Annotated in this window: 53 protein-coding genes and 1 tRNA gene (1 of these 54 running past the window's edge); 20 read left to right on the top strand and 34 right to left on the bottom strand. The window is 56.9% G+C overall.

Annotation, left to right across the window (positions count from 1 at the left end; genetic code table 11):
* Both JIF53_RS05280 and JIF53_RS05275 read right to left on the bottom strand, forming a co-directional pair.
* Window positions 1-554, bottom strand: the 5' portion of a protein-coding gene (locus JIF53_RS05280) for a glutathione S-transferase family protein (protein ID WP_199451999.1). Its footprint begins 16 nt before the window's first position; 554 of the gene's 570 nt are visible here — the first part of the coding sequence; it begins with the start codon at window positions 552-554; its stop codon lies beyond the left edge, outside the window.
* A gap of 22 nt (window positions 555-576) precedes the next feature.
* Complete coding sequence (locus JIF53_RS05275) at window positions 577-1335, bottom strand: SDR family oxidoreductase (RefSeq protein ID WP_199451998.1); 759 nt, start codon at window positions 1333-1335, stop codon at window positions 577-579.
* Between the two features lie 161 nt (window positions 1336-1496).
* Between JIF53_RS05275 and JIF53_RS05270 the strand changes: the two genes are divergently transcribed.
* Together JIF53_RS05270 and JIF53_RS05265 are read left to right on the top strand one after the other, a co-directional pair.
* Window positions 1497-2171 carry a spermidine synthase gene (locus tag JIF53_RS05270; RefSeq protein ID WP_199451997.1) on the top strand — a complete coding sequence of 225 codons (675 nt, stop codon included), beginning with the start codon at window positions 1497-1499 and terminating at the stop codon, window positions 2169-2171.
* Between the two features lie 144 nt (window positions 2172-2315).
* Window positions 2316-2849, top strand: a complete 534-nt coding sequence (locus JIF53_RS05265; protein ID WP_199451996.1) for a hypothetical protein — start codon at window positions 2316-2318, stop codon at window positions 2847-2849.
* Here the strand turns inward: JIF53_RS05265 and JIF53_RS05260 are convergent.
* Window positions 2842-3885 carry a hypothetical protein gene (locus JIF53_RS05260; RefSeq protein ID WP_199451995.1) on the bottom strand — a complete coding sequence of 348 codons (1044 nt, stop codon included), beginning with the start codon at window positions 3883-3885 and terminating at the stop codon, window positions 2842-2844. The two genes, JIF53_RS05265 and JIF53_RS05260, sit on opposite strands and share 8 nt — an antisense overlap.
* Before the next feature lie 161 nt (window positions 3886-4046).
* On the opposite strand from JIF53_RS05260, the gene JIF53_RS05255 reads away from it, so the two are divergent.
* On the top strand, window positions 4047-5891 hold the full coding sequence (locus tag JIF53_RS05255) for a sensor domain-containing diguanylate cyclase (RefSeq protein ID WP_199451994.1): 1845 nt from the start codon (window positions 4047-4049) through the stop codon (window positions 5889-5891).
* Between the two features lie 274 nt (window positions 5892-6165).
* On the opposite strand, the gene JIF53_RS05250 is transcribed toward JIF53_RS05255, so the two are convergent.
* From JIF53_RS05250 to JIF53_RS05235, 4 genes are read right to left on the bottom strand one after another with little or no spacing between them, the layout of a single operon-like run.
* A complete protein-coding gene (locus JIF53_RS05250; RefSeq protein ID WP_199451993.1) occupies window positions 6166-6789 on the bottom strand; it encodes a condensin complex protein MksE in 624 nt (207 codons plus the stop codon).
* Window positions 6782-8209, bottom strand: coding sequence for a hypothetical protein (locus JIF53_RS05245; RefSeq protein ID WP_199451992.1), 1428 nt, complete (start codon window positions 8207-8209; stop codon window positions 6782-6784). The genes JIF53_RS05250 and JIF53_RS05245 overlap by 8 nt, the downstream gene beginning before the upstream one ends.
* Entirely contained in the window at window positions 8202-11144 is a 2943-nt protein-coding gene (locus JIF53_RS05240) for a hypothetical protein (protein ID WP_199451991.1), read from the bottom strand. Before JIF53_RS05240 ends, JIF53_RS05245 begins: the two co-directional genes overlap by 8 nt.
* Complete coding sequence (locus tag JIF53_RS05235) at window positions 11137-11919, bottom strand: Wadjet anti-phage system protein JetD domain-containing protein (protein WP_199451990.1); 783 nt, start codon at window positions 11917-11919, stop codon at window positions 11137-11139. The genes JIF53_RS05240 and JIF53_RS05235 overlap by 8 nt, the downstream gene beginning before the upstream one ends.
* A gap of 71 nt (window positions 11920-11990) precedes the next feature.
* Between JIF53_RS05235 and JIF53_RS05230 the strand changes: the two genes are divergently transcribed.
* From JIF53_RS05230 to JIF53_RS05220, 3 genes are read left to right on the top strand one after another with little or no spacing between them, the layout of a single operon-like run.
* On the top strand, window positions 11991-12251 hold the full coding sequence (locus JIF53_RS05230; RefSeq protein ID WP_022992877.1) for a DUF4160 domain-containing protein: 261 nt from the start codon (window positions 11991-11993) through the stop codon (window positions 12249-12251).
* The gene (locus tag JIF53_RS05225; RefSeq protein WP_011785982.1) at window positions 12248-12514 is read left to right on the top strand and encodes a DUF2442 domain-containing protein; all 267 of its coding nucleotides are present in this window, start codon (window positions 12248-12250) and stop codon (window positions 12512-12514) included. The genes JIF53_RS05230 and JIF53_RS05225 overlap by 4 nt, the downstream gene beginning before the upstream one ends.
* Window positions 12505-13152, top strand: coding sequence for an MBL fold metallo-hydrolase (locus tag JIF53_RS05220; RefSeq protein ID WP_323127150.1), 648 nt, complete (start codon window positions 12505-12507; stop codon window positions 13150-13152). The genes JIF53_RS05225 and JIF53_RS05220 overlap by 10 nt, the downstream gene beginning before the upstream one ends.
* 22 nt (window positions 13153-13174) lie before the next feature.
* Here JIF53_RS05220 and JIF53_RS05215 read toward each other — a convergent pair whose 3' ends face one another.
* Entirely contained in the window at window positions 13175-14791 is a 1617-nt protein-coding gene (locus tag JIF53_RS05215) for a methyl-accepting chemotaxis protein (protein WP_199451989.1), read from the bottom strand.
* Between the two features lie 19 nt (window positions 14792-14810).
* Between JIF53_RS05215 and JIF53_RS05210 the strand changes: the two genes are divergently transcribed.
* A complete protein-coding gene (locus JIF53_RS05210; RefSeq protein ID WP_199451988.1) occupies window positions 14811-14996 on the top strand; it encodes a hypothetical protein in 186 nt (61 codons plus the stop codon).
* Window positions 14997-15055: 59 nt separating this feature from the next.
* A complete protein-coding gene (locus tag JIF53_RS05205; RefSeq protein ID WP_199451987.1) occupies window positions 15056-15712 on the top strand; it encodes a hypothetical protein in 657 nt (218 codons plus the stop codon).
* A 27-nt stretch (window positions 15713-15739) separates the two neighbouring features.
* Here JIF53_RS05205 and JIF53_RS05200 read toward each other — a convergent pair whose 3' ends face one another.
* Together JIF53_RS05200 and JIF53_RS05195 are read right to left on the bottom strand one after the other, a co-directional pair.
* Window positions 15740-16363 (bottom strand): L-threonylcarbamoyladenylate synthase, encoded by a 624-nt coding sequence (locus JIF53_RS05200; RefSeq protein WP_011785986.1) that lies wholly within the window; start codon window positions 16361-16363, stop codon window positions 15740-15742.
* Window positions 16360-16716 (bottom strand): BolA family protein, encoded by a 357-nt coding sequence (locus JIF53_RS05195; RefSeq protein WP_023008798.1) that lies wholly within the window; start codon window positions 16714-16716, stop codon window positions 16360-16362. Before JIF53_RS05195 ends, JIF53_RS05200 begins: the two co-directional genes overlap by 4 nt.
* A 146-nt stretch (window positions 16717-16862) precedes the next feature.
* On the opposite strand from JIF53_RS05195, the gene JIF53_RS05190 reads away from it, so the two are divergent.
* From JIF53_RS05190 to JIF53_RS05175, 4 genes are all read left to right on the top strand, one after another.
* Window positions 16863-19031 carry a DNA topoisomerase 3 gene (locus JIF53_RS05190; protein WP_153741577.1) on the top strand — a complete coding sequence of 723 codons (2169 nt, stop codon included), beginning with the start codon at window positions 16863-16865 and terminating at the stop codon, window positions 19029-19031.
* Window positions 19032-19143: 112 nt separating this feature from the next.
* Window positions 19144-19872: a response regulator transcription factor gene (locus JIF53_RS05185; RefSeq protein WP_153741578.1), complete on the top strand. Its 729-nt coding sequence runs from the start codon at window positions 19144-19146 to the stop codon at window positions 19870-19872.
* On the top strand, window positions 19853-21499 hold the full coding sequence (locus JIF53_RS05180; RefSeq protein ID WP_153741579.1) for a FecR family protein: 1647 nt from the start codon (window positions 19853-19855) through the stop codon (window positions 21497-21499). Before JIF53_RS05185 ends, JIF53_RS05180 begins: the two co-directional genes overlap by 20 nt.
* A 21-nt stretch (window positions 21500-21520) precedes the next feature.
* Window positions 21521-24085: a CHASE2 domain-containing protein gene (locus JIF53_RS05175; protein WP_153741580.1), complete on the top strand. Its 2565-nt coding sequence runs from the start codon at window positions 21521-21523 to the stop codon at window positions 24083-24085.
* Window positions 24086-24099: 14 nt separating this feature from the next.
* Here the strand turns inward: JIF53_RS05175 and JIF53_RS05170 are convergent, their stop codons facing one another.
* The 17 genes from JIF53_RS05170 to rpsB all read right to left on the bottom strand — a co-directional run bounded on the left by JIF53_RS05170 (window position 24100) and on the right by rpsB (window position 39595).
* Window positions 24100-24525, bottom strand: a complete 426-nt coding sequence (locus JIF53_RS05170) for a fibronectin type III domain-containing protein (RefSeq protein ID WP_228285475.1) — start codon at window positions 24523-24525, stop codon at window positions 24100-24102.
* Window positions 24526-24827: 302 nt separating this feature from the next.
* Window positions 24828-24904: transfer RNA gene (locus JIF53_RS05165), tRNA-Met, on the bottom strand.
* Window positions 24905-24973: 69 nt separating this feature from the next.
* Window positions 24974-25657, bottom strand: coding sequence for a ribonuclease HII (gene rnhB, locus JIF53_RS05160; protein WP_153741582.1), 684 nt, complete (start codon window positions 25655-25657; stop codon window positions 24974-24976).
* Window positions 25657-26835, bottom strand: a complete 1179-nt coding sequence (lpxB, locus tag JIF53_RS05155) for a lipid-A-disaccharide synthase (RefSeq protein WP_153741583.1) — start codon at window positions 26833-26835, stop codon at window positions 25657-25659. Before lpxB ends, rnhB begins: the two co-directional genes overlap by 1 nt.
* An 18-nt stretch (window positions 26836-26853) precedes the next feature.
* Window positions 26854-27645, bottom strand: a complete 792-nt coding sequence (gene lpxA / locus JIF53_RS05150) for an acyl-ACP--UDP-N-acetylglucosamine O-acyltransferase (protein ID WP_153741584.1) — start codon at window positions 27643-27645, stop codon at window positions 26854-26856.
* Window positions 27645-28082: a 3-hydroxyacyl-ACP dehydratase FabZ gene (fabZ, locus tag JIF53_RS05145; protein ID WP_011785996.1), complete on the bottom strand. Its 438-nt coding sequence runs from the start codon at window positions 28080-28082 to the stop codon at window positions 27645-27647. Before fabZ ends, lpxA begins: the two co-directional genes overlap by 1 nt.
* A gap of 11 nt (window positions 28083-28093) precedes the next feature.
* Complete coding sequence (gene lpxD, locus JIF53_RS05140) at window positions 28094-29119, bottom strand: UDP-3-O-(3-hydroxymyristoyl)glucosamine N-acyltransferase (RefSeq protein ID WP_199451986.1); 1026 nt, start codon at window positions 29117-29119, stop codon at window positions 28094-28096.
* Window positions 29120-29160: 41 nt separating this feature from the next.
* Window positions 29161-29658, bottom strand: coding sequence for an OmpH family outer membrane protein (locus JIF53_RS05135; RefSeq protein WP_199451985.1), 498 nt, complete (start codon window positions 29656-29658; stop codon window positions 29161-29163).
* Between the two features lie 43 nt (window positions 29659-29701).
* Window positions 29702-32020, bottom strand: a complete 2319-nt coding sequence (bamA, locus tag JIF53_RS05130; RefSeq protein WP_199451984.1) for an outer membrane protein assembly factor BamA — start codon at window positions 32018-32020, stop codon at window positions 29702-29704.
* 45 nt (window positions 32021-32065) lie between these two features.
* On the bottom strand, window positions 32066-33415 hold the full coding sequence (gene rseP, locus JIF53_RS05125; RefSeq protein WP_199451983.1) for an RIP metalloprotease RseP: 1350 nt from the start codon (window positions 33413-33415) through the stop codon (window positions 32066-32068).
* A 49-nt stretch (window positions 33416-33464) separates the two neighbouring features.
* On the bottom strand, window positions 33465-34649 hold the full coding sequence (ispC, locus tag JIF53_RS05120) for a 1-deoxy-D-xylulose-5-phosphate reductoisomerase (RefSeq protein WP_199451982.1): 1185 nt from the start codon (window positions 34647-34649) through the stop codon (window positions 33465-33467).
* The gene (locus JIF53_RS05115; RefSeq protein WP_199452013.1) at window positions 34646-35491 is read right to left on the bottom strand and encodes a phosphatidate cytidylyltransferase; all 846 of its coding nucleotides are present in this window, start codon (window positions 35489-35491) and stop codon (window positions 34646-34648) included. The genes ispC and JIF53_RS05115 overlap by 4 nt, the downstream gene beginning before the upstream one ends.
* A 19-nt stretch (window positions 35492-35510) precedes the next feature.
* The gene (uppS, locus tag JIF53_RS05110; RefSeq protein ID WP_153741591.1) at window positions 35511-36281 is read right to left on the bottom strand and encodes a polyprenyl diphosphate synthase; all 771 of its coding nucleotides are present in this window, start codon (window positions 36279-36281) and stop codon (window positions 35511-35513) included.
* Window positions 36282-36343: 62 nt separating this feature from the next.
* Window positions 36344-36901: a ribosome recycling factor gene (gene frr / locus JIF53_RS05105; RefSeq protein WP_031210096.1), complete on the bottom strand. Its 558-nt coding sequence runs from the start codon at window positions 36899-36901 to the stop codon at window positions 36344-36346.
* Between the two features lie 69 nt (window positions 36902-36970).
* Entirely contained in the window at window positions 36971-37699 is a 729-nt protein-coding gene (pyrH, locus tag JIF53_RS05100; RefSeq protein WP_011786005.1) for a UMP kinase, read from the bottom strand.
* A 180-nt stretch (window positions 37700-37879) separates the two neighbouring features.
* Complete coding sequence (gene tsf / locus JIF53_RS05095; protein WP_153741592.1) at window positions 37880-38749, bottom strand: translation elongation factor Ts; 870 nt, start codon at window positions 38747-38749, stop codon at window positions 37880-37882.
* A 93-nt stretch (window positions 38750-38842) separates the two neighbouring features.
* Entirely contained in the window at window positions 38843-39595 is a 753-nt protein-coding gene (gene rpsB, locus JIF53_RS05090; RefSeq protein ID WP_011786007.1) for a 30S ribosomal protein S2, read from the bottom strand.
* Window positions 39596-39868: 273 nt separating this feature from the next.
* Here rpsB and map point away from each other — a divergent pair, with 273 nt between their 5' ends.
* The 6 genes from map (at window position 39869) to dapE (ending at window position 47108) form a co-directional block, all read left to right on the top strand.
* Window positions 39869-40639: a type I methionyl aminopeptidase gene (map, locus tag JIF53_RS05085; RefSeq protein WP_199451981.1), complete on the top strand. Its 771-nt coding sequence runs from the start codon at window positions 39869-39871 to the stop codon at window positions 40637-40639.
* Window positions 40640-43285: a [protein-PII] uridylyltransferase gene (locus JIF53_RS05080; RefSeq protein WP_153741594.1), complete on the top strand. Its 2646-nt coding sequence runs from the start codon at window positions 40640-40642 to the stop codon at window positions 43283-43285.
* Window positions 43282-44484, top strand: a complete 1203-nt coding sequence (gene dapC, locus JIF53_RS05075) for a succinyldiaminopimelate transaminase (protein WP_199451980.1) — start codon at window positions 43282-43284, stop codon at window positions 44482-44484. The genes JIF53_RS05080 and dapC overlap by 4 nt, the downstream gene beginning before the upstream one ends.
* A complete protein-coding gene (locus JIF53_RS05070; RefSeq protein WP_011786011.1) occupies window positions 44481-44822 on the top strand; it encodes an ArsC family reductase in 342 nt (113 codons plus the stop codon). Before dapC ends, JIF53_RS05070 begins: the two co-directional genes overlap by 4 nt.
* A gap of 40 nt (window positions 44823-44862) precedes the next feature.
* On the top strand, window positions 44863-45891 hold the full coding sequence (gene dapD / locus JIF53_RS05065) for a 2,3,4,5-tetrahydropyridine-2,6-dicarboxylate N-succinyltransferase (RefSeq protein ID WP_022991540.1): 1029 nt from the start codon (window positions 44863-44865) through the stop codon (window positions 45889-45891).
* A gap of 86 nt (window positions 45892-45977) precedes the next feature.
* Window positions 45978-47108, top strand: coding sequence for a succinyl-diaminopimelate desuccinylase (dapE, locus tag JIF53_RS05060; protein WP_199451979.1), 1131 nt, complete (start codon window positions 45978-45980; stop codon window positions 47106-47108).
* 34 nt (window positions 47109-47142) lie between these two features.
* Here dapE and JIF53_RS05055 read toward each other — a convergent pair whose 3' ends face one another.
* Complete coding sequence (locus JIF53_RS05055; RefSeq protein WP_011786014.1) at window positions 47143-47361, bottom strand: SlyX family protein; 219 nt, start codon at window positions 47359-47361, stop codon at window positions 47143-47145.
* A 168-nt stretch (window positions 47362-47529) separates the two neighbouring features.
* On the opposite strand from JIF53_RS05055, the gene JIF53_RS19635 reads away from it, so the two are divergent.
* Window positions 47530-48069, top strand: a complete 540-nt coding sequence (locus tag JIF53_RS19635; protein ID WP_199451978.1) for a cold-shock protein — start codon at window positions 47530-47532, stop codon at window positions 48067-48069.
* 76 nt (window positions 48070-48145) lie between these two features.
* Here JIF53_RS19635 and JIF53_RS05045 read toward each other — a convergent pair whose 3' ends face one another.
* The 3 genes from JIF53_RS05045 to JIF53_RS05035 form a co-directional block, all read right to left on the bottom strand.
* On the bottom strand, window positions 48146-48520 hold the full coding sequence (locus JIF53_RS05045) for a hypothetical protein (RefSeq protein ID WP_011786016.1): 375 nt from the start codon (window positions 48518-48520) through the stop codon (window positions 48146-48148).
* Window positions 48492-49895 carry a hypothetical protein gene (locus tag JIF53_RS05040; RefSeq protein ID WP_199451977.1) on the bottom strand — a complete coding sequence of 468 codons (1404 nt, stop codon included), beginning with the start codon at window positions 49893-49895 and terminating at the stop codon, window positions 48492-48494. The genes JIF53_RS05045 and JIF53_RS05040 overlap by 29 nt, the downstream gene beginning before the upstream one ends.
* 133 nt (window positions 49896-50028) lie before the next feature.
* Window positions 50029-50940: a DUF1853 family protein gene (locus JIF53_RS05035; RefSeq protein WP_199451976.1), complete on the bottom strand. Its 912-nt coding sequence runs from the start codon at window positions 50938-50940 to the stop codon at window positions 50029-50031.
* A 64-nt stretch (window positions 50941-51004) separates the two neighbouring features.
* Here JIF53_RS05035 and JIF53_RS05030 point away from each other — a divergent pair, with 64 nt between their 5' ends.
* Window positions 51005-51445, top strand: a complete 441-nt coding sequence (locus JIF53_RS05030) for a VOC family protein (protein WP_153741598.1) — start codon at window positions 51005-51007, stop codon at window positions 51443-51445.
* Between the two features lie 63 nt (window positions 51446-51508).
* On the opposite strand, the gene JIF53_RS05025 is transcribed toward JIF53_RS05030, so the two are convergent.
* From JIF53_RS05025 to tssI, 3 genes are all read right to left on the bottom strand, one after another.
* Window positions 51509-52585, bottom strand: coding sequence for a hypothetical protein (locus tag JIF53_RS05025; RefSeq protein WP_153741599.1), 1077 nt, complete (start codon window positions 52583-52585; stop codon window positions 51509-51511).
* Window positions 52582-56094: a toxin VasX gene (locus tag JIF53_RS05020; protein ID WP_199451975.1), complete on the bottom strand. Its 3513-nt coding sequence runs from the start codon at window positions 56092-56094 to the stop codon at window positions 52582-52584. Before JIF53_RS05020 ends, JIF53_RS05025 begins: the two co-directional genes overlap by 4 nt.
* On the bottom strand, window positions 56091-57671 hold a 1581-nt coding region (gene tssI / locus JIF53_RS05015), incomplete at its 5' end, for a type VI secretion system tip protein TssI/VgrG (protein ID WP_228285473.1). The genes JIF53_RS05020 and tssI, both read right to left, overlap by 4 nt.

The raw sequence follows: 57671 nt of genomic DNA, 5'->3' as shown, positions 1-57671 counted from the left end.
GTTACCGAAACCCACGAGTTGTCTGCGTGAGCATCCCGGAAAGCCAACAGGCTATCGACCCCGGAAAAATCCACCAGGTCACGGAAATCCAGCCAGTCCACCAGACAATAGAGACAGATGGCGGAGTAGTTCCACTGCTCAAACTGCCCCGCTTCCACCATGGCAGACAGCGTTCGCAACGTTGTCATGATGCGTTCGCGCTGAAGGTTGTAGAACATCGCATCCTGGCTGGTATCGATTCCGGACCTTTCAGAAAGCAGCATGGTTACCGCAGAATCGTTGGCGCCATCAATCAGCGTTAACTGGTTCTCCTGGTCCCAGGTGAGGGCGTCAAGCCCAAGCTTCTGACCAAGATAACGGGCGATAACCCGTGAGTCATAGAGCTCCTGATCGCCATCAATCAGTACCGGGATTTTCAGGGTGGGATTAGTACGCCGCAGCTCATCACGGCCTTCACCATAAATATCGAGATTGATGAACTCGTACGGTTCATCGCTCAGCAGGAGCCGAATGCGGCGTACGTAGGGCGACGTGGTAGATCCAATCAGTTTCATGATTTCTCCCATAATCAGGTTTTCATTCATGGTAAATCATCTTGCGCGTCATGCCTCCGTCCACCACAAAATTCTGCCCGGTGACGAAGCCAGCCTCGGAGGAAATCAGGTAAGCCACCAGTGAAGCGATGTCTTCGGGACTGCCAACGCGGCCGGCCGGATGCTGCTGGTGATCCGCTTCTGACAGAGGCTCGACAGCCTGCTCGCTTCCCTGCCAGTCACGGGTATCTATCCAGCCCGGGCTGATACAGTTCACCCGTATTTCTGGTCCCAGGCTAATGGCCAACGCATGGGTCAGTGCCACAAGGCCACCCTTGGTGGCGGCGTAGGCTTCGGTATCCGGCTCTGATTGCAGGGCCCGTGTGGAGGCCATATTCACAATCACGCCCCTCGCCTTCCGGAGATGCGGTATCGCATGTTTGCTCACCAGAAACGGCCCGGTCAGATTGACATCCATTCGACGCTGCCACTGTTCAAGGCCCAATTGTTCTATCGGGCCGGTATGAGGGTCCGCAATGCCAGCGTTGTTAATAACGGCATTCAGGCCACCACCCCAGTGCACTGTTTGGGAAATGATATTCTCAACATCCGCTTCGCTGGCAACGTCGCCTGCCAGAAACACGACTTCACCCTCTGCGTTGGCAACCAACTGTTCACCTACGGCTTGGTCAGTATCGCAGAATGCCACTTTCCAGCCCGCCGCCGCCAGGTGCAGCACTATGCCTCGGCCAATTCCCTTCGCGCCTCCTGTCACCAGGACTACCTTTTGCGTTCGTTCCAAGTCTGCCTCCAACGGTTTCGGTTCCGTCAATACTATTCAACGGGCTTTGCGCCGGACGGAATGATTGCTGCAGTTTAGCAGCAACTGATTGATACGGTTTTCGCCGATGCCTGTTTCTACAGGTTAGAATGCCCGCCTGCCCACACTACCGGAAACCAACCATGGCCCGCTTTAACGAAATTGGCACCGCAACCATCCCCGGCAACGGCAGCCGCTTGCGACTGCTGCAACGTAATGACGAGTTTTCCATCAAGATTGCCGGCGCCCCGGGTGAACTGATGAACAGCCGCTTACATGGTTCGGAGGATGCTCTGGCCACCCTCGCCTGTGAACGCCTGAGCCATCTGCCCGCGCCACGGATCCTGATTGGCGGGCTGGGTATGGGCTTTACCCTGGCGGCAGCGCTTTCGGCTACAGGCGATCAGGCTCAGGTGACGGTGGCAGAGCTGGTTCCCGAGGTAGAAACCTGGAATCGCGGACCATTGGGCGCAGCCGCCGGCTACCCTCTGGACGATCCCCGGGCCGCCGTTCACATTGGCGATGTGGCAGAACTTTTGCAACAGGGCGATGGCAACTGGGACGCCATCTTGCTGGATGTGGATAACGGTCCGGAAGGTCTTACCCGTAAAGAAAACAACTGGATCTACTCTCCGGAAGGCATCGCCGCCGCCCAGAAATCCCTGAGCAACGACGGCATTCTCGCCTACTGGTCGGCCGGTCCGGAACAGGCCTTTACCGAACGCTTGCGGCGCGCTGGCTTTTCGGTGGAACCCGTTGTTGTGAGAGCCCTGCGTCCGGGTAAAGGCGCCCGTCACACAATCTGGCTGGCCTGGTAATTTGGGGGATGGCGGGCGATTCCCGATCGGTTTGTTGCCATACGGTCATTCGAAATACAGGTTCAGGTGTACTAGGGTTACTGATGAAGCCGCTATGTTTTGACGAGGATCTGGTCCTCGGCGAAACACTCAGGAGGTCTTTCCATGAAACCCTCAGTGAGTATTACCGGTGAACAGGAAGCCCATAAAGTAGCCGCAATATTCGAGACAGAAACCGATGCCAACGGCGTTGCACGGGTGCTGTCGCAGGAAACCAGTCTGGATCACGAGCAAGTCATTGTTGTAAGCCCCCAGGACCGACACCCGGGTGAAGAGCTGGAGCCAGAGAACCAGGGCATATGGCAAACGCTGGTGCGTTCGCATCTCTGGCTTGGTATCGGAGGTGCCGTCGCAGGCTTTATTGTGTTCGTGATACTGAGTGCTGTCGGCGTGGAGTTTATTGCCCAGAATGGCGTGGTTGCCGCAGCCGTTCTTGCGGCGCTCGGCCTGATACTTGGCCTGTTGGTGGCTGGAGGCGTTACGCTCCGGCCGGACCACACACCCTATGTTGCCAAAGCGCAGTCGGCTCTAAAGGAGGGCAAGTATGTACTGACCGTGCATGCCTCCAGTTCTGAGCAACTCAAGGAGGCCACGACGGTCCTGAAAAACCGGAACGTCCGGTTAGTGCGAACTATCTGAGCCTCCGCCCCCGGAGCCACGTTATTGGTAGCAACCAGAGCACGGTGGCCAGTAGCCAGCGCGTAAGCAACAGCAGTGGCAGCAGTACCAGGAACCATCCTGGCATCTGCACCATCCAGGCCGGCACGCCCAGTACCCGGGCAGCGCCGGCGAATACGTCGTTCAGTAAGGCGGGGTGTTTGACAACGACATAGACCAGAGCCACCGCAGCGGGCCACTTTGCGTTGCTAACCATGACCGAAGCCATTCGCCCGGCCCGCGCGAGGCGGGAAGAATAGGCCGCGGAACGGGCGGTGACACTCGAGGCTCTTGCAGTACCTGCTGCCGCCCGACCGGCTTTCAGGAATTTCACCGCACTGCCAATAATCAGCGCGTCTACGGCGGCCCAGCCGACATCTTCCATGCGGATCGGCTGATCGGTACGGTACCGGGATTCCAGAGTCCGGATGCCACTGGTGAAGAACTGCGTAATGCCCTCTGTAATCCGCTCCGTCCAGATCCACTCTATGTTATTGCCATCGGCCCCCACCACGAACTGGCCCGTGAAATCCTGCCCTTCTTTATTGGCGAAGTTGACGGCATACCAGGCACGCTGTTCCGGCGTCAGGACTTTACCGGTGCCGGCAACCCGGTTCATCATCTCAATCGAGCCAACCGGATTCTGATAAAAATGCATCACAGGAGGCATCAGATACTCGCCATGGGCTCGCAGGGCCTGCCGAAATTCCGGTTCTTCACCAAACAGATCCATTACAAACCTGGTCCACTCGGGGTATACCTGCAACGCGGCCTGAGCTTTCAGCAACAGCAGGCGGTCGTCCCGGTAATCCAGCAGGAGCGCCTGCAGAGCCAAGGCTTCGCCCAGCAGCGGTGATTCTGTACCGAATTCATCCTGGGCCTGCAGGCGCACAAGCCGTTCCTCAACCGGTTGCGGTTGCAAGCGCACTGACACCAGAGCGGCCACTGCCAACGCGAAAAGCGCCAGCCACAATAGTCGCCGTCTGGGCCGGGACTGGAACAGTGCGGGCTCTGTCATTCAGTACTCCTGCTATAAAAACCTCAGTCTACATGGAAAATCTCCAACATGAAGGCTGATACATGTCAACATCGGTTACAGAAAACAACTCTAGGTGGGTATACCCGTTGCAAAAAACGGATACCATGTCCTTATAACCTCGCTTTCGTCCGACGGCACCTATGGATATCTTCGAGCAGAAACGCCGCATTATCACCACTGCCATCGTTGCAGTTGTTCTCACTGGAATCAGTATTGCCGTGGTGGTCTCCACCCCCCTGATCAATCAGATCCATACCCAGGCCGCAGACACTGCGAGCCTGGTGGCCGATGCCAAGGCCGAGAGCGTTCGGGCGGTATTCGATCAGCATCAGGATCTGGCGCGACAAACCGCCAGTCGCTCTGAGCTCGCGCGGGTTATGGTCGAATACAACAGGGGAAACCTGGCACTCGCTGACTTGCGGACCTTTTCTCGCCCCAGGCTTGACGATGCCGCAAAAAACATCGACAACCTTGCCGCCATCGTCCGGTTTGATGCCAGTGGCGCCGAAGTTGTGCGCGTCGGGCCTCTGGACGATCAACTTCCCGCTGACCTGCCTATGCCATCCGGGCTTGATATCCAGTCCTACCCGGTAGGGGTAAATAACGAAGCGAGGCCGTTACTGCACGTCATCGCTGCGATACGCGAGGATGAACAGATCGTTGGCTATGATCTTCTGCTGTTCGAACTCTCCCCACTGATTCCCATCTTTCGCGTGGATGCGGACTCCAGTCTGTGCCTGCTTGATGTCGAGAGAACGCGGCGACTGATCTGGACCGAGGGCAGTCATCAGTTTCAACTGACAACACCCAATGGTTGCCTGGCCGAACAGGAGGGTATCGATTACAAACCAGACCTCGACTTTTTCCGGGCTTCGCTTCCAGACGGCACCCGTGTTCTGGCATTCATACGACTCGTGGAAGGGTATGGCTGGGAAATCCATATGAACGTCAGGACTTCCAGTGTGTTCGGTAAAGTGATCGAAGACATTGTTATCAGTGTTGTGCTGATACTCATGCTCTCCGCCCTTGCCGGCACAATGGTCTGGCGTTCACTGATGCCCGTTGTGCATGCACTGGTCAACCAGGCCTCCCAGATTGCCCGGTCTACCGATGAACTTCGGCTGGCCCAGCAGGTCTTTAACCACACCCACGAAGCCATCGTGATTTGCGACACCGGTTTACAGGTTATTCGTGCTAACCCGGCCTTCAACGAGATTACCGGCGCAACACCCAAGACACTTCGCAATACTAACCTGCTGGCATTTATGGACAGTGATAGATGCAAGGAGATAGACCGGGAAGAGATCCACCGGCATCTGGTCGCGGAAAATGCCTGGCAAGGCGAGGTCTGGCTGACCGGGCCCGATAATGATCCGTTTCCCAATCTGCTGACGGTTTCGCCGGTGCGCAATGCCCGGGGACAGATCCAGCAGCTGATCCTGACCTTCAGCGATATTACGGCGCGGGTGCAGGCGGAAAAACAGATGTTCCGGCTGGCACATTTCGACAAACTCACTGGCCTGCCGAATCGAACGGCCCTTGAAACCCACCTGGAACAAGCCATTGAGCAGGCCCGGCGCCAGCATCATCACTTCGCCCTGATGTTCCTGGATCTGGACAAATTCAAACCGGTAAACGACACCATGGGCCACCAGGCTGGCGATGAGCTGTTACGAAATGTCGCGAGAAGGCTCAAGCACAGTATTCGGGCCAATGATGTGGTGGGACGCCGGGGTGGTGATGAGTTCGTGATCATAACCGGGCCATTAACCAACGATGCCGATGCCCAACCCATTGCTCGCAAAATGATCCAAGTGCTGAATGAGCCGTTTCACATTCAGGGCCGGACTGTGCAAATTGGTGCCTCGGTGGGAATCGCTTTGTACCCGGACAACGGCCAGACCGCTGAGCAACTGCTGGCCACCGCCGACAAGGCCATGTATTCCGTGAAAACCAGCGGCAGGAACAACCTGGCGTTTGCCTGAGCGGCAGCGAGTGTCCCGTCTGGCTAATTCCTTAATCTACTGCTTGCCTCTGAGGACTCTGACCAAGGCGCCAGTCTGTAGATGTGGTGGTTCCACATCAAGGACTGGCAACACAGGGCTCAGAGTCCTCAGAGACAAGCCCTCCGGGAGCTTCTGAAAAGCCGAAGAACGTCGTTCTGCTGGCTCGATTTGGAACCACCAAACCTTCACCAGCACGCCTAGCTCTTCGGCTTTTCAGAAGCTCAGTAGGTTAAGGAATTAGCCAGACGGGACACTAACTCTGCTCGTACTCCTGCACCAGCTGGTTTAAAAAGTAAATACCGGCGGAGCTGAGGAAATAGCGCCCTGCCCCGGAGCGAAACAGCAGGTTCCGTTTTTCCAGGTAATCCAGCGCTTCGCTCAACCCTTTCTCGAAACGGGCGGCCCGAAGGATGTCCTGATACTCCTCATCCGCCCCCAGATTCGCCAGATCCTGCTCGTTTAAACCGGCTTCCGGCCGCCCCAGATAATCCAGATCTCTGCCGCTTCGGGCAAAGTAACGACCGATCAGAAGCAATACCACCTGCACCCGGAAAGCGTTTTCATCGTGCTCTTCGCTTTCTTCGTCACTGCTCTCTTTCAGAAAGAAAAAGGCGCCGGTTTCATTGAACACCAGGTCGCTACCCAGATGCTCATAGAAGGTACGGAAGTGAGACAGGTGGTTATACAGCAGGTTGTAGAGCGGGTTGGCACGAAGCTCCGAGCGGTTGTTGTCCCACACATCCCGGACAATCACCCGACCAGCCTGAAACTCCCGGTAGACCGCGGCACTGTGAGCCGGCAGGATCTGCTCGAAGCTGGTCGCGCCCTGCTCGTTCAGGGTGCTCTCTGTATCCCGGGTTTCCACGAAATCAGGCATGGTCTGGCTCTTGTTCTGAATCAGTCGTATTGGTTTCAAGGCGTCGTTTGCGGTACACAAACTGTTCACAATCCGGCGCCTGTTCGAGGGTGCGGAAACGGTTAGTGGTTGTCACCTGCATACCCTCCGGCGGCGAATTGACCAGCCGGTTCAGGGCTGCCAGCAGGTCCGCAAAACGGTAGCCCGGGATGAAGCCATCCAGCCGGCCGTGAAGCTCCCGCACCAGATCCGCCGTGGGCCGCAATTCCAGGGTTTCCAGCCATTGATACAGTTGGTTGATGCGCTGAACATCTACCCGGCTTTCGCGGCCGCTTCCGGCGACTTCCTGCAGTACCGGCACTTCGGATTGGCGGCGCAGATCGCTCAGGCGCAGCTCCAGTTCGCTGAACAACAACTGGTAGTAGCTCGACGACTGGCCAAAGGCATAATGCTTGGGCCGCTGCTGTGCCCTCAGGCCCACCAGGAAGCCGGTGCTGCGGGCAAAATCGCCGCCTTCGAGCCATTTTCGGCGCAGGCTGAGGGTTTCGGTGTCGTCTTTGAGCGTACGCAGCTTGCCGTAGAAATGCTCCATGGCGTTGTACTGGGCCATACCCCGGCGTGTTTTGCGCAGGAAGTGTTCAACCTCCTGGGCCACCGCCTGAATGGGCTTGTACAGGGCATTCAGGCTGATAGAGGAACGGAACAGCTGGTCCGCCAGGCTATGGTCGTCGTGACCCTCCAGCAGGCGTACCATGGCTTCCAGGGTTTCAAACAGGTTGCTGCCGTCAGGCAGTCGGGTGTCCGGGTTCAGGAACACCAGCGTGGGTTTGATATGGCGTTCGTACAGGGTCACGATCTGCTCAAACAGATTCTGGCGGAACTCCAGGTACTTCTCCGGCGCCCGGCTGGCATCACCGGACAGGTCCGCCAGCTGGGCACTGATGGTCTGCATGCGCAACACGTTCTGGCGCAACAGGCCGATCAGTTGGCTGACCCGCTCGTTCAGATCGTCCCGCAGCTCGGTGTAATCCGGATCAGCATCACTGAAACTGCTGGTTTCCAGGCGATTGCGCACATCCCGAAGAGTCACCAGATGGCCGCGCAGGCGGGCGTCAGTAAGCTCCTGGTAGAGCGAGGCGTTACAGGCCCGCATCAGATTGATCAGTGCGTCCTGAAACACCAGCCGACGTTCGCCGTCGGCCTTAATGATGTCGATGATCAGCCCACTGCGAAACAGATTGTCGGTGTTCAGGGCCAGCCGCACCCGCTCCCGATCGGCCTTGCCCAGGCCTCGAGTGTAATCCATCACCTCGGCCACCAGGTCGCTTTCCCGGATGAACCGGGCTTCATTGCGGTCCATGCGCTCGATCATCCGGAACAGGATTTTCGGGTGCTCAAACAGCAACCGGGTGGTGTCCAGGGTGCTGAAGCGTTTACTCATCCACCGGCTCCAGCAGGCTGCTCTGGGTCTGGTCTGCCCAGTGGCTCAGCGGTTCACCACCAGTAAAACCTTCCGCTCCACCCCAGAACACCAGAGTGCGTTCTTTGCTGTAGGGTCGCGCGGTGCGCATCTGCCCCACTTCCAGGTGCCGGCCAATCAGATAGATAACCTCGGCGCTGGCACTGTGGGTAGCGGCAGAGAACAGGTTGAATCCCTGCTTGCGCAGCCGCTCCAGCAACGACGGCATCTGGCTGATATCCACGCTGGCCAGTTCGTCGAGCACCATGGGGAATGACAGCCGCACGCCCGGGTACAGCACCCGCTTGAGCAGGCGATAAACCAGCTCCAGGTTGATCAGCGCGGTAGTAGAGGTGGACTGGCCCTTCCTGTCCAGGTTGGCGGCATTCTCCTTGCGGGTGCGGTAGGAAATGCCGGTAATCACTTTATCCATGGTGAGGCGTTTGCTGCCGCCCTGCTCCCCGAAAAAGTCGGCTACAAACACCCTTAGGCGGTCGTAGAAAGCATCGGACTGAAGCTGATTGCCATACGGATCAATGTTGTTGGCTTCTTCCACCAGATTGCGGAATTTAGGATCGGTGTGAATATCCACGCGGATTTCCACCAGATCGTTGATGCGCACGCCGTCCAGCTCCCGGTTAAGCTGGGCCTCGAAACGTGCAATGTGCTCGTGGTTGGACTTCAAGGCCTGGCGGTAGCTGGCGACGGTTTCATTATGGATGCCAACCTGCTGCTCCAGCACACTCCAGCGCTCGGCCATGCCGGCGAATAGGTCTGAAAGGCTCTTGAAAGTGCTTCGGATAACAGACGATGCCGGGCTGTCTTTCTGCAATTCGCCTTCGGTATCTTCATGGATACCCAGGTACACAAACTGGCGCAGGTGGTCGAGGATATTGCGGCGGCGCTCTTCCAGGTCGTCCAGCTGGCTTTGCAGCTCGTCGAAGGCGGCAGCCGATACGCGCTCAATGTCCAGCGGCTGTTCCGCCTGCACGGCCTTCAGGTGCGGGAAGCGGTGCTCCACGGTGCCAACGCTCTTGCTCAGGGCCGCCAGCTCCCGCTCCCGTTCTTCAATGCGATCTTTCTCGGCTTTCGCTTTCGCGGCTTTCGCCTGAACCGCGTCCTGTTTTTCCTGCTCCAGCCGGGCCTGTTCGTTCAGTTTGGCAAGCTGTTCTTCGGCGGCCTGTTTTTCTTCGGTGGCGTCTTTCAGGGTGGTGGCTGCCGCAGGGTAGCGCTGCAGCGTTTCCAGGTCTTTCTCGATAGACCGGATTTCTTTCTCCGTGCGCTCGATCAGCTGAGGTCGGTCGTGTTCCTGATTGGCGGTGTCGGCCAGCTCTGAGCGTTCTTTCTCCAGACCATGAAGTTCACCTTCAATATGATGGCGTTGCTCGGCAAAGTTGGTGTGCCGGGCAGGCTGGCTCTGGTATTCAGTATCAAACCAGTCAAAGCCGCGATCGTTGGGCGCAAACAGGCGAGCGAAGGCTTCAATGGTGGCTTTGCTATCGGCATCCAGATCCTGGCCGGGGCTCGCCATCATCAGCCGGGGATCAACCGCCCGTAACGGCGCAGCGGTCGTTTCGTCCAGCTGGTTCTGCAGCTGCCACTGCTGTTTGCTTTCCCGGTCTTTCAGGGTTTCCAGCTTGCGCTCCAGATCCTGCTTTTTGCGCTGAATCTGCTCAAGTCGGATCTCGGCCTGGGCGGCGCTTTTCAGGGCAGCAAGGTGGCCTTTCTTGCTTTCCAGCTCTTCGGTCTGGATCTCTGCAATTTCCTGCAGGGTCATGTCGCCATACTGCGAGATCAGCAGCTCACCGTCTTTCTGGCTCTGTTCGGCCTGCTTGATACGCCGATCGGCGGAGCGAATCTCGCCCTTCAGGCCGCTGGCCTCCTGCTCCAGTTTTTTCAGGGTTTGCAACACGTGGCGCAGGGTGTCGTTCTGATCGTTAAAAGCCTCAAGCGCCACCCGGCGTTTGGCCGCAATATCGGCCAGGGCGTTGGTCACCCCGTCCCGGAAGGCGGCAAAGTCGTGCTGACTGCGTAGTAAGGTCTGATAGGCCTGGTAGTCGCGGTTCAGCTTCTCAAACCGGTGTCGCTCTTTCTCGATACGGTTGAGCTGGCTTTGCTGCTGCTTGAGCTGATCGTGGCGATTGAGGAAATCGTCGATGTTGAAGTCAAAGGCATCGTCAGCAAACTTCTTGTCCGCTTCGATAATGCTGGCCACGGCGTTGGCCATGGCCTGATCGTCCGCCTTCATCTCGAACAGCAGCAGGATCAGGGTGCGCAGTGATTGCACCCGGCGTTCGTCCGACTCGCCCAAGGGCAGCACGGAATAACGCACCGCGTCGGCGTTCATCAGCTCGCTGCTGTAAAGCATAGATTTGAGTTTGGCCGGGTCGTTGACCAGCCTGGTGTCTTTGGAGCGTTTCTTGAGCGCCTCCGACAGCCGGCTGAACGACAGCTCCGGCACCGCCTGGCCAATACCATCTTCATCGTCGCCGTTCCAGAACAAAGGTCGTAACTGGTCATAACTGACCGGAACAAAAGCCCGGCCGTAGCTGAGCTGGCTGGCATTGTCCCGATACAGGATCTGACAATGGGTGCCGGCCGGGTTCTCCGCTTCCATGATCAGGAAGCTGAACTGGCTGGGGAAATAGTGCTGGTAGCTTTCCTCGTTGGTGTAGAAACTGCCGGCGCTGGCGTTGCGGAAGGCAAATTTCTTGCGGCTGTTCTTGAAATTGTTCTCCGGCAACAGGAACAGGCGCAGGGAGTTCAGCAAGCTGGATTTGCCCAGGTTGCCCGGCCCAAGAATCAGGCCGTGGTTGTCCACTGGAATTTCCACGTAACAGAAGCCGGCGGAATCCACCAGCACCAGGCGGCGAATGCCGAAGGTGAACGTACTCGCGCTCGCCTGTGAATCACTCATCCAGAATCATCTCCTGTTCCATGAATTTACTGGTGGCCCGGAAGGCCTGCGCCAACGACACAAACCCCAGATCTTCCGCCAGCGACAGGGCTTTTGTAAACCTTTCGGTGGAGTCCGGGGTTTTGCGGAATCGGCTCAGCCAAGGTTGCCAGTCAGCCGGCTGCAGAAAGCAGGCCTTGTCGCCCAGTGCCGATCGCACCGATGAAAACATCTGCAGGCCGCCGGCATCGTAATCAAAGGCGCAGAGCACCTCATCGTAACCGGTCAGCCAGTTCAAATCCGCAGTACCGGTAATCCGATTGCCGCCACCGAGCACGACATCGCTGTTTGTGAGATCAACTGCCTGGCCCAGGCAGTCACCGGCAAAGGCCAGCATCTGTCGGTAGTAATAGAAATTTCGCTCATTCTCCACCACCAGCACCCGAGGCGCTGGCCGAAAACCGATATCCACCGCATCTCCGGTAATCACCACCGAATCCGGCCGGTTGCCTGTCAGGGCGTGATGATATACCAGCAGAAAACTCACATCGGTGCCGTGGCGGTGGGAATCGCCCTTCTTCGCCGCATCTACTCTGCTAACGGGCGAAGCGGCCTGTCGCTGTAACTCCGCAAACGCAGCTTCATCAAGAATGGTTACCTGCCAGCGATTGGCGCCAACCTTCTCCGTTGCGAACAGCTCCCGATGCCGCCGACGCTGGGAATCCGGCAGCTTCTTCAGAAAGGCCTCGTAGTTAATCGCCTGGCCCTGAAGGATTTTCTGGAGGTAGTTCTTCAATAGCTCACCTGTCCGCAGATTGTTATTATCGGTCTACCAAAATATGACACCTTATGAGCCACGGAGGGCCCATGCCAACCATCAGTGAATTCTTCGGCATTCTGATACGGATGTATTACGATGACCATAATCCTCCCCATTTTCACGCTTATTATGGGGAACACGAGGCCATCATTCTGATCGAAACGCTGGAGATTGTTGAGGGCAAACTGCCCAAAAGAGCCAAAGCGATGGTTATCGAATGGGCCTTTGAACACCGGCAGGACCTTATCGCAGACTGGCGCCTTGCCGAGCTGCACCAGCCACTGAAGAAGATAGAGCCATTGGAATGAACAGCATGCCCAGAGTCACCCATGTGGAAGCCAAGGCCGATTACGTACTGGCCGTCACCTTCGATGATGGTACTCACGGCGAGATCAGCCTTGCAGATCGTTTGTTTGGCCCGATGTTCGAGCCCCTGAAAGACCCGGCATTCTTTGCTCAAGCAAAGGTTGATGAGTTCGGAGCCATCTGCTGGCCCAACGAAGCAGACATTGCCCCGGATGCTCTCTACCGCAAAATCAAATCTGAACAAACTGGAACAGTATGTCGCTGAAGTACAAGATCGTACCCGTCACACCCTTTGAACAAAACTGCACCCTGCTCTGGTGTACCGAAACCCACAAAGCAGCGGTGGTCGACCCTGGCGGGGACCTGGATCGCATTCTGGCGGCAGCCGAGGACGAAGGCGTGATTCTGGAGAAGATCCTGCTCACCCACGCCCACATAGATCACGCCGGCGGCACGGCGGAGCTGGCCAAATCAGCGGAGCTGCCCATTGAAGGCCCACACAAGGACGACAACTTCTGGATTCAGGGCCTGGCCATGCAGGCACAGATGTTCGGGTTTCCGGCGCCGGAGGTGTTCACGCCCAATCGCTGGCTGGAAGACGGCGACACAGTCACCGTGGGCAATGAAACCCTGGAAGTGCTGCACACGCCGGGCCACACCCCTGGCCATGTGGTGTTTTTCCATCGAGGCTCAAAACTGGCCCAGGTGGGTGACGTGCTCTTCAATGGTTCCATTGGCCGCACGGATTTCCCAAAAGGCGATTACAACACCCTGATTCACTCTATCCGGGAAAAGCTGTTCCCGCTCGGGGATGACGTTAGCTTTATCTGTGGCCACGGCCCCATGTCTACGTTTGGCCAGGAACGCGCCACCAATCCGTTTGTGTCTGATCACCGGGGCTGAGTGCCCCAGTATATCGCCCATTTCAGCTCTGGGACAGGCGGAACTGCTCGATGGTTTTGCGCAGGGTTTCCGCCATGGCCAGCAGATTCCCCGCAATTCGCGCGGTCTCCTGGGCATCGCTGGAGGTCTGCTCGGCAGAGCGGCTGATTTCAATCACGTTCTGATTGATGGAGTCCGACACTTCGCTCTGCTCGTTAGCCGCACTCTCCATTTCCTCATTCAGCCCCGTGATTTCACGCACCGCTGCAGCAATGGTTTGCAGCTCGGTTTCCACTTTCAGAATTGAATCCACCTGATGCTGGGCAAGTTCCGAGGCATGGCGCATGGTACCGACACAATCCACCACCTCTTTTTTCAGCCCCTCAATGGTTTGGCGAATCTCCTCAGTGGACGCCTGAGTGCGCGAGGCAAGCGCCCGGACTTCGTCAGCGACCACGGCAAATCCCCGGCCCTGCTCACCAGCTCTGGCCGCTTCAATCGCCGCGTTCAGGGCCAGCAGGTTGGTCTGGTCGGCAATCTCGGAAATCAGCTCCAGCCGTGAGGCCATCTCCGTTGTCCGCTGATCCAGCTGCTCAATGCGCTGCGCACCGTTCTGGACTTCCGCATTCAGAGATTCAATACCCTGAACCGCATTTCGAGCCAGATGCTCTCCGGTTTCTGCCGACTTGGTGGTATCGGCCGATTTCCGTGCGGTAGTCACCGCGTTCTCACGAACCTGCACCGCGGAAGCGGCCATCTCGGTGGTGGCACTGGCCACCTGGTCGGTATTGTCTTTCTGGGCCAGCACTTCCTGCTCGGTGGTCTCTGCCTTACCGGCAATGGTGCGGGCCGCCGCTTCAACCTGTTCTGCGTTGTCCATCACGGTATGCATGCTGGCGCGGATCTTGGCGACCATCCGATTGAACGCACGAGAGACCGAACCAATCTCATCGTTTCGGGTTACCTCCAGCTCTATGGAGAGATCCGAATTGCGGGAGATTTCATCCATTCGGTCGTGTAGCCGACGTAAGCGGGAAAACACCAGGCGCCCCAACACTACGGTAGTCAGTATGAAAATAACCACAAAGATCAGAATCTGGATACCGCCACTCACCATCAACTGCTGCTGCAGGCGCGCGTCGCTCTCCGCCAAAGAATAGTCGACCCGAATAGCGCCAAGCACGTCCCCTTCCTGGGCCTGGTGACAGCCGAGGCAGTTCACGCCCTGATAGTTTTCGCTGGCAATAACCGGCTCGATCAACGTGTAGACACGACCCGCGTCGTTCTCCGAATAGTGCTCTACCCGTTCACCATCCAGCGCTTTCATGTCCAGCGGCTCACGGCGTTGTTCCGCAGCATTCCCAGCACCGTACATGGCATTCAGCTGATCGCTGCGGATCACCCGAACATCCAGTACGTCCTCGGGAGCCATCACCTTCTCGCGCAGAACATCACGGTTATTAATGGTACCCGTCACCATCATGGTGTTCAGGCCATCGAAAAAGGACTTTGCCAGACCATCCACGTGTTTGTGACTGTACTCTTCGAGGTGGGCTCGCTGGGACTGCGCGCTGTAAACAACCGTAAACACGAGAATGACGGTGAAAGCCGCAGCCAGTGCTGCCAATAACAAGAAACGGATTGAGTATTGTTTTTTCATGTGACCCCGACAACGGAAGATGATCTGGACATCCAAGAGTAATGACGGCGAATTGGCGCATAACTTTACAGATATGCATCAATTTTTTTATGACGCAGATCATCCGGACGCGCCCGCTATGTCATTCCTTGCAATGTTTTACATTCGTCCCGGCACACTCAAACCAGAAGGCAAGGCAGATTGGCCCGAAACCTGCAAAGCCTGATGCATCACGGACTAATTCCGTGATATCCGGCAGAGATTTTCCGTTCAGGGGAGGCAACCATGTCATTGCTGACATCACTGTTACAGGCCAGCACGCGCTTTCAGCAAGCCATGGACAACCGTGCGCCGCGCACTGACGTACCCGCCGGTAAAAGCAATGAAGGCGCCGCCACAGGCGAGCCCCAGAGCAGCACCGACGACCGCTTCACACCGTCCCAATGGCAGGATCGCAACCCCGCCAGTCAGAAAACCCGGCAATTGCCACTGACCCAGTACAAGCAGACGGTTGCCCAGGACCTGTCCTACGTTCGTGAAACCTTGCGGCACAAACTTGCCGAATACAACGTACACCCGGCAACCGCGCTGAGCGTGAGCAAAACCGAGCAAGGCAGCATTCAGCTGGACGGCAAAATTCCCGACCAGGTGCGGGAGAGGATACAACAGGATCTCAACAACAACCGGGGATTTGGTGAGGCGTTAAGCCGCTTGAGCGTGACCGAACCCACCCTGCACTTCATGGATAATGCGCTCAAGCTCAATCAGGCTTATGGCGTGAACAATTCCCTGCTGGATTCACTGCTCAGCGAAAACCAGCAGTTCAATGGACTGCAAGATGTCATCCACCGTTATGACAGCCTTCGCCGCACCGCCACACCCGCCGAGACGGGTATCACAGAGCAGCAACGCTACGCCTTCAGCCTCAATACCCGGGCCTGAAGCCCGGGGGGATAACGGCTAATCAGATCAAACCTGAAACGGGGCCGGATCACCCTTGCCCACCCGCGTAACTTCAGGCACATCACCGGTAAAGTTGACCACCGTGGTAGCCTCCATACCGCAGAAGCCGCCATCAATAATCAGATCAAGCTCATGCCCGAGGGTCTCGCGAATATCGTAAGGATCGGTCAAAGGTTCGGTTTCACCCGGCAGAATCAGGGTGCTGCTCATAATCGGCTCACCCAGCTCACCCAGCAATTCCCGAACAATCTCGTTGTCCGGAACCCGGATGCCGATAGACCGCCGTTTGGGATGCAGCAACCGGCGAGGCACCTCGCTGGTCGCGTCCAGAATGAAGGTGTAGGGGCCCGGCGTGAAATTCTTCAGTAACCGGTACTGGGTATTGTCTACCTTGGCATAAACCCCGATGTCTGACAGGTCACGACACACCAGGGTGAAGTTGTGCTTGTCGTCCAGGCGCCGAATCCGCTTGATACGGTCTGCCGCCTGCTTGTCGCCAAGGTGACAGCCCAGTGCGTAGCCTGAATCTGTGGGATAGACAATCACCCCACCCTTGCGCAAAATCTCCACCGCCTGCTTGATCAGACGCTTTTGCGGTGTTTCCGGGTGAATCTGAAAAAACTGGCTCATCCATTAGCTCCTTGTTGAAGCTTCTTGTCCATTGCTGCATCACCTTTCGACCCGCCCATACAGTTGGGCGAAACCGGAGACGCCTGACCACTGGCCGTCCACTCTTCCGGCGTATACAGATGCAATGCCAGAGCATGCACCGGCCCCGCCAGTTCATCCGCCAGAACCTTGTAAATTGCCTGGTGGCGCCGCACCTTCATCTGCCCTTCAAAATCCGCTGATACCAGCGTTACCTTGAAATGAGTTTCAGAGTTGGGTGGCACCGAATGCATATGGCTTTCGTTCTCCACAGAAATCACGCTGGCGTTAAAGCCCGCGACCAGCTTTTCCTCTATGCTTTTCTGTACTTTCATAAAACACCTACTCCGGACTTTAAGCATCAATGTCCCGACCTGCTGTGTAAACAGTCTACTACAGTACGCCTCGGAACCCCGAAGCCCTTGACACAAAAGCGCCAAAGCGACACATTCCCCTGCCAGCAACCAACCCCCAGTTACCCATGCACCTGTACATCGCCGAAAAGCCAAGCCTGGCCCGAGCCATTGCCGCAGCACTTCCCGGCCCCCACGAGAAAGGCCAGGGCTGGATACGCTGCGGTAAAGGACCGGATGCTGCCACGGTAAGCTGGTGTATAGGCCACCTGCTGGAGCCCGCCGAGCCGGCCCGCTATAACCCGGCCTGGAAAAAATGGCGCATTGAAGACCTGCCCATGTTCCCCGAACCCTGGCAACTGGTGCCCAAAGACAGCGTGCGCCTGCAATTCAAAGTGCTCGAAGCCCTGGTTCGCAAGGCCGATCTCATTACCCACGCCGGTGATCCCGACCGTGAAGGCCAGCTACTGGTCGACGAAGTCCTGCGCTATCTCGGCACCAAGGCACCGGTAAAACGGATACTGATCAACGACCTTACCCCCAAGGCGGTAGCCCGCGCCATACAGAACCCCCGAGACAACCGGGAGTTCCGCCCACTGTCCCATTCTGCGCTGGCGAGACAGCGGGCCGACTGGCTCTATGGCATCAATCTCACCCGATTCTATACCCTCAGCTATCAAACCCGGGGCGAACAGGGCGTCTTCTCCGTGGGTCGGGTGCAAACTCCGGTGTTGGGCCTGGTGGTGGATCGAGACAACACCATCGAGCACTTCCAGCCCAGGCCCTGGTACCGGGTCGAAGCCACCTTCCAGGCCAGCGAGCCGGAGGCCGACCAGCGACCGTTCATTGCTCGCTGGTTACCCGGTGACGAATTTCAGGATCATCTGGATGAAGAAAACCGGTTGCTGGACAAGTCGGTAGCCGAGCAGATTGTCTCCGCCATCAGCGGCCGACCCGGCAGAATTGATGAAGCCCGGTTTCGCGATCGCCCGGAACCGCCGCCGTTACCTCTGTCGCTGTCTGCACTCCAGATAGAGGCTGGACGACTATACCGGATGGGCGCGAAAGACGTGCTCGACACCGCCCAAAACCTGTACGAACGCCATCAACTGATTACCTACCCAAGGTCAGACAGCCGCTACCTGCCAGAGGAGCATTTCAGCCAACGGGAGGCGGTGATTCGTGCCATCGCCCGTGTCGCCCCGGATTTGTCCGGATTCTGCGAGAAAACCGGGACAGAACGCCGCTCTGCCGCCTGGAATGACAAAAAAGTGGATGCCCACCACGCAATCATTCCCACAGTGCGGCCCGCACCAAACGGCAAGCTGTCTTCGGCCGAACAGAAAATCTACGATCTGATCAGTCGATTCTATCTGATGCAGTTTGCACCTGACGCCGTGCACCGGGAGGGCCGGCTGACGGTCGCGATTCAGGACTATCGCTTTCGCGCCACCGAGACAGCCGTGATCGAGCCAGGCTGGAAAACGCTGGAAATCCGCAAGCGGGAACCCGGGCAAGAGCCAGAAAAAGCTCCGTTGCCAAGACTGGAAAAAAACGAGCCGGTCCTTTGCACTGACCCCCAGACTAACGAGCGCAAAACCCAGCCGCCACAACACTTCACCGATGCCACGCTGCTATCGGCCATGACCAATATCGCCCGTTTTGTCGCCGACAACGAGCTGAGAAAAACGCTGCGGGAAACCGATGGCCTTGGCACCGAAGCGACTCGTGCAGCCATTATCGATACGCTGTTCCGGCGCGATTACCTGTTCCGGGAAAAACGCTTCATCCGCGCCACCGACAAGGGGAAATCCCTGATCGCGGCGCTACCGGAATCGATTCGTACGCCGGATCGCACCGCTGTCTGGGAGGCCACTCTCGAGGGCGTTCGCCGTGGCGAAGAGGACCCAAGAGCATTTCTGGAATCCCTCAAAGATGAAATCCGCGGATTCATGGCGCAAGCGCCCGCTGCGGGTTTGGCGAATGCAGAGACGTCCGGCACCGCCATTCACTGCCCGAAATGTCGGGCACCGATGGTTGAACGGGAGGGCAAGTTCGGTGCGTTTTTTGCGTGCACCCGATACCCCGCCTGCAAGGGCACCCGCCCCCTGGAAGACTATCAACCCGAGGACGGAACCAGCCAGAAACCGGTACCCTGCCCCCACTGTTTCTCGCCCCTGGTGCGGCGCAAAAGCAAAAAAGGCTGGTTCTGGGGCTGCAGCAATTTCCCCGGCTGCCGACAAACAGTTGATGATCACAACGGCCGGCCAGCGGTGGACTTACGGAATTCTACATAACGATACTGAACGGGAACTCATTTTTTGGGATAATCCCCGACACTGCAGGGTCTGACCAAGGGCTCTGCGCTACGGTATATAAACCAGGCAACACGATCGAGGGCCCGGCTTAATGCGCATTGCTCTGCTGGAAGACGAACACGAACAGGCGCAGCACATCCAGTCCATCCTTTCAGAGAAAGGACATCACTGTGACAGCTTTCCGACCGGCCAATCGTTTCTCGGTGCCGTTTTGCACCGCAGTTATGATCTGATTATTCTGGACTGGCAGATTCCGGACATGACCGGCATCGAGGTACTGGAGAACATCCGGGCACAGCTTAACTGGCCCGTACCCGCCATTTTCCTGACCCAGCGTGACAGTGAAACCGACATCGTTCGCGCCCTGGATGCCGGCGCCGACGACTATATCGCCAAACCGGCACGGGCGGCTGAACTGGTCGCCCGCATCAATGCACTGGCCCGGCGCAGCAATCCGGAAAGTGAAAAGGAAGTGCTGGTCTACGGGCCCTTTGAGATCAATACCAACCAGCGCATTATCCTCCTGCATGGCGAGCCACTCACGCTCACCGACAAGGACTTCGATCTGACGCTGTTCCTGTTCCAGAACCAGGGCCGCCTGCTCACCCGGGAGATGCTGCTGGAGCGGGTGTGGGGATTGACCAGGGACATCAATACCCGCACGGTGGATACGCATATGAGCCGCCTTCGCAGAAGGCTCGGGCTCAACCCTGAAAACGGATTTCGCATCAAGACCATCTACCAGCGAGGCTATCGGCTCGAAGCCATCAAGCCCGGTGACGCAAACGAAATTCGGAACGATGACACTGCAAATGCCTGACGCTCTGAGCAAGCAACTGAAAACCCTGGCCTTCCTTGCACTGGCGTTCATGGTACCAGCGACCACTGTCGCGGAGCTGTCAATCGCACGGGGTTCTGCGGTATCCGGCAGCCAACAACGGGACAATGCCCCGGAGTGGGTTTATACCTTACGCCAGGGTGATACGGTTGCGAGCATAACCCAGACGCTGCTTTCCCAGCAGACCACACAGCAACAACTGCTGGAGCATAATGGCCTGGCCAGCAACGCCAAACTCGGCGCCGGGGATACCCTGCGCATTCCCGTAAACTGGCTGAAACGTCAGCCCGAACCGGCCCGGGTGATTGCGGTCACCGGCAACGTGCAACAGATCTCCGGAATGGATGGGCGAAAACTCCCTCTGTCCGAAGATTCGATTGTCCGGGTTGGCGACGAAATTCTCTCCGGTGCCGGATCGGCAACCATTGAACTGGCCGACGGCTCGGAACTCCGGATCTCCCCGAACTCCCGCCTCATGTTCAATCGCCTGACCCAGTTTGGCAAATCGGGCATGGTCGACACCCGGCTTCGCCTGCAACGGGGCGAGGTTCACACCCGTGTTCGCCCGGTCATTGAGGGCGGAGCCCGCTTCGAAATCGAAACACCATCCGCTGTCGCCGCGGTCCGGGGTACGGTATTTGCCATTCAAGCCACCACCAACGGCAGCAGCGTGCAGGTTACCGAAGGTGTGGTGGACTTCGGCCAGCCAGGCAACACCCGCCGCATTCCAGCCGGCTATGGCGCGAGTGTTTCCACCGCCAACGGAGGCGCCCTGAAGATTCGGCAACTTCCGCCAGCGCCAACCATGAATCCCTTGCCATCGGTGCTTACTCAGCTTCCGGCCGAACTGTCCTGGCAGGCAGGCGGTTACCCGGCCTACCGGCTGGACATTTTTGACCAGGCATCAGGCACCTGGGTACAGAGTCGTGATGTGTCTGGCACCCGTTTCGACATCGCCCAACTTGACAATGGCCGCTACGAAATCCAGCTCGCCGCGATTGATCAGCGCGGTATTGCCGGAATGCCCGGTACCGCGGAACTTGAGGTAGACCTTCAGGCAAAAAAGCCGGACCTCACCGCACCGGCTGATGGCGAGAGCGTGAACGACGACATGCCGGAATTCCGCTGGCAGCTTAATGGCGCCAACGAAGTTGCCCGGGTGGAGATCGCCGAGGATGACAGTTTCCGGCAGTTGGTGACAACCAGCGAGTGGGCGCCGGAAAGCCAGGCGCTTCCTTCGCGCCCCCTGAGCCCCGGCCAGTATTACTGGCGCGTGGTTACGGAGGCAGGAGGCAGCTCTGTTGCCACCTCCGAGCCGCGCAAGATCGTTGTTAACGGCACTCTGCCGCCAGTTCGGATTATCAGCGTGAACTATCTGGACAGCCAGGTTCGGGTGTTCTGGGAAAACATCGACACCGCCACGGATTACCGTCTGCAACTGGCTGAAGAGCCGGCGTTTCGCAATATCATCAAGGAAGCCGATATCGCCGATACCACTGCGGCCTTGCGCCTGATTCCCGGAAGAAGGTATTTTGTCCGCGTCAAAGCGCTTTCTGACGGCCCTCTTGCCAGTCGCTGGGGCCCGGGCAGGGAGCTGTATCTCGACTAACCTTCTACGACAAAAAGGCCGATGCGAAGGGACTGGTTACCGATAACAACAACACCGTGGTCCTTGGGCCTGCTACTCGTCACCACCCTGCTACTGATTCAGGCAACGGAGCTGCCGAGTCGAATCAATGACTGGATGTATGACAGGGCGATCACAACCTGGCCAGCGCCCATGGATGATTCGGTGGCCATCATTGCCATTGATGAGTTCAGCCTGGAACAGGTTGGCCGATGGCCCTGGGACCGAAGTCTTCATGCCTCGCTGATCGACACCTTGCGGCAAGCCGGCGCAGAAACCATTGTGCTCGACATCCTGTTTCCGGAAGCCGGGCCGGGCGATGAGGAACTGGCTAGCGCCATGGCCCGCCATGGCAACGTTGTTCTGCCAGCCTATCTTACCGCTCCAACCCGGGAGCGGCTGATCAGTGAACAACTCCCCACACCCAGCCTGGCAGGTGTCGCAGGGGCGATCGGGCATGCCCATATCGAGCTGGACACTGATGGCGTCGCCCGCGGGCTCTATCTGTACAACGGCCTTGCCGGCCGGTTATGGCCGACCCTGTCACTCGCCGCTCACTTGCCAATGTCGAATCAGATGCAGGCGCAATTGCCGAACTACATCAACGTCCGGGAGGATTATCGGCTGGTGCCCCTGGCAGGCGGGGCCGGCACCTTACCCACCTACTCCTACGCGAGCGTGCTGAGCCACCCGCCCTCACCGCAGGAGTTTGCCGGCAAAACCGTCCTGGTCGGCGCTACCGCTGCGGGGTTTGGCGACATACTGCCCACGCCGTTTTCCGGTCTGAGCCGGCCGATGTCCGGGGTGGAATTCCATGCCAATGTCTATTCCGCGAGCAAGCAGAATATACTGATCGTGCCGGCGGAGCCCTGGGCAGCACCCGCACTGAACCTGCTCGTACTGTTGTTGCTAGCTCTGCTTTTGCCTCGCCTGCGCCCTGCTGCCACCTTGCTGGCATGTGCGACCATTGCCGCAGGGCTGGTAGCCGGTTACGTGTTGCTGCTGATAGGGGCCCGGGTTCAGCTGTCAGTAGCGAACGCCCTGATTCTGCCGATGGCCGCGATGCCCATTGCCAGCGCACTCCGGCTTGCCATGACCAATCGCTTTCTCAACCGGCAACTGGACGAGATGACCAGAACGCCTCGGCTATCCCTGCCTGAACCTTCGAACCGGCATCCTCACCAGCTGCTGATGCACTTGCGTGCGCTGTTCCACCCACCCGGATGGCTGCTGGCAGCAGAGGATGACCTGTTGGAAGTACAGGAAATGACCCTTGCCCAGGCCCCACCCACCGAAACGCCAGGACGGTGGGAACACCAGCAGAACCAAAGCTGGATAACGCTGATTCGTGGCGGCACCAGCTACCTGCTCGGCCTGACACTGCCGAACGACCTCAGTCGGGAGGTCATCCAGCGCTATCTGAACCAGCTGGAGCTGGAGCCCCATGCAGACAGTGAACGCCAGAAGGGGCCCCGGGAAAACATTTCGGCCCGGATCGAGAAAGTGCGCATTGCCACCCAGAAGCTAGCAGAAATGCAGGCGTTTATTCGCCACAGCTTCGAGCACATGCCGGATGGCATCATCGTGACCGATGAATTAGGCGTTATACGGTTTACTAACCGTCACATTGAAGACTGGTTTTGCGAGCCTATGCCAAGTCTCAGCGGCATGCCTCTGGCCACCCTCCTTGATGGCCACGACCCCCGGGACTTGCCGCCCTGGTTCGAAACCATTTCAGAGGCGCTGACACTGAGACAAAGCCGAACCGTAGACCTGACATTGAACGGTAAAGACTTTCTCATCCACCTGGCACCTTTTGCCCCGCAAAACAGTCGCCAGTTTGGCATTATTGCCAACATCTCAGACATCTCCGAACTCCGGGAGCAGCAACGGCAGCATCGTGAGGCGATCGACTTCATCTCACACGATGTTCGCTCACCTCTGGTCTCTCAACTGGCCCTGATTGAACAACTGAAACGGGATCCCAGCCATATTGACGCCAACCAACTCGACCAGTTGGGGCGGCTGGCGCGGCGTAGCTATCATCTGGCCGAAGAGTTTGTGCAGCTGGCTCGCGCCGAGCAACTGACCGAAACCCGGTTCTACGAATGCGAATTTCTGGCGATTGTTGAGAACGCTCGGGACAGTGTGTGCGAGCAGGCCCAGGAAAAAGGCATTTCGATCGTGCTGAACGGTACCGAAGACCTGTGGCTGAAAGGCAACGCCGAACTTCTGGAACGGGCCGTCATCAATCTTTTGACCAACGCCGTGCAATACAGCCCCCCGGACTCCGCAGTCAGCGTTCACGTCTATCAGGCAGCGCATCTGGCCTGTCTGGCCATATCGGACGAGGGCTATGGCATTGATCCGGAGGAGCTGCCCTTACTGTTCGACCGCTATCATCGACAGAAGCGCAGCGAGATAGCCGGAGCGCATGGGACCGGCCTGGGGCTTTCATTCGTTAAAACGGTGGTGGAAAAACACCGAGGCGAGATCAGCGTAGACTCACGGCCGGGCGAAGGCACCACTTTCACCCTGAAGCTACCAATCGCAGACCCGATGTTCTGAACCGGCATGCCTGCTCAGGACTGGATGGTCTTGCTGACCGGCTCAGAAGGCTCACTCAGAAGACCGGCAGTGTCCTGAACCTGAATCGTGAAATACCAGGTACCAGCGTCAAGGTTATCGACCACATAGGACATCTCTGCCTCACCACTGGCGCCATCTACGGTGATCTCTCTGGACAGATCATCAGCATCCTGCCCGTAACGAATCACGTATCTGTCCAGCTCTCCCATCGCGATCGACTCACCGTTTACACGAGTCATAGGCGCAGACCAGCTCAATACAGCAGAGCGCTCTGCAACCGGCTGAGCACTGCCAACACTACTTCCGGTATCGGTTAGGCTGCCAGATTGAGTGGCGGATTCACTACCGCCGGAACCACCGCCGCCGCAACCCGCGAGCACCATCCCTACCAACAACGCGGCAATCCATGCCTTTGACATATAAATGACGCGTTTCAAGGTTATTCACCACCATATTTCCGTCGATTTTGTGAAATTCTATAAAATCGGCGCGAATGATGATGCGATAAACGTCATTTTTAAAGATAAAAAATCGTCATTTTCCCGTCACCATAATGCAAGACGGAAATCGGAATTAATTGAGGGGACACCCGGTACATCGCAGAGAAGCGGAAACAAAAAAGGCAGACCAGTAAAACTGGCCTGCCTTGCAAGAAACAGGGTCAGAATAAAACACTGGCCCCGGAAATGAGAAAAGCCAGCAAAAGCTGGCTTTTCTGGATTGGTAGCGGGGGCTGGATTCGAACCAACGACCTTCGGGTTATGAGCCCGACGAGCTACCAGACTGCTCCACCCCGCATCAAACTGTTTGTTAACCGGGCCACCCCTGTCAACGTGGCGCGTATACTACCGCCGGCCCCGCACCCTGTCAATCGATATTTTCAAATAAATCGGCAGGATAGTTCAACTCCTGAACAGGCGCGGACGAACCTCCATAAACCCCGACGGCATCCAGCGCCATCTTTACCGGCCGAAAGGATCGGCGATGCTCCGGGGTCACCCCAAGGCGATTGAGCGCCTCGAGATGCACAGGCGTGGGGTACCCTTTGTGCTGGGCGAGCCCAAAACCCGGAAACCGGACATCCAGCGCCTCCATCTCGCGATCTCGCGTCACCTTTGCCAGGATGGAGGCAGCACTGATCGCCTCAACCCGACTATCACCTTTGATCACGGGCTCGGATGGCCAGCGCCACTTCGGGCAACGGTTCCCGTCCACAAGAACGTACTCCGGGGCTATCGAGAGCCCCTCAACGGCACGCTTCATGGCCAGCATTGTCGCCTGGTAAATGTTCAGCTCGTCGATTTCACTGGCCTCGCATCGGCCCAGGCTCCAGGCAGCCGCGTTTTCCAGAATATCGTCATATAATCGCAGGCGTTTCTTTTCGGTAAGCTTTTTGGAATCCGCCAGCCCGGGGATAGGCCGCACTGGATCAAGAATCACAGCGGCCGTCACAACCGCCCCGATGAGCGGGCCACGCCCCACTTCGTCCACACCCGCCAATAGCGAGCCGCGATAGGAACACTGAAAAGGAGGAAGTGCCTTGGCCACCATCAGCTTCGAGACTCCAGCAGCTCAGACACCGCTGCCGCCGCACGTTCGTCAGCGCCCTGGCGCAGCACCTGGTGCAACTCCAGAAACGCCTGGTGCAGCCTGTCGCGTTCCTGTTCGTTTTCCAGCCTTTCCAGAACCGCCGCCCCCAACTTCTCCGGCGTTGCGTCGTCCTGTAACAACTCGGGCACCAGCTGCTCCTGGGCCAACAAATTAGGAAGCGCCACCCAGGGAACCTTGACCAACCTGGACAATATCTTGTAACTGAAATCGCTGAGCCGGTAACCTACCACCATCGGTTTTTTCAGTAACATAGCCTCCAGCGTCGCGGTACCCGACGCCAGCAGCACCACATCGCTGGCGGCCATCACCTCCCTCGAGCGACCACGAACCAGCGTGACAGGCAAGCTCACCTCCAGGGATTCAACCAGATCACGCACCTGCCGTTCACGATCCCGATTGACGCAAGGAATAACCAGCTGGAGATCGGGGCGGCGAGCCTGGAGCCAACGGGAAGCTTCCAGAAACAGAGTACCCAGGCGCTCAACTTCACCACCTCGACTACCCGGTAACACCGCCAGCACAGGTTTATCGACCTCCAGACCAAGACTTTTCCGCGCCGCCAGAGTATCCGGTTCCAGCTCTATCCTGTCGGCCAGAGGGTGCCCCACAAAAGACACCGGCACATGATGCTCCTCATAAAAACGGGCTTCAAAGGGAAACAGGGTCAACATAAGGTCGACAGACTTGGCAATCTTGAAGATACGCTTCTGGCGCCAGGCCCAAACTGAAGGGCTTACGTAGTGTACCGACGGGATGCCCGCTTCCCGGCATCGACGCTCGATGGCCAGTGTGAAGTCCGGCGAATCGATACCGACCACAACATCCGGGGGGGTAGTAAACAGATAATCCAGCAGACGGGCACGGATACTGAACAGCTCGCGGATTCGCCCGAGCACTTCCACCAGGCCCATCACGGAAAGCCGTTCCATTGGCACCAGCGAGTGAAAGCCTTCAGCGATCATTTCATCGCCGCCGATGCCGACAAAACGAGCCTTCGGGTAACGCTTTCTTAGCGCACGAATCAGGCCGGCACCGAGAATATCTCCCGATGCCTCGCCCGCAATAATGGCTATGGTTCGTCCTGAGAACGTGGCCGAGTTGGCCTGTCGATGTGTCACCAGCGGCCTCCGGCTGGCTTAACGAATGATGCCGCGATCCGCTCCCTTGAGCGAGTCAATCAGCGGGAGTACCTCTGGGACATCGGCAAAGTTGCGCTCCAGCTCTTCGATGGCCTGCTCGGTCGTCAGGCCCTGGCGATAAACCACTTTGTAGGCCCTGCGAAGACTAAGGAGCGTATCCTTGGCAAAACCACGTCGCTTCAGCCCTTCCACATTCATGCCATGAGGCTGGGCAGACTGGCCGCTGGCCATAACATAGGCAGGAATATCCTTGAGTACGATACTGCCCCCGGCAGCCATGCTGTGGGGCCCGATATGACAGAACTGATGAACCATGGTACCGCCACCGAGAATGGCATGATCACCCACGGACACATGCCCTGCCAGGGTGGCACAGTTGGCCAGAATGGTATGATTTCCGACAATACAGTCATGGGCCACGTGCACATAAGCCATCAGCAAGTTGCCATTACCGATCCGGGTCTCACCCCGGTCCTGAATGGTGCCACGATGGATCGTACAGTTCTCGCGGATAACATTGTCATCACCAATGACCAACGTGGTCAGCTCACCAGCGTATTTCTTGTCCTGGCATTCTTCGCCGATACTGGAGAACTGGAAAATTCGGTTGTTGCGGCCGATCACTGTCGGCCCCTTGATAACCACGTGAGAGAGAATCTCGGTACCTTCACCAATCTCCACCCCCGGACCGATATAACTCCAGGGGCCAACCGTCACGTTATCCGCCAGTTTGGCTGACGGGTCCACAATCGCTTGAGGATGGACACCCGACCAGTCATTTGTCGCCATCAAACTTCTCTCTCAGCGGTAAGTATTTCTGCCACGCATACCACCTCGCCATCAACGAGTGCACGGCAATCAAACTTCCAGATACCGCGCTTGCCAGAGATGAACTCAGACTCCATATCCAAGCGATCACCCGGTAAAACGGGGCGCTTGAAACGCGCTTTACTGGACCCAGCCAAATATTGTACCACGCCATCCGACGGTTTCCGTTCCACAGTCACAAAACCAAGAATTCCTGACAGTTGCGCCATGGCTTCAATGATCAGGACGCCCGGCATGATCGGATTGTCCGGAAAATGACCGGTAAAAAAGGGCTCGTTGAACGATACATTCTTGTACCCCTTGATCGACTTCCCTTTTTCGACCTCAGTCACCCGATCCACCAGCAAGAAGGGGTAACGGTGCGGCAGGTACTCCAGAATTTCATCGATGTGCATCATCTTGATCGGCCTCAGCCCTCTAATTTCTTTTCCAGTTCTTTAATCCGTCGCGCCAGAGCATCCAGCTGGCGAAAGCGGACGGCATTTTTTCGCCATTGGCGATTGGTATCCGCACTAGTGCCGGAAGAATACACCCCCGATTCCCGGATATCACCGGTCACCAGGGTCATACCCGTAAGGTGAACCTGATCGGCTATTTCGAGGTGACCAGCCACGCCAGAGGCGCCACCAAACACGCAGTGATTGCCAATTCGGGTGCTACCTGCGATACCAACCTTGGCCGCCATCGCGCTGTGATCACCAATCTGCACGTTGTGAGCAATCTGAATCAGGTTGTCCAGCTTTACGCCGTTGCCTATCGTGGTGTCGTCCAGAGCGCCACGATCAATGGTGGTATTGGCGCCAACCTCCACGTCGTCGCCCAGCACCACGGCACCGAGCTGCGCGATGCGATGCCAGACACCCTTTTCATTGGCAAACCCGAAGCCGTCGGAACCAATCACCGCGCCACTGAGAATATGACAGCGCTTACCAACCACCACATCATGAGCAAGCGTGACCCGGGGCCGAAGCACACTGTCGTCTCCAATACATGCTCTTGCACCAATAAAACCACCAGCGTCGACAGCCACCCGCTCACCAATACGAACCCCGGCCTCAATCACAACGTGCGGGCCTATGGAAGCAGATTCAGGAATACTGGCAGACTCATCAACCACGGCTGTTGGATGAATGCCTGGGGAAGCCTTGGGAGCCGGATCAAACCAATGACTGAGGTGAGCATAGCCCAGGTAGGGGTTGTCCAGTAACAGGACATTGGTCGGAACTTCATCCGCCGCAGCCGCAGACACAATCACCGCTGACGCCCGGGTATCTTTCAGGTATTTGGCGTAGGAGGGATTTGCCAGAAAACTGATCTGGCCCGGGACGGCTGCCTGCAAGGTGGCAAGCCCGGTAATAAGGATATCGGGGTCTCCCCGGAGGCTCGCTCCCAATGCCTCGGCAATCTCCTGCAGCCGATAGGACTTCTGTGTCATCGTTTTCTCCAAACACAGGGGCCGGGGAGCCCCTTTCTACATCACTGGTTCAGTTTTTCGAGCAGCTGTGTGGTGAGGTTCATCTCCGGCTTGACGTAAACCACCGCTTCGCTGGGCAGAATCAGATCAAGGTCATTTTCCTCCAGAAGCTCCTTCACAGCCGCGTCTACCTCTGGCCGTGCGCCTTCCAGAAACTGCTGCTTGCGCTGGTTAACGGTTGCGTCGAGACGCTGTTTCAGGAAATTGAATTCCTTTACCTTTTCCTGAAACTCGGCGGCCAGCTGATTACGCTCGCTCTCGTTCATCATGGCGCCGTCCTTCTCCAGCCGATCCTTCAACTTGCGAGCGGCTTCCTGAGCTTCACGCACCTGGGCTTCGTCGCCGGCAAAATCCTGCTGCAGCTTTTCGCTGAATGCCTGGGCATCATTGGAGGAAAACAGAGCCTGGCGCAGATCTACCACACCAATACGGGTCTCCGCCGCTACCTGGGCCGATAAGGCCATGAGAGCGACTGCAAGGATAGTCATCAAACGGGTCATCAATCTTCTCCTTTGTTTCATTCTTTCTTTTTTTATAGCCCGGTCAGAACGTCTGCCCCAGTGAGAACTGGAAGACCTGGGTGTCGTCACCGGATTTATCATTCAGCGGCTTGGCCAGACTGAAAGCCAGCGGGCCTACCGCAGTGATCCACTGGAAACTGACACCAGCCGAAGTCCGCACCTCGCCTAACTCGGGATCAAAACCTCTCTCGGTATCAAACACCTGTCCGGCATCGACAAAGAAAGACGTGCGCATTGAGCGAGAGTCTCCCGCAAAGGGCGTCGGGAAGATCAGCTCCAACCCACCTTCTGTCAGAACGTTACCACCGAACGGATCGGGATCCGAGAAATCGCCTGCCGCACGCTCCGCCTTGTTACCCAGAGAGTTTGCTTCATATCCCCTTACAGAGCCATAGCCCCCGGAATAGAAATGCTCGAAGAACGGCATCTGACTGCGGTCACCGTAGCCGTCTCCATAGCCAATCTCAGTTCGCGCCCGTAAAACCCAGTTGGCAGAATCCGTCAGCGGGAAATAGAAATCCGTCCTGTGGGTCGCTTTATAGAAGGTCAGGTCACTGCCTGGTACAGCGACATCCAGTGACAGGGAATGACTGTAGCCGTTGGTTGGCAGTACCCCGCGGTTGAGTGTGCTGCGTCGCCAACTGCCAAAGAGGAAGTAGTTGGTAAACGAATCACCTTCATCAACGATGAAGTCTCTTACTTCCTGGGCAGAGAATACTCCGGGCTTGATCTTCGACTGAGTAACGCCAGCACCGAAATTCAAACGAGTGATGGAGTCTGTCGGGTACCCGAACGTTAACCGGCCCCCGTACTCATCCAGCAGGTAGGAGGAAATATCCTCTTCCTCGTAATCGGTTTCACGGGCAAACAAACTGAAGCCCCGGCTTACGCCATCCACCGTGTAGTACGGATCCAGATAAGACACATTGGCGCTTTTCACCGAATCGCTGACGTTCACACCAAACGAGACGCGCTTGCCAGTACCGAAGAAATTGTTCTCCGAGACCGAGGCACCCAGGATTACGCCGGAATTTTGCGAGAAGCCCACCGACGCGGACAAGCTGCCCGTTGGTTGCTCCTGCACGCTGTAGTTCACATCAACCAGATCGTCGGTGCCGGGTACCGGAACCGTTTCGACATCGACCGTCTGGAAAAACCCAAGGCGCTCGAGACGGGTTTTGGAGAATTCGATGCGGTCGGACGAGGCAACCCCACCCTCCATCTGGGTCATTTCCTGGCGCAACACCTCATCCTTTGTGGACACGTTGCCGTCGAAGTTTACCCGGCGGACATACGCCCGCTTGCCGGGCTCCACGAAGAAGGTAACAGCAGCTGTATTGTCTTCACCCGGCTCCGGCACCGCGTTGACGTTGGCGAACGCATAGCCTTCGCGACCGAGCCGGAACGAAAGCGCTTCGGAGATCGCCGTCATTTGTGCACGGGAGAATACATCCCCTTCTTTTACCGGAATGAACTTGCGGAGCTCTTCCTCACCGACTATCAGTTCACCCCGCAAGCGAATGTCCGAGATGGTGTATTGGGGGCCTTCATTAACGGAAATGGCAATAAAGACTTCCTGCTTGTCCGGCGAGATGGACACCTGACTGGATTCAACGTTGAAATCCAGATAGCCGCGATCTAGATAAAACGAGCGCAGGGACTCCAGGTCCCCGCTCAGGCGCTCACGGGCGTATTTGTCTTTGTTGGTCAGTGAGTTCCACCAGCTACTGGTGCGCAACTCGAACAGACCAATGAGTTCTTCATCGCTCAAATCTTCGTTTCCAACGATATTGATGTGCTGAATGGCGGCGACAGAACCCTCATTAATATCCAGGCGAATGGCAACACGGTTCCTGGGCAACTCTTCCGCTGTGGCTTTTACCCTTGCGTTGTAGCGACCCTGAGCGATGTAGGAGCGCAGAATTTCGAGCTCCAGTTTCTCCAGCGTGGCTCGCCGAAATACCTGACCTTCCTCCAGGCCCGCACCGGCCAGGGCGTCCATCAGCATCTCGGTCTCGATGTTCTTGTTACCCTCGATCTCAATAGAGGAAATCGACGGACGTTCCCGTACCGAGAGAATCAGCACGCCCTCATCACGACTGGCCTGGATATCCGTAAACAATCCGGTCCGGAAAAGATCCTTGATGGCCCCAGCGAGTCGGGTCTCGTCCATACGCTCGCCGATGTTTACCGGAAAAGCTGAAAACACAGAACCTGCTGAAACCCGCTGAAGGCCCTCTACCTCAATATCCGCAACCGTGAATTCATCCGCCAGCGCTGGCTTTATACCGGTTGCGGTAATTGCTAGGCCAACGGCTACAGCTAGAAGGGAACGTCTCATTCAGTTATTTCGCCTGGTTAATGTGCGGTAAGGAGCCCGCAATTCTCACAACCGCATCAGGTCGTTGTAAAGAGCAAACACCATTAAAGTCAGTATCAAAGCCATACCGATTCGTAATCCAAAGGCCTGGGCCTGCTCGGAAAGTGGCTTCCGGCGAATGGCTTCGATGGTGTAGTACACAATGTGCCCACCATCCAGAACCGGAACGGGGAGCAGGTTAAGCACGCCAAGACTAACACTCAGATACGCCAGAAAGCGCACAAAGTCTTCGAACCCCGAGCTGACACTCGCCTCGGCAACCCGGGCAATGGTAATCGGTCCACTGAGATTGGTCGGAGACAGCAGCCCGGTGACCATTTTTTTAATCGCCACCAGGGTCAGGCGTGTGTCGGCCCAGGTTTCATTCACAGCAGTCGGTATCGCCGCCAAAGGCCCGTAGCGGACCTCCCGCAACAGTTCGTCAGGCCAGTTCACTGCGCTTACGCCGGCACCTACGAAACCAACGACCTGACCATCCTCAAGCGTTCTCGAAGCAGGTGTTACCGGAACATTCAATTCATCGCCAGAGCGCTCGATGGTCAGTTCCAGAGTCTGTTCCGGGGCGTTCCGAATATGCTCCACCAGAGCGAACCAGTCCGGTACCGGCTCGCCATCAACAGCCAATATGCGGTCACCGCCTTTAAGCCCGGCCGCATTTGCCCGGCCATCGGCAGTCACCTCACCCAGCACCGCGGGGACATCCGGACGCCAGGGGGATATCCCGAATTCCGCCAGCGGGTTCGGAGTATCATCACTCAGACGCCATCCGTCCAATGGACCCGCTACAATGCCCCTGGAACCATCCCGGGAAATCTCCAGCGAAACCTGACCGTGCTCTCCCGCCCTTTCGAGCAGCCGCATGTTCACGTCTCGCCAGGAGGTCACCCTATGGCCGTCAACGACATGGATTTCCATCCCGCTTTCCAGCCCTGCCCGTTCGGCAACGCTGCCCTGAGCCACCTCGCCAACCACTGGAGCGACGGTGGTAACGCCAACAACACTCAACACCCAGTAAGCGAGAATCGCGAACAGAAAATTGGCAATAGGCCCGGCAGCCGCAATGGCGATGCGCTGGGACGGAGGTTTCGAGGTAAACGCCTGCTCACGCAGCTCTTCCGGTACCGGCCCTTCCCGCTCATCCAGCATTTTCACGTACCCCCCCAGGGGGATGGCCGCTACCGCATATTCGGTTCCGTGACGGTCATACCACGAAAACAGAGGCTTGCCGAACCCCACGGAAAAACGAAGCACCTTCACACCGAATCGGCGTGCCACCCAGAAATGGCCGTATTCGTGCAGCGTTACCAGGATTCCGAGGGTAAGCGCCAGTGCCAGTACGGTTTGAATGATCTGCATAGACGTTCCGGTTTATGGCTGAATGAGCGGCCTGTCAGGCCCAGGGACGTCAGACAGCCAGCAGGCTGATCTGTTCCCTGGCCCGGCGGCGAGCCTCGGCATCTTTCGCGAAAATAGTGTCAAAGCTGTCCGCCGGCACAACGTCTGTGGCCGTCAGGGTTCGCTCTATAATAACGGGGATATCGGCAAAGCACAGCCGGCCTTCCAGAAACGCCGCCACTGCAACCTCGTTCGCGGCATTGAGTACCGCAGGCGCTGTACCGCCTGCAGCAAAGGCTTCGGCCGCAAGGCGCAAACAGGGGAAACGCTGCAAATCCGGGCGTTCAAAGTGAAAACGGCCAATGGCGAATAAATCCAGGGGCGCGACACCAGCCTCAATACGCTCAGGCCAGGCCAGACCATTGGCAATGGGGGTGCGCATATCCGGGCTTCCCAACTGGGCAAGCACCGAGCCGTCGGCATATTCAACCATGGAGTGAATGATGCTTTCGGGGTGGACATGAACCTGCACGTTTGCCGGCGAGGTATTGAACAGCCAGCAGGCTTCAATCAACTCCAGGCCTTTGTTCATCAGGGTTGCAGAGTCCACAGAAATCTTCTGACCCATTGACCAGTTAGGGTGGGCGCAGGCCTGGGCCGGCGTCACCGCCCGTAAGTCCTCAGCCGCATACTCCCGGAAAGGTCCACCGGAGGCGGTCAGAAGGATACGGGTAATACCCGCGCCGCAAGGGTCTCGCACCTTGTCTGCCGGCATACACTGAAAAATGGCATTATGTTCAGAATCAATAGGCAGCAGCTCGGCCCCGTGGCGCTCAACCGCATCCATAAACAGTTTGCCGGACATCACCAACGCTTCTTTGTTGGCGAGAAGAACGCGTTTGCCGGCCCGGACTGCGGCCAGCGTTGGCGCCAGGCCGGCAGCGCCGACAATGGCAGCCATCACGGTGTCCGACTCCGCCGAAGCCGCCACCTCACAGAGCCCCGCTTCTCCCGCCAGCACGCGGGTCTCGGGCATATCCGCCAACAGCGCCTTCAGGCGTTCAGCAGCTTCTGCATCGGCCATCACCGCAACGGCCGGTCGAAATTCACGGCACAGGGTTGCCAATTCATCCGCCCGGGTTCCTGCGGTCAGGGCATACACTGAAAAACGGTCTGGATGCCTGCGAATAACATCCAGGGTACTCAAGCCAATGGAGCCCGTTGCGCCGAGAACCGTAATCGAGCGTTTCGTCATGCCACGACCTGGCCGGCGGTCAACCAGCCCAACAGAGTAATCATCAGGGCAAATACCGGAATGGCCGCGGTGAGGCTGTCGATACGATCCATAATGCCGCCATGCCCGGGCAGCAGCTGACTGCTGTCCTTGATGCCTCGAAAGCGCTTCAGCATGCTTTCAAGTAAATCGCCAAGAACCGAGACAAAACCGGTCACCAGACTTGCCACCACCAGCAGCATGGCTTCCGCGACACCTGCGTTGGCCAGAAGGCTGGCCACAATGGCGAGTAAGGCCACTGCAGCCAATCCTCCCCATACGCCAGCCCAGGATTTGCCGGGACTGACGCGAGGCGCCAGCTTGGCTTTACCAAAGGCGCGGCCGGCAAAATAGGCGCCGATATCAGCCACCCACACCACCAGAAAAATATACAGAATAACGACCAGATTGTTGGCCACGTCGCCAAACTGGAAGCCGCCATTGCGAAGGTGATTCAGGCCCACCCACGCGGGCACCAGTACCATGAACCCCATCAGCGCCCTGACCGGGATAGCGCCCCAGCGTTCGGATCCGGCGGGATACCGTCTGACCAGCCAGAAACAAACCAGCCACCAGGCAATCGCCAGCCAAAGCACCAACAGTGCTGGCAGGCCCCCCAGGGCATAGAGAAGTGCCGCCATAACCAGTGCATACCCGACGCGTCCGGGCTGGCTTTCGATTCCGGACATATTGGCCCATTCCCAGGCCCCTAACGTGATGATGGCGCCGGTAAACAGGGCGAACCCCAGAGGCGGAAGGAAAAAAATACCACCGATTGCAATCGGCGCCAGGATGAGTGCGGTAATGATTCGGGTTTTAAGCACGGTATTGGTCGCTTGGTCGTTATTGTTGTGCAGCGCGAGCAGCAATCTGGTCGTCGGTCTGACCGAAACGGCGCTGTCGATGGGCATAGGCATCAAGCGCCCTGAGCATTTGCTCGCGCTTGAAATCCGGCCAGAACACCTCGGAAAAGTAGAATTCGGTGTAGGCCAGGTGCCACAACATGAAATTGCTGATGCGTTGTTCACCCGCCGTCCGGATAAGAAGATCGGGCATGGGCAGATCACCGATGCTCAGGTGTTCCTGGATCAGGTCATCGGTGATATCTGACGGTTCCAGTTGGCCCATCCGCACCTGCTCCGCTACCTTGCGGGTCGCCTGGGTGATGTCCCAGTGGCCACCGTAATTGGCCGCAATCACCAGCGTCATTCGGGTATTGTCACGGGTCAGCGCCTCGGCTTTCTCCATATGCTCCTGGAGCGCCGGATTGAAGGCTGAACGATCACCGATAATCCGTAGGCGGATGTTGTTGCGATGCAGTTTGCGGACTTCCCGCTCCAATGCGATCAGGAACAGACGCATAAGAGCTGATACTTCGTCCTTGGGCCGGCGCCAGTTCTCGCTGGAAAAGGCAAACAGGGTCAATACCTCCACGCCCTCTTTGGCGCAGGTTTCCACCACCGCCTTGACCGCATCCACCCCGGCCTTGTGGCCCGCCACTCCCTTAAGCCGGTGCGCTTTGGCCCAGCGGTTATTGCCATCCATGATAATGGCGACATGCCGGGGGCAGTTATCTGCTGCCACCGGAATTTCTGCGGTAACTTTTGCCGTCATGAAATCCTCTGTGCGGCGGGACTCCCCCGCCGCTGATCCTGCTCCTGAATGAACCCGGGCGCTTAAACCGCCATCAGGTCCTCTTCCTTCGACTTCAACATCTTTTCAACTTCGGCGATGTATTTGTCGGTGAGCTTCTGAATTTCATCTTCGCCACGGTGCTGATCGTCTTCGCTGATTTCCTTTTCCTTAACCAGCTCTTTGATCATGTGATTGGCATCGCGACGAGCGTTACGAATAGACACCCGACCATGCTCCGCATCAGCCTTTGCCTGCTTGACCATTTCTTTACGGGTCTCTTCAGTCAGCATCGGCATGGGCACGCGGATGATGTCGCCACTGGTGGCCGGATTCAGGCCAAGGTCAGACGTCATAATCGCTTTCTCAATCGTGGGCACCAGATTCTTTTCCCAGGGCGCAACCGTCAGCGTCCGGTTGTCTTCCACGTTCACGCTGGCCACCTGCTTCAGCGGTGTTTCCTGACCGTAGTAGTTCACCATTACGCTGTCCAGGATCGCCGGATGGGCACGTCCGGTACGGATTTTATTGAAAGCCGAATGCAGAGCTTCCAGGCTCTTTTTCATTTTCTTTTCGGCTTCAGCTTTGATGTCGTTAATCACGTCAGCTTCCTCAATTCGTTCGTCTGGTTCCATGCAGGAAGCCGGCACTTCAGGCGCCGGCAGCCTTATTCATTCAATCAATGTGCCTTCCCGTTCCCCGGTCACAATGCGCGTCAGCACACCGGGGCGGTTCATGTCGAAGACCCGAAGCGGCATACCGTGATCCCGCGCCAGGCAGATGGCCGTGAGATCCATCACGCCCAGTTTCTTGTCCAGAACCTCATCATAGGTCAGGTGGTCGTATTTTACTGCGGTAGGATCAAGATGGGGATCGGCCGAGTAAACGCCATCTACCTTGGTTGCCTTCAGAACAGCGTCAGCTTCAATTTCAATGCCACGCAGACAGGCCGCGGAGTCCGTGGTGAAGAACGGGTTGCCGGTACCCGCGCTGAAGATGACCACGTCACCTTCCTTAAGATCCCGCACCGCACGGCGACGGTCATAATGCTCGACAATGCCGCTCATGGGGATAGCAGACATCACGCGGGTACGGATGTTCGAACGCTCCAGCGCATCACGCATGGCCAGGCCGTTCATGACCGTGGCCAGCATCCCCATGTGGTCTCCGGTCACGCGATCAAGGCCTGCCGCATTGAGGGCTGCTCCGCGAAACAGGTTGCCACCGCCAATGACCAGCCCCACTTGAACACCAATGCCAATAAGGGCACCAATTTCCAGGGCCATACGATCAAGAACTTTGGGATCAATACCGAAATCGTGCTCTCCCATCAGGGCTTCGCCACTGAGCTTGAGCAGAACACGCTTGTATCTGGGCTGGTTTTTCGAAGATGTCGGCATGGTGGTCCCCTTCTCGTCTGTTGGCTATCCGGCGCAAACCCGTTGCAGGCTTGTATCTGACATACTCCTCAAAAAAGGGGTATCTCAGATACAAGCCCGCCACGAAAGCCGGGCGAACCCGGCTGACGTGGCAGACTCAGGTGGCACTACCATGTTGCACGGCAGTGCCTCGAAGAGGAATCAGGCCTTGCCTGTGCCAGCGGCAGCAGCCACTTCAGCAGCAAAATCCACTTCTTCTTTCTCGATGCCTTCACCCACTTCCAGGCGAATGAAACCAACCAGGTCGCCACCGGCCGACTTGATCAGGTCACCCACTTTCTGGTCCGGATTCTTGACGAACGGCTGCTCAACCAGGCTGTTTTCAGCCAGGAACTTCTTGATGCGGCCACCCATCATCTTCTCAACGATCTCGGCAGGCTTGCCTTCCATATCCGGCTGGGCCTTGATGATCTCTTTCTCTTTTTCCAGCTCTTCAGCCGGCATGTCGTCAGGCTTGCCAACGCGCGGGTTAACAGCAGCAACGTGCATGGCAATGTCGCGAGCCAGCTCTTCGTCACCTGCAGTCAGGGCAACAACGGAAGCGATCTTGTTGTTGCTGTGCACGTAACCACCCACAACCGGGCCTTCAACCTTGATGATGCGACGAACGGTGATGTTTTCACCGATCTTCTGAACCAGAGCCTCACGCTTGGCTTCCAGGTCGCCTTCCATCAGCTTGGCAACGTCAGTTTCGCCCTTCTCGAAGGCAACATTCAGAACGTCGTTGGCAAAGTTCATGAAGTTGTCGTCGCGAGCAACGAAGTCAGTTTCGGAGTTCACTTCCAGAATGAAGGCCACGGTGTTGTCGTCAGACACCTTGACCAGAGACACGCCTTCAGCGGCAGTACGGCCGGCCTTCTTGGCGGCTTTCAGACCGGAAGACTTGCGCAGCTCTTCAATCGCAGTTTCAACATTGCCTTCAGCTTCAACCAGTGCTTTTTTGCACTCCATCATGCCAAGGCCAGTACGCTCACGCAGCTCTTTGACCATTGCAGCGGTAATTGCAGCCATGTTCAATCCTCTTGTCTTTTCCGAATTCGGTGGGGAGGTATACCCGCATAAACAGGCGGGCATACCTTACAACTCAAACGTTAAGCCTGGATGTTACTCGGCGGCCGGAGCAGCGCCTGCAGCATCTTCGCTGACTTCAACAAACTCGTCAGCGCCAGCGCCGGCAGACTGGGAAGCTTCCAGACAGGTATCGGCAACGGCTTTCACGTAGATCTGGATAGCACGGATGGCGTCATCGTTACCCGGGATCACGTAATCAACACCATCGGGATCGCTGTTGGTATCAACAACACCGATAACAGGAATACCCAGCTTATTGGCTTCCTTGATGGCGATACGCTCGTGGTCTACGTCGATAACGAACAGGGCATCCGGCAGGCCACCCATATCCTTGATACCACCGATGGAGCGCTCGAGCTTATCCATCTCACGGGTACGCTCAAGAGCTTCTTTCTTGGTCAGCTTGTCGAAAGTACCGTCCTGGCTCTGGGCTTCCAGATCACGGTAGCGACGGATAGACTGACGGATGGTCTTGTAGTTGGTCAGCATACCACCCAACCAGCGGTGGTTAACGTAAGGCTGACCGGAACGCTGAGCTTCTTCCTTGATGATCTTGGAAGCCGCGCGCTTGGTACCAACAAACAGGATCTTGTTCTTGTTCTCAGCCAGAGACTGAATGAAGTTCAGCGCTTCATTCATGGCCGGAACAGTCTGCTCCAGGTTGATGATATGAATCTTGTTACGGGCGCCGAAGATGAACTTCGACATTTTCGGGTTCCAGTAGCGAGTCTGGTGACCGAAGTGAGCACCTGCCTTGAGCAGGTCACGCATATTTACCTGAGCCATGATATTTACCTTTTAGCTTCGGGTTAGTCCTCCACGCGTCCGATTGCCCCAACCAGCCTCCTTTAAACAGGAGCCGGCACCCTGGGACAACGTGCTGACACGTGTGTGAATTTGCCGGATTCGTTTCCGGCGGGCGCGTTTATACCATATCTGCCAGGCCAAACGCCATTATTTTTAGCCCCGGACTATGGCCAGCATAGCCTGCTCCCCGCCTTGTACCTTATGTCGCCGCCCCTTAAAATGCCGGTTTGATACAAATCAACAGGAAGCCCGATGCAGGTAACTATCAAGACCCCCGAAGAGATTGAAAAGATGCGCGTGGCCGGTCGCCTGGCTGCCGAAGTTCTGGAAATGCTCGACGAACATGTCAAACCCGGCATCACCACGGAAGAGCTGGATCGTATTGCGCACGACTATATCGTCAACACACAGCAGGCAATTCCCGCGCCCCTGAACTACAAGGGCTTCCCCAAGTCTATCTGCACATCTGTCAACCACGTAATCTGTCACGGCATCCCGTCCGAGAAGAAGGTGCTGAAGGAAGGCGACATCATCAATATTGATGTCACTATCATCAAAGACAGTTACCACGGCGACACCAGCAAGATGTGGATTGTGGGTAAGCCCAAGCCCGGCACCGAACGCCTGATCCAGATCACCCAGGAGTGCCTATATAAAGGCATTGAACTGGTGAAACCCGGAACCCGTCTGGGTGATATTGGCCACGCAATACAGCAGTATGCCGAGAAACACCGTTACTCCGTTGTCAGAGACTATTGCGGCCACGGCATTGGCAAAGTGTTTCACGAGGAGCCCCAGGTAATGCACTACGGCAAGCCCGGCACCGGCATGGAACTCAAAGAAGGCATGACCTTTACCATCGAGCCGATGATCAACCAGGGCAAATACCAGACCAAGTTACTGGCAGATGGCTGGACAGTAGTCACCAAGGATCACAAACTGTCGGCACAGTGGGAGCACACCATTCTGGTAACCTCCGATGGCTATGAGGTGCTCACCCGCCGATCGGAAGAGTCGTTCTAAGTGGACCGAAGCGAGCTGGAATCCCGCATCAGTAACGACACCTCACCGGTGTTTGCCGCACGCGAACTGTTGCGGGAAAGCTACAACGCTGATGCCGAGGCATTTCGGCAAGGCGCCGATGTCCGGGCCCTGGTTCATGCCAGGGCCAACACCATCGACAAGGTACTCCGACTGATCTGGAACCGGTACCCATTTTCCCGCTCCGCTGACATTGCGCTGGTGGCCGTCGGGGGTTATGGCCGAGGCGAGCTGCACCCCCATTCCGATATTGACCTGCTGATTCTTACCCGCAACGGCATAGAAGAAGACTGGCAGGAAGACCTGGGCGCGTTTGTTACCCTGCTCTGGGATCTGAAACTCGATATTGGCCACAGCGTTCGCAGCCTGGCGGAATCCATTCAGGCCGCCCGGGAAGATATCACTATCCTGACCAACCTGCTGGAAACACGCACCATCGCAGGCCCGGATGGATTGCGAGCCCAACTCAGTGAGCAGGTGTATTCAGACGACGTCAGTTCGGACCGGGACTACTTCCTCGCCAAACGGGAAGAGCAGCAGCAGCGCCACAAGAAATACGGCGACACCGAATATAACCTGGAGCCCAACGTCAAAGGCTCACCGGGCGCCCTTCGAGATATCCAGACCATCGGCTGGATCACCAAACGCCATTTCGGCCTGCAGAATATTGCCGACCTCACCCGCTTCAGCATCCTGACCGAAGAAGAGCATCAGATTCTGTATCAGGGAGAGACCTTCCTCTGGCAGCTCCGCTTTGGTCTTCAATTACTGGCCGACCGCAACGAAAATCGCCTGCTGTTTGACCACCAGCGAGCGCTGGCGCAAATGCTCGGGTACCAGGACGAAGGCAAACGCCTGGGTGTGGAACTGATGATGCAGCAGTACTACCGCACTGTGCTTGCACTGGCGGAGCTGGCCGACGTGATCCTGCAGTATTATGACGAAGCCATCATTGGCAGCGGCGGCGAAGATGAAATTCGCCCCCTGAACAAACGTTTCCAGGTTCGCAACCTTTACATTGAAGCGGTGAACAATCAGGTGTTCGCCTACGCCCCGTACGCGATCATGGAAATCTTCGTGCTGATGGCGCAACACCCGGAGATCAAAGGTATCCGGGCCACCACGATTCGCTCACTCCGGGCCCACAGGCATCTGATTGATGACGCGTTCCGGTCTGACCTGGCCGTCACTACGCTGTTTATGGAGCTGCTACGCACGCCCCATGCCCTGGACCAGACTCTGTCGGCCATGAAGAAGTACAACGTGCTGGGCCGCTACCTGCCGGAGTTCGGCCAGATCATCGGGCAGATGCAACACGACCTTTTCCATATCTATACGGTAGACGCCCACACCATGCGGGTGATCCGTAATATGGTGAGGCTCAACAGCACCGAGGCCCGAACCGAATACCCCCTGGCCTCCCGTCTGATCCACCGGCTGCCGAAACTGGAAACCCTGTTTATTGCCGGCCTCTACCACGACGTGGCAAAAGGCCGGGGCGGCGACCATTCCGAGCTTGGCGCCATTGATGCCGAAGCCTTTTGCGAGCGGCACCATCTCAGTGAACGGGACACCCAGCTGGTGTCTTGGCTGGTGGAAAACCACCTGCTAATGTCGATGACCGCGCAGCGCAAGGATATTTCCGACCCGGACATCATTCAGGCCTTTGCCCGCGCGGTACCCAGCCTCGCCCACCTGGACTATCTCTACATCCTCACGGTTTGCGATATCAGTGCCACCAATCCCAAACTGTGGAACACCTGGCGCGCGTCGTTGTTGCGCCAGCTTTATATAGAAACCAAACGGGCTCTGCGCCGCGGCACTGACAATCCGGTAGACCGGCAGTCCTGGATCCGGGCCACCCAGGAGGAAGCCAGGGAAATCCTCCACGCCCAGAACATGACCGACGAACAGATCGACCAGATCTGGAATACCGTGGACGACGAATACTTCCTGCAGGATTCCACTGTCGATATCGCCTGGCAAACAGCCGCCATCATTCGCCACGGCGACAACCCGGATCCTCTGGTGCTGATCCGGGACACCCGGGGTGGCCCGACTGACGGCTATTCCCAGATCATCATCTACATGAAAGATCGCGTCGCCCTGTTTGCCGCCACCACCGCTGTTCTGGAGCAGTTGAACCTGAACATTGTGGATGCCCGCATCAATTCCACCGAAGGCCCCTATTCCATCAGCTCCTATGTGGTTCTGGATGACAAGGGCCAGCCGCTGGGTATCGACCCGGCCCGGAAGGAGCGCGTACGCAAGCGACTGATTGAAGAACTGGACGACCCGGAAGACTATCCGGACATCATCCATCGCAGAACGCCAAGGCAGTTGAAACACTTTGCGTTCCCGACCGAGGTGACCTTCTCCAACGACACCATCAATCAGCGCACGGTGATGGAACTGATCACACCGGACCGCCCCGGTCTGCTGGCGCGGATTGGCCAGGTGTTGCTGGAACATCGGGTGCGGCTGACCAACGCCAAGATTGCCACGCTGGGAGAGCGGGTTGAAGACGTGTTCTTCATCACCGACGAACAGGGCGAACCCCTGCGCGACCCGGGCGTGTGCCAGGCCCTGCAACAGGACCTCTGTAAAATGCTGGACGAGATTCAATGAACCCCAATCTGGAAAGACTTCACCCCTATCCCTTCGAGAAACTGGCCAAACTGAAGGCCGGCATTTCGGTGCCAGAACATCTGGCGCCCATCTCCCTGGGAATTGGTGAGCCCAAGCACCCATCGCCAGCCTTCGTAAAGGACGTTATTGCCGATAATCTGGATAAACTGGCGAATTACCCCACGACCAAAGGCACGGACGAACTTCGTAGCGCGATTGCCGCATGGGCAACCCACCGGTTTGATCTTGCACCGGCGTCATTAGATCCGAACCGCCACGTGGTGCCCGTAAACGGAACCCGCGAAGCCATCTTCGCCCTGGTTCAGGCGGTTGTGGATGCTGGCAAACCCGCCACCGTGGTCAGCCCCAATCCTTTCTATCAGATCTACGAAGGCGCAGCCTTCCTGGCCGGCGCCACACCGGTTTATCTGCCCTGCGATGGCGGCAATGGCTTCATCCCGGACTTCGACGCCGTGCCCGAGTCGGTCTGGAAGAACTGCCAGATCCTGTTCCTGTGCTCGCCCGGCAATCCGAGTGGAGCGGTGATTCCGAGGGAAACCCTGGTAAAAGTGATTGAACTGGCCGACCAGCACGATTTCCTGATTGCCTCGGACGAGTGCTATTCAGAGCTCTACCCGGACGAAGCCAACCCGCCGGAAGGCTTGCTGCAAACTTGCGCCGCCATCGGCCGCCACGATTTCAAGCGCTGTGTGGTGTTCCACAGCCTGTCCAAACGCAGCAACCTGCCGGGCCTGCGGTCCGGCTTTGTGGCCGGCGACGCCGAGGTGCTGGCAGGCTACCTGAAATACCGCACCTACCACGGCTGCGCCATGCCCATACATAACCAATTGGCCAGCATCGCCGCCTGGAAGGATGAGGACCATGTGCGCGAAAATCGGGCCGCCTACCGGGCCAAGTTCGAGGCAGTCGTGCCCATTCTGCGCGAAGTGATGAACGTCGACTTCCCGGATGCCGGCTTCTACCTCTGGCCGGAGACGCCCATGGACGACGAAACATTCGCCCGGGAGCTGTCCGCCCGACAGAACGTACACGTATTGCCGGGCCGATATCTGTCGCGCACGGTAAACGGCCACAACCCGGGTGAAAACCGCGTGCGCATGGCACTGGTGGCTCCCTTGGAGGAATGCGTTGAGGCCGCGAAACGTATCGTTGAGTTTGTAAAAGGTTTTGAACAATGAAGTTATATGGCATCCGCAACTGCGACACCGTCAAAAAGGCCCGGAAGTGGCTGGATGAACACGGCGTGGACTATGAGTTCCATGATTTCAAGAAAGACGGCCTGAGCAGCGAGAAGCTCAGCCAGTGGGAGCAGGCCGTTGGCTGGGAAACGCTCCTGAACAAACGCGGGACCACCTGGCGAAAACTTCCCGACGAGGTTCGTGATACCATTAGCGCCCAAAGTGCCCACCAGATCATGCTGGACAACCCCTCCATCATCAAACGCCCTGTCGTCGAGCGCGGAGACGGCGTAAGCGTGGGGTTCAACGCAGACGACTGGTCTGCGTGGCTGGGCTGAATTTTTCTGACTATTTAATGACAACAGGAGCAACCACCAGATGAGTTTTGCATTCGGTATCGGAATCGGCACCCAGAACAACCAGGGCGAATGGCTGGAGGTGTACTACCAGCAGCCGATCATGACACCCGACAGAGACCTGATCGACGTGGTTGAGTCTGCGCTGGACTATAAGGGTGGCAACCAGGCCATCAGCGTGAAAGCAGAACAACTGGCACAGTTTGCCAACGCCCTTCGCCAACTGGGCCGGACAGACCAGGCCAAACTGGCCGAGAAAGCGGCTGAGAGCAAGCGCCCCGTGGTAGTCACCGTACTGGCAACGGACGATACCGCTTCCAGCACGCCGGAGGTGTACCTGAAACTGCACCTGATCTCACACCGCCTGGCCAAGCCCCACAGCCTGAAGCTGGACGGCATTTTTGGCCTGCTGCCCAACCTGGCCTGGACCAACGAAGGCGCCATTGACCTGAATGAACTGCCGGAGCGGCAACTGCAGGCACGCCTGGATGGCCGTATTCTGGAAGTGAAGTCGGTCGACAAATTCCCGCAGATGACGGATTACGTAGTGCCCAAGGGTGTACGTATTGCCGACACCGCCAGGGTACGTCTGGGGGCCTACGTAGGCGAAGGTACCACCGTCATGCATGAAGGCTTTATCAACTTCAACGCCGGTACCGAAGGCACCAGCATGATCGAAGGGCGCATCTCCGCAGGCGTTATGATCGGTAAAGGCTCCGATCTGGGCGGCGGCTGTTCCACCATGGGCACGCTTTCCGGCGGCGGCAACATCATTATTTCCGTGGGCGAGAACTGCCTGCTGGGCGCCAATGCCGGCATCGGCATCCCGCTGGGCGATCGCTGCACCGTTGAAGCTGGCCTGTACATCACCTCAGGCACCAAGGTGGCCCTGCTGGATGACCACAACAAACTGGTGGAAGTGGTGAAAGCCCGCGATCTGGCCAGCAAAAACGATCTGCTGTTCCGTCGCAATAGCCAGACCGGTGCGGTTGAGTGCAAAACCAACAAGACCGCCATTGAACTGAACGAAGAACTGCACGCCAACAACTAAGGCTGTAGCCCGCCACAGAACCCACCGACACCGGGGGTTCTGTGGTGTTATTCCCTCTACTCTTTCCTTATCGAACAGGTTTCCCTATGTCGCTCTCCCCCACCCTGGAACTTGCCAAGGACCTTATCCGCCGCCAATCCGTAACGCCGGACGACGCGGGCTGCCAGGAACTCATGATGTCACGCCTGGCGCCGCTGGGTTTCAGTGGGGAAAACCTGCGCTTTGGCGAAACCGACAACCTGTGGGCAAGAAAGGGCAACAATGGGCCGGTTCTGGCATTTGCCGGCCACACCGATGTGGTACCCACCGGCCCCGAGAAAAACTGGGCGCACCCGCCGTTTGACCCGATCATCAAGGACGGCTACCTGCACGGTCGGGGCGCAGCGGACATGAAGGGAAGCCTGGCGGCCTTCATCACCGCCTGTGAACGATTTGTGGCTAACCACCCGAATCATCGGGGCTCGATTGCCCTGCTGATCACCAGCGATGAGGAAGGCCCGGCCCAGGATGGCACCGTAAAAGTGGTGGAAACCCTCGAAGCCCGCAATGAGAAAATGGACTGGTGCCTGATTGGCGAACCGTCCAGCACCCACCAGTTAGGGGATGTCATCAAGAATGGCCGGCGCGGCTCCCTTCACGGATACCTCACCGTTCGCGGCGTTCAGGGCCACGTGGCCTACCCGCATCTGGCCGAGAATGCCGTCCACAACGTTGCACCGGCACTGGACGCGTTGGCCAAGGAATTCTGGGACAACGGCAACGACTTCTTCCCGCCTACCACCTTCCAGATAACTCGTGTCGAGGCCGGCGTCGGCAGCAATATTGTGCCCGGGGAGTGCCTGGTGCACTTCAACTTCCGTTACTGCACCGAGAACACCGCGGAAAGCCTGGAAGAGAGAGTGGTCGCTATCCTGGACCGGCACAACCTGAAATACGATCTGCAATGGCACCTCAGTGGCCGGCCATTCCTGACCGACAAAGGCGCGCTGGTATCGGCCGCACAGAATGCCATTCGAACCGTGACTGGCCGTGAGACAGAACTGTCTACGTCCGGCGGCACCTCAGACGGTCGCTTCATTGCGCCCACCGGTGCCCAGGTGGTCGAACTTGGCCCGATCAACGCCACCATTCACAAGGTGGACGAGTGTGTGAAGGCTGAGGACCTGGACACACTATCCGAGATCTACGAACAGATTCTGGTCGAGCTGCTGGCATAAAGAATCGAACCAGAGGCTCACAATGAGCCTCTGATCAATAATGCGGCGGGGGTGTTTCCTCTTCTTCCCGCCGGATATTGGACGGCGAGATATCCTTGAGTTGCTTGTGCAGCATTTTCTTGGCGTCCCACAGTTCCCGAATGTCCATCTCCTGCTTGGCGACCTGATCACTCAACGTGTTGATCAGCTCATCCTGGAACGCAAGTCGCATTTCCAGTTCTGCCAGTCGTTCTTCCAGGGAGTTTTTGCTCATGAGGTTTGGTCAGCCCTTTCTGTAATCTGGTATCATGCCGCCTTTTACCGCCTGCGCCCGGGATAATCAGTTTTCCCGGGGTTGGCGGCGTTCACCGGCCAGACATGCCATGTTACCCGATGTCCGGCTTTTTATCGTCAGTGTTAAACCATGGAGAATAACCAACCAATGCGTAATCCAGCCAAAGCGATCCTTGTTGCCATTCTGATCGCGATTCCGGCACCGTTTGTACTCGGCCTTCTGCTTACCACCACTCCGGAACCCCTGAAAATCCTGGCGTTGGGCCAGGGCCTGGAAGCTCTGGGCAGCCAGGGTGGCGTAGCGGCCTATCTGTTCGCGTTTGTTGTCTTTGCCGTTGCCGCCTTTGTTGCGATTGCACTCGCCGGCAAGCAATCTGCCGCGCAGAACTCAACCGCTCGCAAAGCAGCACCTCGCAGTTCCCAGCCCAGCAATCAGTATGACGACGACGAAGACGATTTTGACGACAGCACTCCGGAAGGTAACGAGGAAGGCACCGTCAAGTGGTTCAACGTCAAGAAAGGCTTCGGCTTTATCGTTCGTGACAGTGGCGACGAGATCTTTGTGCACTTCCGCGCCATCCGTGGCCGTGGTCGTCGCGTGCTTCGCCAGGGCCAACTGGTGCGCTTCAACGTGGTTGAGGCAGACAAAGGCCTGCAGGCAGACAACGTGTCTATCCTGAGCGACTGAGACAGCTCCCGCACGCGCCAATAAAAAAGCAGCCTCTCGGGGCTGCTTTTTTGTTTCAAACCGAAAACCTTGGCTGTCAGTTCCAGACCACCAACTGCTCGCCGCGATGATCCAGCCGCCACCACTTATCGTCCTCCACCGGGTCCCCTTCTTTCCAGTCTCCCGGGCTGCAGCGGATTTCAGTATCCATTGCCCGCCAGGCACTGCGGGCGCAATCCAGGTCGCTGTTCCAGGGCAGCTCATCGCCTTCCATCACCAGTGAAGTGAAACGCTTGCCGAAAGCGCCCGGATACAGCGTGATGCGCACCCGCGCGCCGCTATATCTGGCCATGCCCTTCACCACCGAACTGACGTCGGTATCGTCCAGCTGTAATTCGTCCAGTTGGCCTTCCAGCCAGTTGGAGACCGCGGCCGGTTCAAGGTCACGAATGTAGATTTCCAGATCCTGCACCCAAGGATTCTCCCTGCAGTTGTTCGCAATGTCGCACATAGTGAACCGGCCCGGGCCTCGCTGCAACCCATCGCTCCAGTTCCTCGCGCAGATCGTCCACCAGCAATCGTCGGAGCGTGCCGGCCCGCTTGCGCTCGTGCCAGAGAACATCGGCCGCCGCTTGTTCAATCATCAGGACCTCCGCCTTCTGCTCCGGGAGATGGCAATCTTCTCCCCGCGCCAGTGCAACCAGAGACTGCCGGTGCCACACATCTTTTTCGCCTTCCAGTGCCGCTGCCGACACCGAGCCACGACTGGCAAACAAATCCAGCCGGGCGGCGGCTCGCCGTACCCACTGCAGCATGCCACCAGGAGTGCTGACACAGCTGCTTTGTCGGGAAGCCGCATATTCGAGAGCCGCCTGGGAAACCTGGATATTCCAACGCTTTTCGATTGCCGGTTGGTGTGCCGTGAGTACCGCCCTACGCTGACGGACGCTCACCGGAGGCAGCTCCAGAACCTCGGGTTCACGGCCCAACAACTGCCCCAACCGAACGACACCGCTGGAATCCGTTATCGAATCACGACCAATCAGCAGGATTGGCCCAGACCAGCCGGAAACCAGATCCCGGATCAGGCCCAGCGGCTCGGCTATCAACGTCAGCAAATCGGCGGGGCTGACATTGTCCAATACCAGCGCAGGCCAATGCTCAGAGGACGAATCACCTGACGGTAAAACCGGTTGATCGCAGGCCAGCACTTCGGACTCCCGGCGAGGATCAACCTGAACCCAGGCCAGGCCGGGAGTGCTCAGGAGCGAGTGCAGCCAGGCCGACTTGCCGGCCCCCCTGGGGCCCCGAACCCAAATCAATGCTTCGGGATTGGCCGCCAGGGCAACCGCAACATCTTCCGCCAACGCAAGCCATTCTGGTTCCGCAATCGATACCGGCGCAACGAAACGGGCATCGGAGGTGGGCACAGGCACGTCATGTGCCGAGGGCCAGCACGTCACAAGCTCGAGTACAGCCACATAGGCTTTATCCTGAAGCCGCTCACACTGGGACGTCAGGGCTTTCAGAAGCACCGGCCAATCAAGCCAGGGGGCCTCGGCCGACTCGCGGGCGGAGGCAATCCAATAGATCAACTGGGAGGACAGGTCACCGTCTCCGACCACCTCGGTCACGATGGGCTGCTCACCCTGAATGGTGCGAACGAGTTCGTCCAGATCAATACTCTGGCGTTGCAAAAACGGGGGAATCGCGGGGATGGCATCGAGCAATGCCAGCAGAAAATCTTCGGCAGTAATCACAGAACCGCCCCGGCGCCCAACATTTTCTCGGGCCATCAACAGCGCGGTCTGACACTCCGGAGACAGACATCCTTGCCAATCTTCCATCGGGGCATCTCCTTCCTTGGCTTACGGGCATCGTCCTGATGCCACCTGAACAGCCCGGAATTCTAGAACCGTGTCACGAATGTGACAACGACCAACGCCCGTTTCTGTGAACCGAACAGCCCCTACAATGGTCTTAGGCGCCCGCACCCGGCCACTGAGGCGGCATAACGAACACCCGACTGGCCTCTACCCAGCGATCGGATTCCGGCCGCCTGTTCAAAACGGCAAACATCTGGGGGATCCCGGCGCTCTCCACCCGATCAAGCGCCGCCCTCGCCAATGCTGTATCCGGCGCAGCCGATTGAGCCCAGGGGCCGATCCAGTCCGGCTTGAACAGGGGCACCCAGCCAGAGATATTCTCCTGCCGGGCCTGATCAAGCCTCATCCAGTAACCTTTCAGATGCTCCCTCGGCACCTGTGCCGGCGCTTCAGGCAGCGTTTGAGCAACCGGATAGAACAGATAGCCTGGCATGAAAATTCGTGGCGTTACCGTTTCGCAGACACCAACACTGGCCAGCAAGCCCTGGGTTTCTGGTCGCTGGCACAAGCGGCTTTGGTGATTCAGCAGGCGCTCAGTCTTCAGATCCAGCCGATCCCGGGCATTGGGTCCGTGCCATCGGACCTGATTCGCCTCTGTTACGAAGCCGAGATAGAACTTGATGGCAATTTCGTGGTGCTCCATTTGGCCGGAGCACCGGTTGCGAATCAGAAAATCCAGCTCACCCAGCGTTCGCCCCTCGGCTTGAACCTGCTGATTCTGCAGTACAATGTCCCAACCCAACAGATCCCGCAGTAACACCTCGTACAGGCGCTCGAAATAGTGACCAAGCCGACGCTCCGGCGTTTCCGTCAACAGCGCAGGCAGGGTATCAGGGTTCCGCTCCCACCGTTTCAACGTCTCCAGGAATTCCGGGGGCAGATGGGCGGCAGGATCGAAACTGAGCTCATGCTTTAACAGCTGAGGCGACAGACACAACCAGGCCAGATGCCGGACCACCGGCACCTCAAACGCCAGCAACGTCTCGGTAATCTCGTTTTTAGTCATAGCCGAAGAATACCGTAAACTGTGGGGTATACAATTCAGAACCTGGCCAGCCAAGGAGAACCTTATGCAATACCTGCACACCATGATCCGGGTGAGCAACCTGGACGACACGCTGCACTTCTTCTGCGATTTGCTGGGCATGGTAGAAATCAGTCGTAAGAGCAACGAAAAAGGTCGCTTCACCTTGGTGTTCCTCGCCGCCCCGGACGATGAAGCCCGGGCCCGGGAAGACAAGGCGCCCATGATCGAACTGACCTACAACTGGGACCCAGAGGAATACACCGGCGGCCGCAACTTTGGCCATATGGCCTACCGCGTGGACGATATCTATGCCCTGTGCGAGAAACTTCAGGCCAGTGGCGTCACCATCAATCGCCCACCCCGGGATGGCCATATGGCGTTCATCAAGACGCCGGACGGGATTTCCATTGAGTTGCTGCAGAAAGGCGATGCGCTCCCAGCACGGGAGCCTTGGGCGAGTATGGAGAATGTGGGGAGTTGGTAAAGCAACTTCGATTCTGTAATGGCGACGGTTTTCGGTCCAGCCATTACAGAATCGAGCGTGTTATCAAATCGGCCATGCATCGGCCGGACGTAGCTTTCGGTACTCCGCCATCGAGATCTTGCCCAACTGCGGTGTAAGCCTACATTGGCGTTTATCCCATGGGTATTCCATCTGCCGCTTCAGCCATTCCTTGCCTTCCCCTTCCTTCCAGACTTCCAAATCCAGATCACGCCAGAAGCGAGGGTTGCGGTCGGTGCGCCGGTCATGCTCTGCGGTAACTGGGTCCAGATGTCTGAATGGTTCCAGCCTTGGCACATCCGGCAGGGGCTGAGAGGTATCCATGTAGCGTTGAAGCATGTCCCACAGCGCCATTACCTCTTCTTTCGTGGGCTCTACCCGGCTCAGGGACGTCTGGCTGAATTGTTTGGCGGTGTAGCGATGCACGAACATCAGGCGGTAGAAGATACCGCCGGCTTCAACGACGCGCTCCACGTAGGCATCATATTCCTCGAAGGGGGCTGTCAACTTTTTTCCGCCTGGCAAGGCAAAACTGACCTGACCGGTCTCTCGGCTGAAGTAGCTTTCACCCGCCTTATGACTTCTGTCCAAGAGCTTACCAAGAAATTTGTCGAACGGCCTCAGTAATAGAGCAACGCTGCCCATGACCACGGGCATAGTCTTTATCAGGATAAGAATCGAAAGTGGTAGCCAAACGACAACTCCAACTAACATTACCAGCATAAATACAATATCGTTGGCTTCAACGACCCATTGATACAACCAATAATAAAACCACCATGCACCACCAATCAAAATCAATCCACCCCATGCATAGGGTACGAATAATAGAACTGCTGAAAGGCCGAGAAACGCCTTGCCACTCAAGAAACGAATCTGACGATGATTCCACCACCAGTTACCGGACTGAAAAGCTTCTGGGTCAATCTTATCTTGGTTTTGAACTTCCCCAACATCATCGCTAATACGGTAATAGGGATCGATACCTGCGTAATCGCCAACAGGTTGTAAATCCTGACCAGCACGTTTTCTATTTTTTTTCGTAGCATCAGGAACAGGAGGAACCTTATCTCCCGATCCTCTCCAATTCTGATAGCTTCTTTTTTTATCATCGTTACTCAAAGTGCAACCTCTTTAATTATCCAATACGGAACCGGATCGTTATCGAACGGGTTCAGTACATTTTGTTTCTTACCTGGCAGTACAGCGTGATGCTTAGAATCGAACGGTTTGTATTCATCCAACGCCGGAGTCGGATACCGAAATTCCCCAATTTCACTTGTAATATACGCCTGCATCACAACTCTTAGGCTAATGGTTCGTCGTTCACGATATTCATACGTTTCGATTTCGCCTCCAACCAAGTTTCTTTCAACCAGAAAATGCACTGCATTTTGTTCAGGAACGGCGACCCAGCTTTTAATCCTCTTCAACGGAGTACTTTTGCTCAATCTGTAATTTTCCACATTCCACGCGTCGGTTTTTGATGTCTGAACAGTGCTGTGAGTATATTCTAATTCTTGAACACCGAGCCTTAAACTTGGATGTTGAACTCTCTCGCCTGTATTATCTTTTTTATGACCAACTTTATCGATTTTAAATCTACTAATTATCGGGGACTTAAGCGTTATTCTATAATCATTTCGGGAAGTCTCGTTATCCGAAAACATTCTCTTTTCACTATCACTTAGATTATCATAACGCTTAGCCGAAATACTTATAGGAGCGAATAAGGTAAGAAGTTGGGCATAGTAAAGGACATCATCATCTGGCAGCCCCGCATGACTTGGGCCAATGCCCAAAGGCCCTCTTTTCAGCACCTGCTCTATCTCACTATCAGTGGAAACAGCAGCATATATACTACCACCTAAAACCAACCCCAAACCCAACAAAGCCCACCCCCAACCAGGCACCAACAACATACCGGTCATTAATTTTGAAAATGCGAAAACACTACCACCGATTACTGCTAGTGCATGGCCTAAAGCGGCGTCCATATCTCCACGACTAACACTATTACGAACGTCCCAGGCGCTTACGGTCACCATAAAACTAGCCGCGAAGAAATTCACCAACGACATAGAACGTACAATAGTACTTGCGCCATCCTTCATGAGCTTTTGCTGAACTAAAGGGCCAAGCACTGGTATAGACCTCACCTCAAAAAGCGGCCTCAATATAACTTTCGAAACCAATTTACTTTCGGCGGGGGAATTAACCGCGTGAAGCTTCATCAATGCCGCGGAAAGATCTAATCCTGCACCCACAAATTTCGTAAGACCGTAGCCAACCTCTTCTGGCTTTGCTTGCTTCAAATTCAACATTTCGGAGACAACGTTAAATGCAGCTAACCCCACCAAAACCCGGGACAAGCCCGGCCCATCCGCAACAGCCTTAGCCTTATTAGCCCAATCAAATTTCCACGCACTGAACTTCACAGCTTCGGGATGATCAATCGGCAAGACAAACACCCAAGTGTGGGCAGCAGCTTTAACTACAGCGTCACCAACCTCATCCGCAAGCCTTGCCGGACTCGTTGACGCAACCTTTTTACCCGCCGCATCAACTCGATCAGCGAAAAGGTAGTCGTTACGCCTTGTCAACGCTTCACTCTGGAGGTCAGCATCGGTCAATCCAAACGAGAGGCCTTTTCCATGAACGCCGACAATGCTGTAACGCGTCGGGTCAACGGCATCCCTGCGCATCACTCTTAATTCACCACCAAGCTTCGGATCCGCAATATCAGCCGCTTCACTGACCGCGGTAAACACTCGATCCAGCCTGATAACCGTCAATTCGCCACTCTCACGTAACCGATCAGTAACCTTAAGAACAGCGCCACTCCAGCCACTAAGTGCAGTTTCAACCATCCCCGCAACGGTACCAGCAGAGCCAACAGAAACAGGAGAGGAGCTTTCATCATTCGTACCGGAATCAGCCTCCTCATGTTTTAGTTGCTGGGCAATCGTACTGATGGCTGATAAACCTAGCCCGTTCAAGTGCCGATCAGTGAGGGTTTCGCCCTGACGAGATAGTGCCCTTAACTGCGCCAGCAACGACCGTTCATCTTCTTCGCATTCCCCGTTAGCCAAAGCGTCAATCAGAGAACTCTTTTCCAGACCCAGCTTCAGGACACGAGACAGAGTAATTGGCTCTTCCACACCCTGCGCTCTAAATACACCAGGTAATTGCTGAAAAATATCCAGCAGGCCCGCATGAATAGAGAATGCCTCGCATGGCCCGAGCCCTCTATGATGGAGATAGTCACCGCAGACCAAATCAAATTCACCGCTAGCAACTAGCATTTCGAGCTTTGTTAGATGACCCTCTATGCTGTGAAGTATCGTTCGGCGTTCTGATTGCTCTAGGATTTTGTGGAGTTTGTCTTGATCTACTGCGGCCCGCAGCTTTCTAAGCTGACCAGCTGAGTCGGATGCATTCGGATCAAATACCGTCTGACGTATCAGCATTGCTGAATGAACCAGCGGTCTTTCCTGTATGGATACATCAAGAGCGTCAAGATAGTGAAGCGCCAATTGAAGCTGCGCCAACGAGTGGCGCAGCCTGAACAATAGATCCGGGATAGCTACGCAGACAACCCCCCTCTGCGAGCGGAGATGCTGCAAAAGATCTGCCCCTTGGGGGCAGGAGAGCTCAAGAATGTTCGCCACCTCACTCTCCTCACCGGCATCCACCGGATCTGGTGCGGTAGCCTCCAGTGCATGCTCGAGCGGGTTCTTCATCAATTGCTCAGTGTATTCAACAGGGTCTTTTACTTCGCTTCTCGAGGCCGCCCGCCGTGCTGACTCCCTTGCCTGCTTTTCATTACTCACCAATAGCTTGGCGAGCTTGCTGCACAGATCGTCTTCACTCGGCCCTTCAAAACTGAGCACAAAATCACTGGGATCTTCAATCATTAGTTCAATGCCCAGATCCCGATGCCTGAGTTCTGGAGCGTTCTCAACACGTGATGCAGGGAATCCGGTTTCAAAACTTAATGAATCAACTGATGTGGCCGCCCAGGCATGACCCACTCCAGTCGTCCTTGCATTACGAACTGCGTCATTCTCTTCAAGTTTCTGAATATAAGACCAGTCCCACTGGACTTCACTGTAGGCCATGCGGAAATCGTGCATCACCGCTTGTCCCTGGAGAAACACAGGAACAAGCACATCGTCCAACCACTGCCCCGCTGATGGGCGCACCATTCTCAAATCGGACTGAGGGTCGTTGACCTCCGCACGCGCTTCCTGAAGATCAACGTCACTAAATTGGGAGTTTTGATTGATCTCCAATTCTCGCCAGAGCTTGTCTTTGCAAAAAATGTAGAGAAATCCAGGGCGTAGCAATGCCACCCCTTTACCCTGATAGATTGGTGCACCGCGCCCTTGCTGTACCGGGAGGTTATCGGCGATCTCCGCCAGAGGTTTGATCCTCAAAAGAGTATTCTCTTGGTAATCCTCACGCTCAATATTGGATCTTGCATGCTTAAGAAGAGGAACAGAGATCTTGCCTCCATCACGCTTGGGGATCGTCAGCACCAGGTCTTTGGGATCTGTATCGTCGTAGTCCGCTCTTCTGAGAATTGAGCGATCCAGAGACTCATCTAAAAAATCCACCGTGTCCGTCATACCCTCTCCCCTCCATCGCTTCCTTTCACCGCCTCTACTGAATCCCGCTCCAAGTGCCCGCCAATCACATCAATAATCAGTTTTCGATCAGAGCCCGGTAACTGTTCAAATTCCGTTTGGTCGGGAGAGGCACCTTTACGCTGACTAACCATTGCCAGTTCAGGAGACTGCTGCATTGCTGCCCGATCTCTATCAAGCACTGCAGGCAGTTCCGGAGCAACTGTACTCTCCCCCGAACCACTCCCCGGGCTGCCCCCGGAATTGATCTTGATCCCCGGCCCACTCAAGGTCACGCCGCTGGGGTCCAGCTTGATAAAGCTTCCACCCCCGGAAATCGTCAGCTCTGCTCCGGCATCCAGAACCACTTTGGCACCGGCCTTGTGATGCACTTCGGTGCCGGCTTCCGAGGCCATGGTGCGGGCGGTTTTCTGATGGTAGGTGCCGCCCACGGTCTGGCTGCAATCTGCGCCAACGGACAGCCGGTTTTCGCCGTCGGTGGTGCAATGGTCCGCCGCTTTGATGTGGCTGAACTGGTGGTTCTCCACCGTCAGGTGGCTGTCGTTCTTGATGACTTCGGTGCGGTTGTTTTCCGTCAGCAGGTCCAGGTCTTTCTGGGCGTGCACGTAGATCTGTTCTTCACCGGCTTCGTCTTCAAAGCGCAGTTCGTTGCTGCCCTCACCCTTGTGGGTTTTGGTCTTCAGGGTGGTTCTTGTTTTGTGCTCCGGCAGCGCATAGGGCGGTGTGTTGGTGGCGTGATAAGTGCGGCCGGTGATGATGGGCTGGTCAGGGTCGCCGTCCAGGAAGCTGACGATGACCTCGTGGCCAATTCTGGGCAAGGCCATGAAGCCGTATTGGCCACCGGCCCAGCCCTGGGCCACGCGCAACCAGGCGCTTGAGTGTTCGTCGTTCTTCGAGTATCTATCCCACGGGAATCTTACTTTCACCCGGCCGTACTGGTCGCAGTGGATTTCTTCACCCTCGGGGCCGGTGACGAGGGCCATCTGGGGGCCGTCCATCACGGGTTTGTGGTTGCACAGCGGGCGCCAGGTTTTGTCGGCCGGAATGGCGCTGAAATCGTTGTGGTAGCTGGTGGGCTCGCTACCGCCCTCTTCTTCCAGGGCCTGGGGCTGTTTGCCGGTGTGGGTAATAGCGGTGAGCAGCCATTCCCGGTTCAGGGTCTGGCTGTCGTGGTCCTGCAGTTCCACTTTGGCGCCGGGGGTGAAGTCCGGGCGGTTGCTTTTGCCGTTGGCCATGGTGGCGTCGTTTCTAAGGGCATCCAGTTTGTTCTGGGTGAACGGCTGGCCGCTGGCGTCGGCTTTGTAGCGGCCGGGGTAGTCGTAGTGCTGGTAGTCTTCCCGGTGGTTCGCGTCGGCAGCGCTGTGTTCATGCATCAGGGCGTAGGCGGGGTTCTTGAAGGTGTAGTCCTTCATGGCCACAGTGGCGGCTTTGACCCGTTCTTCGTAGGCGAACTGGAACACGCAGGCCTGCTTTGTGCTGCCACCGGCTTTGGTGTTGCAGGTAACCGGGTCCAGTTTCGGGGCGTCGCCGTGGTGGTCGGCAAGAATCAGTGCCGGTTG

Source organism: Marinobacter sp. bablab_jr008 (genome assembly GCF_016464145.1).
GTDB lineage: Bacteria > Pseudomonadota > Gammaproteobacteria > Pseudomonadales > Oleiphilaceae > Marinobacter > Marinobacter nauticus.
The sequence above is the reverse complement of the archived record's forward strand: the minus strand, read 5'-3'. Positions and strand labels throughout refer to the sequence as shown.

Bases quoted from the DNA above. Each gene is read 5' to 3' on its own strand.
- JIF53_RS05265 (WP_199451996.1), top strand. From the start codon at position 2,316: ATGAAACCCTCAGTGAGTATTACCGGTGAACAGGAAGCCCATAAAGTA.
- JIF53_RS05020 (WP_199451975.1), bottom strand. From the start codon at position 56,094: ATGACGGACACGGTGGATTTTTTAGATGAGTCTCTGGATCGCTCAATT.
- JIF53_RS05135 (WP_199451985.1), bottom strand. From the start codon at position 29,658: ATGACCCGTTTGATGACTATCCTTGCAGTCGCTCTCATGGCCTTATCG.
- JIF53_RS05030 (WP_153741598.1), top strand. From the start codon at position 51,005: ATGCAATACCTGCACACCATGATCCGGGTGAGCAACCTGGACGACACG.
- dapD (WP_022991540.1), top strand. From the start codon at position 44,863: ATGAGTTTTGCATTCGGTATCGGAATCGGCACCCAGAACAACCAGGGC.
- JIF53_RS19635 (WP_199451978.1), top strand. From the start codon at position 47,530: ATGCGTAATCCAGCCAAAGCGATCCTTGTTGCCATTCTGATCGCGATT.
- JIF53_RS05180 (WP_153741579.1), top strand. From the start codon at position 19,853: ATGACACTGCAAATGCCTGACGCTCTGAGCAAGCAACTGAAAACCCTG.
- JIF53_RS05240 (WP_199451991.1), bottom strand. From the start codon at position 11,144: ATGAGTGATTCACAGGCGAGCGCGAGTACGTTCACCTTCGGCATTCGC.
- ispC (WP_199451982.1), bottom strand. From the start codon at position 34,649: ATGACGAAACGCTCGATTACGGTTCTCGGCGCAACGGGCTCCATTGGC.
- lpxA (WP_153741584.1), bottom strand. From the start codon at position 27,645: ATGGCGACAAATGACTGGTCGGGTGTCCATCCTCAAGCGATTGTGGAC.
- JIF53_RS05210 (WP_199451988.1), top strand. From the start codon at position 14,811: ATGATCTGGACATCCAAGAGTAATGACGGCGAATTGGCGCATAACTTT.
- tsf (WP_153741592.1), bottom strand. From the start codon at position 38,749: ATGGCTGCAATTACCGCTGCAATGGTCAAAGAGCTGCGTGAGCGTACT.
- JIF53_RS05175 (WP_153741580.1), top strand. From the start codon at position 21,521: ATGCGAAGGGACTGGTTACCGATAACAACAACACCGTGGTCCTTGGGC.
- lpxD (WP_199451986.1), bottom strand. From the start codon at position 29,119: ATGACACAGAAGTCCTATCGGCTGCAGGAGATTGCCGAGGCATTGGGA.
- JIF53_RS05215 (WP_199451989.1), bottom strand. From the start codon at position 14,791: ATGAAAAAACAATACTCAATCCGTTTCTTGTTATTGGCAGCACTGGCT.
- JIF53_RS05230 (WP_022992877.1), top strand. From the start codon at position 11,991: ATGCCAACCATCAGTGAATTCTTCGGCATTCTGATACGGATGTATTAC.
- dapE (WP_199451979.1), top strand. From the start codon at position 45,978: ATGTCGCTCTCCCCCACCCTGGAACTTGCCAAGGACCTTATCCGCCGC.
- JIF53_RS05220 (WP_323127150.1), top strand. From the start codon at position 12,505: ATGTCGCTGAAGTACAAGATCGTACCCGTCACACCCTTTGAACAAAAC.
- JIF53_RS05185 (WP_153741578.1), top strand. From the start codon at position 19,144: ATGCGCATTGCTCTGCTGGAAGACGAACACGAACAGGCGCAGCACATC.
- bamA (WP_199451984.1), bottom strand. From the start codon at position 32,020: ATGAGACGTTCCCTTCTAGCTGTAGCCGTTGGCCTAGCAATTACCGCA.
- rseP (WP_199451983.1), bottom strand. From the start codon at position 33,415: ATGCAGATCATTCAAACCGTACTGGCACTGGCGCTTACCCTCGGAATC.
- JIF53_RS05225 (WP_011785982.1), top strand. From the start codon at position 12,248: ATGAACAGCATGCCCAGAGTCACCCATGTGGAAGCCAAGGCCGATTAC.
- JIF53_RS05205 (WP_199451987.1), top strand. From the start codon at position 15,056: ATGTCATTGCTGACATCACTGTTACAGGCCAGCACGCGCTTTCAGCAA.
- JIF53_RS05255 (WP_199451994.1), top strand. From the start codon at position 4,047: ATGGATATCTTCGAGCAGAAACGCCGCATTATCACCACTGCCATCGTT.
- pyrH (WP_011786005.1), bottom strand. From the start codon at position 37,699: ATGCCGACATCTTCGAAAAACCAGCCCAGATACAAGCGTGTTCTGCTC.
- rpsB (WP_011786007.1), bottom strand. From the start codon at position 39,595: ATGGCTCAGGTAAATATGCGTGACCTGCTCAAGGCAGGTGCTCACTTC.
- JIF53_RS05195 (WP_023008798.1), bottom strand. From the start codon at position 16,716: ATGAAAGTACAGAAAAGCATAGAGGAAAAGCTGGTCGCGGGCTTTAAC.
- fabZ (WP_011785996.1), bottom strand. From the start codon at position 28,082: ATGATGCACATCGATGAAATTCTGGAGTACCTGCCGCACCGTTACCCC.
- JIF53_RS05055 (WP_011786014.1), bottom strand. From the start codon at position 47,361: ATGAGCAAAAACTCCCTGGAAGAACGACTGGCAGAACTGGAAATGCGA.
- dapC (WP_199451980.1), top strand. From the start codon at position 43,282: ATGAACCCCAATCTGGAAAGACTTCACCCCTATCCCTTCGAGAAACTG.
- rnhB (WP_153741582.1), bottom strand. From the start codon at position 25,657: ATGGTGGCCAAGGCACTTCCTCCTTTTCAGTGTTCCTATCGCGGCTCG.
- JIF53_RS05170 (WP_228285475.1), bottom strand. From the start codon at position 24,525: ATGTCAAAGGCATGGATTGCCGCGTTGTTGGTAGGGATGGTGCTCGCG.
- uppS (WP_153741591.1), bottom strand. From the start codon at position 36,281: ATGACGGCAAAAGTTACCGCAGAAATTCCGGTGGCAGCAGATAACTGC.
- JIF53_RS05270 (WP_199451997.1), top strand. From the start codon at position 1,497: ATGGCCCGCTTTAACGAAATTGGCACCGCAACCATCCCCGGCAACGGC.
- JIF53_RS05245 (WP_199451992.1), bottom strand. From the start codon at position 8,209: ATGAGTAAACGCTTCAGCACCCTGGACACCACCCGGTTGCTGTTTGAG.
- JIF53_RS05200 (WP_011785986.1), bottom strand. From the start codon at position 16,363: ATGAGCCAGTTTTTTCAGATTCACCCGGAAACACCGCAAAAGCGTCTG.
- JIF53_RS05260 (WP_199451995.1), bottom strand. From the start codon at position 3,885: ATGACAGAGCCCGCACTGTTCCAGTCCCGGCCCAGACGGCGACTATTG.
- JIF53_RS05250 (WP_199451993.1), bottom strand. From the start codon at position 6,789: ATGCCTGATTTCGTGGAAACCCGGGATACAGAGAGCACCCTGAACGAG.
- JIF53_RS05035 (WP_199451976.1), bottom strand. From the start codon at position 50,940: ATGACTAAAAACGAGATTACCGAGACGTTGCTGGCGTTTGAGGTGCCG.
- JIF53_RS05070 (WP_011786011.1), top strand. From the start codon at position 44,481: ATGAAGTTATATGGCATCCGCAACTGCGACACCGTCAAAAAGGCCCGG.
- map (WP_199451981.1), top strand. From the start codon at position 39,869: ATGCAGGTAACTATCAAGACCCCCGAAGAGATTGAAAAGATGCGCGTG.
- JIF53_RS05040 (WP_199451977.1), bottom strand. From the start codon at position 49,895: ATGGAAGATTGGCAAGGATGTCTGTCTCCGGAGTGTCAGACCGCGCTG.
- JIF53_RS05190 (WP_153741577.1), top strand. From the start codon at position 16,863: ATGCACCTGTACATCGCCGAAAAGCCAAGCCTGGCCCGAGCCATTGCC.